This is a genomic window from Acinetobacter sp. UNC436CL71CviS28 (genome assembly GCF_000620525.1).
Classification (GTDB): Bacteria; Pseudomonadota; Gammaproteobacteria; order Pseudomonadales; family Moraxellaceae; genus Acinetobacter; species Acinetobacter radioresistens.
Window position 1 is genome coordinate 1 of the sequence record NZ_JIBB01000001.1, and the last position, 55,282, is coordinate 55,282.

Annotated in this window: 67 protein-coding genes and 4 tRNA genes (1 of these 71 cut by a window edge); 20 read left to right on the forward strand and 51 right to left on the reverse strand. The window is 43.0% G+C overall.

What is annotated here, in order from left to right; genetic code table 11:
* Positions 1-415 precede the first annotated feature (415 nt).
* The 3 genes from N518_RS0100005 to N518_RS0100015 are packed head-to-tail and all read right to left on the reverse strand — an operon-like array spanning position 416 to position 3,246.
* Positions 416-1,489 carry a DUF6670 family protein gene (locus N518_RS0100005; RefSeq protein WP_017400896.1) on the reverse strand — a complete coding sequence of 358 codons (1,074 nt, stop codon included), beginning with the start codon at positions 1,487-1,489 and terminating at the stop codon, positions 416-418.
* A gap of 19 nt (positions 1,490-1,508) precedes the next feature.
* Positions 1,509-2,339, reverse strand: coding sequence for a CDP-diacylglycerol--serine O-phosphatidyltransferase (gene pssA, locus N518_RS0100010; RefSeq protein ID WP_005024502.1), 831 nt, complete (start codon positions 2,337-2,339; stop codon positions 1,509-1,511).
* Positions 2,340-2,388: 49 nt separating this feature from the next.
* Positions 2,389-3,246 carry a 23S rRNA (adenine(2030)-N(6))-methyltransferase RlmJ gene (locus N518_RS0100015; protein ID WP_005024500.1) on the reverse strand — a complete coding sequence of 286 codons (858 nt, stop codon included), beginning with the start codon at positions 3,244-3,246 and terminating at the stop codon, positions 2,389-2,391.
* Positions 3,247-3,362: 116 nt separating this feature from the next.
* Between N518_RS0100015 and N518_RS0100020 the strand changes: the two genes are divergently transcribed.
* Positions 3,363-3,965, forward strand: a complete 603-nt coding sequence (locus N518_RS0100020) for a 2OG-Fe(II) oxygenase (RefSeq protein WP_005024498.1) — start codon at positions 3,363-3,365, stop codon at positions 3,963-3,965.
* A 74-nt stretch (positions 3,966-4,039) separates the two neighbouring features.
* Positions 4,040-4,567 carry a hypothetical protein gene (locus tag N518_RS0100025; protein WP_005024495.1) on the forward strand — a complete coding sequence of 176 codons (528 nt, stop codon included), beginning with the start codon at positions 4,040-4,042 and terminating at the stop codon, positions 4,565-4,567.
* 37 nt (positions 4,568-4,604) lie between these two features.
* On the opposite strand, the gene N518_RS0100030 is transcribed toward N518_RS0100025, so the two are convergent.
* From N518_RS0100030 to N518_RS0100045, 4 genes are all read right to left on the reverse strand, one after another.
* A complete protein-coding gene (locus N518_RS0100030; RefSeq protein ID WP_005018415.1) occupies positions 4,605-4,868 on the reverse strand; it encodes a DUF2789 family protein in 264 nt (87 codons plus the stop codon).
* Positions 4,869-5,030: 162 nt separating this feature from the next.
* Positions 5,031-6,017 carry a malate dehydrogenase gene (locus N518_RS0100035; protein WP_005018414.1) on the reverse strand — a complete coding sequence of 329 codons (987 nt, stop codon included), beginning with the start codon at positions 6,015-6,017 and terminating at the stop codon, positions 5,031-5,033.
* Between the two features lie 201 nt (positions 6,018-6,218).
* Positions 6,219-6,875: a ribonuclease I gene (locus N518_RS0100040; protein WP_026443862.1), complete on the reverse strand. Its 657-nt coding sequence runs from the start codon at positions 6,873-6,875 to the stop codon at positions 6,219-6,221.
* 47 nt (positions 6,876-6,922) lie between these two features.
* Positions 6,923-8,908: a lytic transglycosylase domain-containing protein gene (locus N518_RS0100045; RefSeq protein ID WP_034593467.1), complete on the reverse strand. Its 1,986-nt coding sequence runs from the start codon at positions 8,906-8,908 to the stop codon at positions 6,923-6,925.
* Between the two features lie 270 nt (positions 8,909-9,178).
* Here N518_RS0100045 and miaB point away from each other — a divergent pair, with 270 nt between their 5' ends.
* The 4 genes from miaB to N518_RS0100065 all read left to right on the forward strand — a co-directional run bounded on the left by miaB (position 9,179) and on the right by N518_RS0100065 (position 12,732).
* A complete protein-coding gene (miaB, locus tag N518_RS0100050) occupies positions 9,179-10,636 on the forward strand; it encodes a tRNA (N6-isopentenyl adenosine(37)-C2)-methylthiotransferase MiaB (RefSeq protein ID WP_026443864.1) in 1,458 nt (485 codons plus the stop codon).
* Between the two features lie 38 nt (positions 10,637-10,674).
* Positions 10,675-11,772 (forward strand): PhoH family protein, encoded by a 1,098-nt coding sequence (locus N518_RS0100055; RefSeq protein WP_005018410.1) that lies wholly within the window; start codon positions 10,675-10,677, stop codon positions 11,770-11,772.
* An 8-nt stretch (positions 11,773-11,780) separates the two neighbouring features.
* Complete coding sequence (gene ybeY, locus N518_RS0100060) at positions 11,781-12,260, forward strand: rRNA maturation RNase YbeY (RefSeq protein WP_005018409.1); 480 nt, start codon at positions 11,781-11,783, stop codon at positions 12,258-12,260.
* A 97-nt stretch (positions 12,261-12,357) separates the two neighbouring features.
* A complete protein-coding gene (locus N518_RS0100065) occupies positions 12,358-12,732 on the forward strand; it encodes a hypothetical protein (RefSeq protein WP_392388350.1) in 375 nt (124 codons plus the stop codon).
* 15 nt (positions 12,733-12,747) lie between these two features.
* On the opposite strand, the gene N518_RS0100070 is transcribed toward N518_RS0100065, so the two are convergent.
* Positions 12,748-13,629 carry an energy transducer TonB gene (locus tag N518_RS0100070; protein WP_026443865.1) on the reverse strand — a complete coding sequence of 294 codons (882 nt, stop codon included), beginning with the start codon at positions 13,627-13,629 and terminating at the stop codon, positions 12,748-12,750.
* Between the two features lie 243 nt (positions 13,630-13,872).
* Between N518_RS0100070 and N518_RS0100075 the strand changes: the two genes are divergently transcribed.
* The 3 genes from N518_RS0100075 (at position 13,873) to N518_RS0100085 (ending at position 16,102) form a co-directional block, all read left to right on the forward strand.
* Positions 13,873-14,553, forward strand: coding sequence for a hypothetical protein (locus tag N518_RS0100075; protein WP_005024481.1), 681 nt, complete (start codon positions 13,873-13,875; stop codon positions 14,551-14,553).
* A 167-nt stretch (positions 14,554-14,720) separates the two neighbouring features.
* A complete protein-coding gene (locus N518_RS0100080; RefSeq protein ID WP_005024479.1) occupies positions 14,721-15,434 on the forward strand; it encodes a DUF3108 domain-containing protein in 714 nt (237 codons plus the stop codon).
* A gap of 92 nt (positions 15,435-15,526) precedes the next feature.
* Positions 15,527-16,102, forward strand: a complete 576-nt coding sequence (locus tag N518_RS0100085) for a xanthine phosphoribosyltransferase (RefSeq protein ID WP_005024477.1) — start codon at positions 15,527-15,529, stop codon at positions 16,100-16,102.
* Positions 16,103-16,140: 38 nt separating this feature from the next.
* Here N518_RS0100085 and wrbA read toward each other — a convergent pair whose 3' ends face one another.
* Positions 16,141-16,734: an NAD(P)H:quinone oxidoreductase gene (gene wrbA, locus N518_RS0100090; RefSeq protein ID WP_005024475.1), complete on the reverse strand. Its 594-nt coding sequence runs from the start codon at positions 16,732-16,734 to the stop codon at positions 16,141-16,143.
* Between the two features lie 112 nt (positions 16,735-16,846).
* On the opposite strand from wrbA, the gene N518_RS0100095 reads away from it, so the two are divergent.
* On the forward strand, positions 16,847-18,091 hold the full coding sequence (locus N518_RS0100095) for a YhjD/YihY/BrkB family envelope integrity protein (protein WP_005024473.1): 1,245 nt from the start codon (positions 16,847-16,849) through the stop codon (positions 18,089-18,091).
* 71 nt (positions 18,092-18,162) lie between these two features.
* Here the strand turns inward: N518_RS0100095 and N518_RS0100100 are convergent, their stop codons facing one another.
* Together N518_RS0100100 and N518_RS0100105 are read right to left on the reverse strand one after the other, a co-directional pair.
* Positions 18,163-18,801, reverse strand: a complete 639-nt coding sequence (locus N518_RS0100100) for a fumarylacetoacetate hydrolase family protein (RefSeq protein ID WP_026443866.1) — start codon at positions 18,799-18,801, stop codon at positions 18,163-18,165.
* A gap of 37 nt (positions 18,802-18,838) precedes the next feature.
* Positions 18,839-19,336: a YcxB family protein gene (locus tag N518_RS0100105; RefSeq protein WP_005024469.1), complete on the reverse strand. Its 498-nt coding sequence runs from the start codon at positions 19,334-19,336 to the stop codon at positions 18,839-18,841.
* 155 nt (positions 19,337-19,491) lie between these two features.
* Between N518_RS0100105 and N518_RS0100110 the strand changes: the two genes are divergently transcribed.
* Positions 19,492-20,799 (forward strand): hypothetical protein, encoded by a 1,308-nt coding sequence (locus N518_RS0100110; protein WP_005024467.1) that lies wholly within the window; start codon positions 19,492-19,494, stop codon positions 20,797-20,799.
* A gap of 76 nt (positions 20,800-20,875) precedes the next feature.
* Here N518_RS0100110 and N518_RS0100115 read toward each other — a convergent pair.
* From N518_RS0100115 to N518_RS0100130, 4 genes are all read right to left on the reverse strand, one after another.
* A tRNA-Arg gene (locus tag N518_RS0100115) sits at positions 20,876-20,952 on the reverse strand.
* A 234-nt stretch (positions 20,953-21,186) separates the two neighbouring features.
* Positions 21,187-21,263 (reverse strand) — tRNA-Arg (locus N518_RS0100120).
* A gap of 74 nt (positions 21,264-21,337) precedes the next feature.
* A tRNA-Arg gene (locus N518_RS0100125) sits at positions 21,338-21,414 on the reverse strand.
* 14 nt (positions 21,415-21,428) lie between these two features.
* Positions 21,429-21,518: transfer RNA gene (locus tag N518_RS0100130), tRNA-Ser, on the reverse strand.
* Between the two features lie 267 nt (positions 21,519-21,785).
* Between N518_RS0100130 and rnr the strand changes: the two genes are divergently transcribed.
* From rnr to N518_RS0100150, 4 genes are all read left to right on the forward strand, one after another.
* A complete protein-coding gene (rnr, locus tag N518_RS0100135; RefSeq protein ID WP_026056640.1) occupies positions 21,786-24,194 on the forward strand; it encodes a ribonuclease R in 2,409 nt (802 codons plus the stop codon).
* A 210-nt stretch (positions 24,195-24,404) separates the two neighbouring features.
* The gene (locus tag N518_RS0100140) at positions 24,405-26,444 is read left to right on the forward strand and encodes a M3 family metallopeptidase (RefSeq protein ID WP_026443867.1); all 2,040 of its coding nucleotides are present in this window, start codon (positions 24,405-24,407) and stop codon (positions 26,442-26,444) included.
* 36 nt (positions 26,445-26,480) lie between these two features.
* Positions 26,481-26,696: a YheV family putative zinc ribbon protein gene (locus N518_RS0100145; RefSeq protein WP_005018388.1), complete on the forward strand. Its 216-nt coding sequence runs from the start codon at positions 26,481-26,483 to the stop codon at positions 26,694-26,696.
* 9 nt (positions 26,697-26,705) lie between these two features.
* Positions 26,706-27,137: a hypothetical protein gene (locus N518_RS0100150; RefSeq protein ID WP_026443868.1), complete on the forward strand. Its 432-nt coding sequence runs from the start codon at positions 26,706-26,708 to the stop codon at positions 27,135-27,137.
* A gap of 66 nt (positions 27,138-27,203) precedes the next feature.
* Here the strand turns inward: N518_RS0100150 and N518_RS0100155 are convergent, their stop codons facing one another.
* The 5 genes from N518_RS0100155 to N518_RS0100175 form a co-directional block, all read right to left on the reverse strand.
* The gene (locus N518_RS0100155; RefSeq protein ID WP_005024457.1) at positions 27,204-29,483 is read right to left on the reverse strand and encodes a TRAP transporter large permease subunit; all 2,280 of its coding nucleotides are present in this window, start codon (positions 29,481-29,483) and stop codon (positions 27,204-27,206) included.
* Positions 29,484-29,641: 158 nt separating this feature from the next.
* Positions 29,642-30,235 carry a rhombosortase gene (rrtA, locus tag N518_RS0100160; protein ID WP_005024454.1) on the reverse strand — a complete coding sequence of 198 codons (594 nt, stop codon included), beginning with the start codon at positions 30,233-30,235 and terminating at the stop codon, positions 29,642-29,644.
* Between the two features lie 77 nt (positions 30,236-30,312).
* A complete protein-coding gene (locus tag N518_RS0100165; protein ID WP_005024452.1) occupies positions 30,313-31,428 on the reverse strand; it encodes a hypothetical protein in 1,116 nt (371 codons plus the stop codon).
* A 477-nt stretch (positions 31,429-31,905) separates the two neighbouring features.
* Complete coding sequence (locus tag N518_RS0100170) at positions 31,906-32,292, reverse strand: hypothetical protein (protein WP_005024450.1); 387 nt, start codon at positions 32,290-32,292, stop codon at positions 31,906-31,908.
* Complete coding sequence (locus N518_RS0100175) at positions 32,285-32,542, reverse strand: succinate dehydrogenase assembly factor 2 (RefSeq protein ID WP_005018377.1); 258 nt, start codon at positions 32,540-32,542, stop codon at positions 32,285-32,287. Before N518_RS0100175 ends, N518_RS0100170 begins: the two co-directional genes overlap by 8 nt.
* Before the next feature lie 183 nt (positions 32,543-32,725).
* Between N518_RS0100175 and N518_RS0100180 the strand changes: the two genes are divergently transcribed.
* Entirely contained in the window at positions 32,726-33,898 is a 1,173-nt protein-coding gene (locus N518_RS0100180; RefSeq protein WP_017400892.1) for an acyl-CoA dehydrogenase family protein, read from the forward strand.
* Between the two features lie 53 nt (positions 33,899-33,951).
* Here the strand turns inward: N518_RS0100180 and N518_RS0100185 are convergent, their stop codons facing one another.
* The 30 genes from N518_RS0100185 to N518_RS0100330 all read right to left on the reverse strand — a co-directional run bounded on the left by N518_RS0100185 (position 33,952) and on the right by N518_RS0100330 (position 50,174).
* Complete coding sequence (locus N518_RS0100185; protein ID WP_005024447.1) at positions 33,952-35,442, reverse strand: flavin-containing monooxygenase; 1,491 nt, start codon at positions 35,440-35,442, stop codon at positions 33,952-33,954.
* Positions 35,443-35,622: 180 nt separating this feature from the next.
* A complete protein-coding gene (gene rplQ, locus N518_RS0100190; protein ID WP_005018373.1) occupies positions 35,623-36,000 on the reverse strand; it encodes a 50S ribosomal protein L17 in 378 nt (125 codons plus the stop codon).
* 18 nt (positions 36,001-36,018) lie between these two features.
* The gene (locus N518_RS0100195) at positions 36,019-37,026 is read right to left on the reverse strand and encodes a DNA-directed RNA polymerase subunit alpha (protein ID WP_005024445.1); all 1,008 of its coding nucleotides are present in this window, start codon (positions 37,024-37,026) and stop codon (positions 36,019-36,021) included.
* Positions 37,027-37,043: 17 nt separating this feature from the next.
* Entirely contained in the window at positions 37,044-37,667 is a 624-nt protein-coding gene (rpsD, locus tag N518_RS0100200) for a 30S ribosomal protein S4 (protein WP_005018363.1), read from the reverse strand.
* 12 nt (positions 37,668-37,679) lie between these two features.
* Positions 37,680-38,066 (reverse strand): 30S ribosomal protein S11, encoded by a 387-nt coding sequence (rpsK, locus tag N518_RS0100205; protein WP_001040166.1) that lies wholly within the window; start codon positions 38,064-38,066, stop codon positions 37,680-37,682.
* A gap of 19 nt (positions 38,067-38,085) precedes the next feature.
* Positions 38,086-38,442, reverse strand: a complete 357-nt coding sequence (gene rpsM, locus N518_RS0100210) for a 30S ribosomal protein S13 (protein WP_005018362.1) — start codon at positions 38,440-38,442, stop codon at positions 38,086-38,088.
* Between the two features lie 106 nt (positions 38,443-38,548).
* A complete protein-coding gene (gene rpmJ / locus N518_RS0100215) occupies positions 38,549-38,665 on the reverse strand; it encodes a 50S ribosomal protein L36 (protein WP_000867907.1) in 117 nt (38 codons plus the stop codon).
* 20 nt (positions 38,666-38,685) lie between these two features.
* Positions 38,686-40,005 carry a preprotein translocase subunit SecY gene (secY, locus tag N518_RS0100220; protein ID WP_171053907.1) on the reverse strand — a complete coding sequence of 440 codons (1,320 nt, stop codon included), beginning with the start codon at positions 40,003-40,005 and terminating at the stop codon, positions 38,686-38,688.
* A 45-nt stretch (positions 40,006-40,050) separates the two neighbouring features.
* Positions 40,051-40,491, reverse strand: a complete 441-nt coding sequence (rplO, locus tag N518_RS0100225) for a 50S ribosomal protein L15 (protein ID WP_005018359.1) — start codon at positions 40,489-40,491, stop codon at positions 40,051-40,053.
* A 3-nt stretch (positions 40,492-40,494) separates the two neighbouring features.
* Complete coding sequence (gene rpmD, locus N518_RS0100230) at positions 40,495-40,671, reverse strand: 50S ribosomal protein L30 (RefSeq protein WP_005012961.1); 177 nt, start codon at positions 40,669-40,671, stop codon at positions 40,495-40,497.
* Between the two features lie 6 nt (positions 40,672-40,677).
* Positions 40,678-41,175, reverse strand: a complete 498-nt coding sequence (rpsE, locus tag N518_RS0100235) for a 30S ribosomal protein S5 (RefSeq protein ID WP_005018357.1) — start codon at positions 41,173-41,175, stop codon at positions 40,678-40,680.
* A 2-nt stretch (positions 41,176-41,177) separates the two neighbouring features.
* Positions 41,178-41,528, reverse strand: a complete 351-nt coding sequence (rplR, locus tag N518_RS0100240) for a 50S ribosomal protein L18 (RefSeq protein WP_005018355.1) — start codon at positions 41,526-41,528, stop codon at positions 41,178-41,180.
* 14 nt (positions 41,529-41,542) lie between these two features.
* On the reverse strand, positions 41,543-42,076 hold the full coding sequence (gene rplF, locus N518_RS0100245) for a 50S ribosomal protein L6 (RefSeq protein WP_005024439.1): 534 nt from the start codon (positions 42,074-42,076) through the stop codon (positions 41,543-41,545).
* Positions 42,077-42,089: 13 nt separating this feature from the next.
* Entirely contained in the window at positions 42,090-42,485 is a 396-nt protein-coding gene (gene rpsH / locus N518_RS0100250) for a 30S ribosomal protein S8 (RefSeq protein WP_005018351.1), read from the reverse strand.
* A 12-nt stretch (positions 42,486-42,497) separates the two neighbouring features.
* Entirely contained in the window at positions 42,498-42,803 is a 306-nt protein-coding gene (rpsN, locus tag N518_RS0100255) for a 30S ribosomal protein S14 (protein ID WP_005018349.1), read from the reverse strand.
* Between the two features lie 9 nt (positions 42,804-42,812).
* On the reverse strand, positions 42,813-43,349 hold the full coding sequence (gene rplE, locus N518_RS0100260; protein WP_005018347.1) for a 50S ribosomal protein L5: 537 nt from the start codon (positions 43,347-43,349) through the stop codon (positions 42,813-42,815).
* 15 nt (positions 43,350-43,364) lie between these two features.
* Positions 43,365-43,685, reverse strand: a complete 321-nt coding sequence (gene rplX, locus N518_RS0100265) for a 50S ribosomal protein L24 (RefSeq protein WP_005024436.1) — start codon at positions 43,683-43,685, stop codon at positions 43,365-43,367.
* Positions 43,686-43,694: 9 nt separating this feature from the next.
* The gene (rplN, locus tag N518_RS0100270; protein ID WP_005018345.1) at positions 43,695-44,063 is read right to left on the reverse strand and encodes a 50S ribosomal protein L14; all 369 of its coding nucleotides are present in this window, start codon (positions 44,061-44,063) and stop codon (positions 43,695-43,697) included.
* A gap of 92 nt (positions 44,064-44,155) precedes the next feature.
* A complete protein-coding gene (gene rpsQ / locus N518_RS0100275; protein WP_005018344.1) occupies positions 44,156-44,413 on the reverse strand; it encodes a 30S ribosomal protein S17 in 258 nt (85 codons plus the stop codon).
* The gene (gene rpmC, locus N518_RS0100280) at positions 44,410-44,607 is read right to left on the reverse strand and encodes a 50S ribosomal protein L29 (protein ID WP_005018343.1); all 198 of its coding nucleotides are present in this window, start codon (positions 44,605-44,607) and stop codon (positions 44,410-44,412) included. The genes rpsQ and rpmC overlap by 4 nt, the downstream gene beginning before the upstream one ends.
* Positions 44,607-45,020: a 50S ribosomal protein L16 gene (rplP, locus tag N518_RS0100285; RefSeq protein ID WP_005018339.1), complete on the reverse strand. Its 414-nt coding sequence runs from the start codon at positions 45,018-45,020 to the stop codon at positions 44,607-44,609. The genes rpmC and rplP overlap by 1 nt, the downstream gene beginning before the upstream one ends.
* 3 nt (positions 45,021-45,023) lie before the next feature.
* Positions 45,024-45,776, reverse strand: a complete 753-nt coding sequence (rpsC, locus tag N518_RS0100290) for a 30S ribosomal protein S3 (RefSeq protein WP_005018336.1) — start codon at positions 45,774-45,776, stop codon at positions 45,024-45,026.
* Position 45,777: 1 nt separating this feature from the next.
* The gene (gene rplV / locus N518_RS0100295) at positions 45,778-46,107 is read right to left on the reverse strand and encodes a 50S ribosomal protein L22 (RefSeq protein WP_001982638.1); all 330 of its coding nucleotides are present in this window, start codon (positions 46,105-46,107) and stop codon (positions 45,778-45,780) included.
* Positions 46,108-46,116: 9 nt separating this feature from the next.
* Positions 46,117-46,392 carry a 30S ribosomal protein S19 gene (gene rpsS, locus N518_RS0100300; RefSeq protein WP_004985338.1) on the reverse strand — a complete coding sequence of 92 codons (276 nt, stop codon included), beginning with the start codon at positions 46,390-46,392 and terminating at the stop codon, positions 46,117-46,119.
* A gap of 20 nt (positions 46,393-46,412) precedes the next feature.
* The gene (rplB, locus tag N518_RS0100305) at positions 46,413-47,237 is read right to left on the reverse strand and encodes a 50S ribosomal protein L2 (RefSeq protein ID WP_005018335.1); all 825 of its coding nucleotides are present in this window, start codon (positions 47,235-47,237) and stop codon (positions 46,413-46,415) included.
* 11 nt (positions 47,238-47,248) lie between these two features.
* The gene (rplW, locus tag N518_RS0100310; protein WP_005018334.1) at positions 47,249-47,569 is read right to left on the reverse strand and encodes a 50S ribosomal protein L23; all 321 of its coding nucleotides are present in this window, start codon (positions 47,567-47,569) and stop codon (positions 47,249-47,251) included.
* Entirely contained in the window at positions 47,566-48,168 is a 603-nt protein-coding gene (gene rplD, locus N518_RS0100315; RefSeq protein ID WP_005018333.1) for a 50S ribosomal protein L4, read from the reverse strand. The genes rplW and rplD overlap by 4 nt, the downstream gene beginning before the upstream one ends.
* Before the next feature lie 11 nt (positions 48,169-48,179).
* Complete coding sequence (gene rplC / locus N518_RS0100320; protein WP_005018329.1) at positions 48,180-48,818, reverse strand: 50S ribosomal protein L3; 639 nt, start codon at positions 48,816-48,818, stop codon at positions 48,180-48,182.
* A gap of 58 nt (positions 48,819-48,876) precedes the next feature.
* Positions 48,877-49,188 (reverse strand): 30S ribosomal protein S10, encoded by a 312-nt coding sequence (rpsJ, locus tag N518_RS0100325; RefSeq protein WP_000070912.1) that lies wholly within the window; start codon positions 49,186-49,188, stop codon positions 48,877-48,879.
* Positions 49,189-49,445: 257 nt separating this feature from the next.
* Entirely contained in the window at positions 49,446-50,174 is a 729-nt protein-coding gene (locus N518_RS0100330) for a type 1 glutamine amidotransferase (RefSeq protein WP_026443870.1), read from the reverse strand.
* 161 nt (positions 50,175-50,335) lie between these two features.
* Between N518_RS0100330 and N518_RS0100340 the strand changes: the two genes are divergently transcribed.
* From N518_RS0100340 to yihA, 4 genes are all read left to right on the forward strand, one after another.
* Positions 50,336-51,529 carry a PLP-dependent transferase gene (locus tag N518_RS0100340; RefSeq protein WP_017400890.1) on the forward strand — a complete coding sequence of 398 codons (1,194 nt, stop codon included), beginning with the start codon at positions 50,336-50,338 and terminating at the stop codon, positions 51,527-51,529.
* Between the two features lie 267 nt (positions 51,530-51,796).
* Complete coding sequence (locus tag N518_RS0100345) at positions 51,797-52,558, forward strand: globin domain-containing protein (RefSeq protein WP_026443871.1); 762 nt, start codon at positions 51,797-51,799, stop codon at positions 52,556-52,558.
* 102 nt (positions 52,559-52,660) lie between these two features.
* The gene (locus N518_RS0100350) at positions 52,661-53,110 is read left to right on the forward strand and encodes an RrF2 family transcriptional regulator (protein ID WP_005024423.1); all 450 of its coding nucleotides are present in this window, start codon (positions 52,661-52,663) and stop codon (positions 53,108-53,110) included.
* Positions 53,111-53,210: 100 nt separating this feature from the next.
* Positions 53,211-54,047: a ribosome biogenesis GTP-binding protein YihA/YsxC gene (yihA, locus tag N518_RS0100355; protein ID WP_026443872.1), complete on the forward strand. Its 837-nt coding sequence runs from the start codon at positions 53,211-53,213 to the stop codon at positions 54,045-54,047.
* Positions 54,048-54,144: 97 nt separating this feature from the next.
* Here yihA and N518_RS0100360 read toward each other — a convergent pair whose 3' ends face one another.
* Positions 54,145-55,282 carry the 3' portion of a dicarboxylate/amino acid:cation symporter gene (locus N518_RS0100360; protein WP_017400887.1) on the reverse strand. The gene runs 110 nt beyond the window's last position, so the window shows 1,138 of its 1,248 coding nt (coding positions 111-1,248); the start codon falls outside the window, past its right edge; it ends in the stop codon at positions 54,145-54,147.

Sequence of the window (55,282 nt, forward strand, 5' to 3'; positions counted from 1 at the left end):
ACAAGGTACCAATTCTGGCTCATTAATCTTCTGACTAAAAATTTACTCAAATAAACTTCGAGAAATTTCTACCATTCAATCAATGAAAATTATTTCGATCGATCAACCAGTAAAAATCCACACAAGTTGTTCTTCATATTCTCTTAATGATCTTCTTACTGCTTCGTCAGCAGCAAGCTAGGTCGGCTATATTACGCTTTCTTTTCAGAAAGTCAACTGGTAATTCAGATTATTTTAAACTTATCTAACAAAACCCGACTTAACTATATTTAACTAAGTTGCTGTTTTATCAGAAGTTTTAATCTTCATCACCGCCGATGGATGTGCATTATAGGCCATTTATTTCCCAACGCAAGCGGTATTTTATAAAAAAGTGATCGGCTGGTTATTTATCCGGCAAAAACCCGGCTTTTTTTTATTTCTTAAGTATACACGGCTCAGCCACACTTAACTGATCCAGTATTTTATCCTGTTCATTTTTTTCCTGCCAACGCAAAGGTCGGCAGTCAATATATTCAATATAACCGCTCTCGCCTTCATAGCTTTCGCCCTCCCAATGAGCCTGATAACGAAAGCTTCCGACATAGCCTGCTGCCAAACCAAATTTGAAATCCCCTCGGCTTTGTGCATGCAATTCAAATAATATTTGTCCTTCATGTTCTACGCACCAAGAAAATTCTCTAGGCAAGTACATCTCTTTACCATTAGGTGTAGTCACTTTAGGATAAACACGGTCTACTTTGAATATTACATTTTTGTCATGGAGCTCCATGTCTCCAGCTATATCACGCACATAAAGATGTGATTGAACAAGTTGATTAAAATTATTACGGATTTGTAGAAGCAGAACTTGTAAGGACGGACTCAGATTAATAACCTGATAGGTAAAAAAGCACCAGGTAATTACGGGTATATTGGCAGCACGGGCATATTCAAAGCTACCGGTTCCTTCAATTAAATAACGCTGTTCTTGGTAGTAAACTTCGCCTTTACACTGGCAAAGCAAAGACCAGTGCTCGAATAAGCCCCATTTTATTTTTATAAATTGAGAAAGAACAGGCAGAGTCACCACATTTAAATCTATAGAAAACTCGGGTGACTGGTGTTTGATTCGCAATGCAGGTAATTCACCAGATACTTGATCAATATCTGCAAAGGAAAAATTATCAGAATTAAAAAGGCACTGTTCTTTTATAGAGTAACTTTTAAGTTGCCCCACCATATGTGGACTGGAGCTGACCAAAACTGTTGCAGTATCGAGCGCCTGCTCAAGAATGGCACTTTGATTTAAAAATACGGGGATTCGGGGCTGACCGATAAGACTTATAAAATTAAGATAATGAAATGGAGCAGGCAGATTGGGTAGAATCAGACCCTGATGGATAATTTTAAAACGGCCTTTAGGCGGATGATAAGCCAAGTTCAGTTTAGAAAATGATTTAGGGTTCAGCTGCTGTGATTGATTCAACGACGTAATCAATTTAACCATACTGAACCCCCTGATTTGGTTAGGTTATAATACGACTTTGATGTCTTCGGGCCAAAAATGTTGTAATGAAACCTGATAATGCATAAATAATAGAAACAGTCAGTATTCCAACAGGTATATTGTACGTAATTGCTGCAAGAATCAAAACAACAGGAAGCATGACTGCAAAAGGTACACGTTTGCGATCCATCTGTTTAAATGAGTAATACTTGATATTAGAAATCATCAGGATTCCGATAATCAGCATCAGGACAGCATTGGTGGCTTGAATTCCCCGGTCCTGCAGATCAAAAATCGCTGGAAAATCTATTCCTACCCAGATTAATGAAACCACAATGATTGCAGCCAACGGACTTGCAATCCCGATAAAATAACGCTTATCGACTACTCCGATCTGCACATTGAAACGGGCTAACCGGAAGGCGGCACAAGCGGTATAGACAAAACAGCAAGCTAAACCAATACGACCAAGATCATTAAGACTCCAGCTATACATGAGCATTGCAGGCGCTACGCCAAAAGCCAGCAGGTCAGACAATGAGTCAAATTGTTCACCAAAAGCACTTTGTGCACCAATGGCACGTGCTACCCGTCCATCCAGACCATCTAAGAGCGCAGCAATAAAAATCGCATAAATGGCCTGACTATAGACTCCATTCATGCTCGCGACTATTGAATAGAACCCTGCAAGTAAAGCTGCGGTCGTAATTAGGTTCGGCCATAGATAAATTCCACGACGCCTTATTTTCTGCCCTTCATGAGTATGCTCTTCTTCGACTACTTCAAAGGTAATTCCATCAAATGAGTCGTGAGAATTATCATCCCGTTCAGGCTTAGGTATATTTGTCATTCTTATACGTCCTAACTATGACCTTATCCAATTTACGGTAAAATACAGATTATTCACCAACTAGCCAGCGTACTGCCGCATGTCCGCCAATTTCCTGCATGCGCAGATGTGGAAACAACCATTGTAGTGCCTCATCGGCATCTTCAGAAAACTTCCAAGGCGGATTAATGACCAGTAAACCACAACCATTTAAACCGACTGGCGTATCATCCGGCCATACACAGATTTCACAGATGAGCTGCCGGCGAATACCGGTCTTCATCATTTTCTTTTCAAAACGCTCAATCATGGCGCGATCCTTAATCGGATACCACACGGCAAATACGCCCGTCGGCCATTTTTTATAGGCATTCTGTAAAAGCTCTACCAATTGCGGAAAATCTTTACGTTCTAATTCATAAGGCGGATCAATCATGACCAGACCGCGTTTTTCTTTCGGTGGAATAACGGCCAGTAGTCCCTCATAAGCATCACGTTCATGCAGCCCAGCACGTGAATCACGAATATTGTCACGTAACTGCTGAAATATATCCCGTTGCATTTCAAACACTGTGGCTTTATCAATATCACGCATTCCCTGTAATGCAAACCATGGTGAGCCCGGATAAGCTCCTTGACCCTGCTGGCTACGCATACTTTCAACCAGTTTCAGGTATTGCTGTACGCCTTCTGGTGCATTACGCTTGACTGAGTCATCCAGCTTGACCAAACGGTGAATACCTGTCAGAAATTCACCAGACTTTTGTGCAGGTGCAGACGACAGATCATATTGACCCGCGCCGCCATGCGTATCGATATAACGATAAGGCTTGTCTTTACTATTCAGGCGTGTCAACAATTGCAGCAACAGTACATGTTTCATAACATCGGCAAAGTTGCCTGCATGGAAATGGTGACGGTAATTCATTTTTGCATTAATTCCTTAGTTCAATAGGCATTTTAGCATGAAAAAATGTTTCTTTAAGGAACTTCTCTTATTCTAAAATAATCCCTTACTTTTTATCCTTATTTTTTCGAGGTGATATGGAAGACGTTCTTCTACCGCAATCCTGGGCTCTTGACCAAGTGATCAGTGATTTACATCAACATGGTTTTGCAGTTATTGATCGAGCCTATGAGCAAGCTTATTTGCATGATTTAGTAGAAGAATGTACTGAAAATATTAATCGTTTTCGGGAAGCTGCTGTTCAAAACGGAGTGGTTACGCAAATCCGCAGTGACCATATTTTATGGATCAATGAGAATTTGCCTATTGCACAGCAACATATAAACACCTTGCAACAACTGGCTATCACACTTAACCGGGCATTCTTTACCAGTATTCGTGAAGTTGAAGCTCACTTCGCCTGTTATAATGCTGGCGAGTTTTATACTTTACACCGTGATAATCCCCAACAAAAAAATGATCGGGTTTTTTCTGCTGTTTACTACTTACATGAACAATGGCAGAGTCACTGGGGTGGGCAGTTGCGCTTACAGGATGTACATCAGGATTGGCATATTATTGAACCCACACCCAATCGATTGGTGATTTTTCAAAGTGATCTTTTGCATGAAGTCTTAAAGGCGCAACAACAGCGCCTGTCTATTACTGCATGGCTACGTAGTGGACCGGTGTTATGGTAAAGGCCGGGCCGGTCGCTTTAAATCTGTAAAACCAGCCTCATATATAAACTTAATATTTATAAGAGTAATGGCGAATGCTAGAAGATACCAAGCAACTGATAGCCCGCATCGGTGAAACAGATCAATTGTTCTTGTCATGCAGTACGCCTGAACTGGCGCTTGAGCGTGGGCAGTTACGCATGGAACTGGTAAATCGCAGCAATCATCGTCAGGAACAGGTTCATTTCTTACAGGAGGCTATTGTCATTCTTGAACAAGGCCGCCTGGAATATGAAGAAATGCCGTTAAGGGTTTACCTTGACCTCTCGATTCAGCTAGCTAAAGCTTATATGGTTTTCTTTGAATTGAATCGTGAAGCGCATTTTGCCTTAATTGCCCAGCAGATTTTAAAACCATTGGCACATTATGAGCATGGTGAAATTTTTCTGATTTTAGGCTATGCATCTGTTGCTAAAAATGAATTGGCTCTTACCCGGCACTGGCTGAGCAAATATACCAAGACTCAAGAGTTTGATCGGGAAACATTACGACAACATTTTGCCTTTCAGGCTGTGCGTAATGAGGACTGGTTTATGAAACTGCTTCAGTCGCGTGTTCATTGATTGAAATCAAAGGCTCTTCACAGAAGAGCCTTTTTTCTTATTCAGGATGCTTAGGATTTTTATCGTCTTCAACGTGCAGCATCTGGTTCAGCTTGTCAATAATCACAATCCATTCATCATCCTGATGCCAGTGTTCACGCAGGAAAGAACTCTGCCCCTGTGTCCAGAAATCTGCTTCTGGTAAAATTACATCAGAAGGAAGCTGATGATCTTTTGCAAACTGGTCTATAGAAGCTTCATCTGAAGGTAAGCCTAATTGCTCAAATAATAATTCTAAAGTGGGTTGTTGTTCGAGTACCATAACTTGACTCCTATTTGTTATTTCATCAATCTATAAACTAACAAATACGCAGAAAATTAGGGCTACAGGCCGATGTATTCTTGTTATCTTTTGTGATAAATCTAAAGATGACTATAAAAAAAGCGCCTATGACAGGCGCTTTTTATCAATCTAAAAAATAGATTATTTAAGCATATCAGCAACTGCTGCGCGCTCTTCTTCAAGTTCGTTCAGAGTTACGTTAATGCGCTCACGGCTGAATTCGTCGATTTCAAGACCTTGAACGATTTTGTATTCACCGTTTTCAGTGGTTACAGGGAAACCAAACATTACGCCTTCAGGAATGCCGTAAGATCCATCAGAAGGAATACCCATTGTTACCCATTTGCCGTTTGTACCAAGTGCCCAGTCACGCATATGGTCGATAGCAGCATTTGCAGCAGAAGCAGCAGAAGACAGGCCACGCGCTTCGATAATCGCAGCGCCACGTTTACCAACAGTTGGAAGGAATACGTCTTTGTTCCATTCAGCATCGTTGATTTTGTCTTTCAAGCTTTCGCCGTTCACAGTTGCAAAACGATAGTCAGCATACATGGTTGGAGAGTGGTTACCCCAAACAGTCATGTTTTCGATGTCAGAAACTGCAACACCTGCTTTTTGAGCAAGCTGAGTCAAGGCACGGTTGTGGTCAAGACGTAGCATTGCTGTAAAGTTTTTCGCTGGAAGATCTGAAGCAGATTTCATTGCGATGTAAGCATTGGTGTTTGCAGGGTTACCTACAACCAATACTTTAACGTCACGACTAGCCACTTCGTTAAGCGCCTGACCTTGACCGATGAAGATTTCACCGTTCACTTTAAGCAGGTCAGCACGTTCCATACCAGGACCACGTGGGCGTGAACCCACAAGAAGTGCGTAGTCAGCATCTTTGAATGCTACTTTAGGATCATCAGTACCGATCATGCCCGCCAACAATGGGAAAGCACAGTCGTCTAGTTCCATCATTACGCCTTTCAGCGCTTGTTGAGCTTTCTCAACAGGAATTTCTAATAATTGAAGAATAACTGGTTGGTCTTTACCCAGCATTTCGCCGCTTGCGATACGGAATAACAGGCTGTAACCAATTTGACCAGCAGCGCCAGTAACGGCAACGCGAACAGGTTGCTTCATGTAATTATCTCCAATTGAGGATCGTCATAATGATTAAATAGCTGTTCTATCTAATCTTAATAAACATAAACGGCAAAGATTGTACTCCAATCGTCTGACAGATGCATGTAAAAGAGAATGGATTTCCCCTAAAGTCTGATAGGAAATATAAATGAAATCCTTTTCATACTTACAGATTATCTTTAAGCATCAAATAATTGTTTAATATGCCCCTTTTACGGTAAAGCTACCTGGACAACTGGAGACGACTTCACTTGAGCACTGTTTATACTGCCCATTAACCCGGTAACATACCTGAACCTCTGTCAAGACAGGTGTGCCTCTTAAACTTTCACAACTAAAGCGTATTCCATTATTTGGCAAAGCAGGGTTCAGTTTTAAAAACTGCTGTTTTAATGAATTATTTTGCATTTGACGACTGACTGAGCCGGTCAGATCGGCAGGTATTTTTAAGCGTTCGGCATAATTAATAATGGTACGGAAATACTGGCTGGCATTCATTGGCAAACACCCTCCTACGCTATGCCATAACTGAGCACGGCTATTTTCACCCGGCATAATACGCGACACAACGTTTGCCTGAATGGGTGACAGATTTGCAGAAGAACTGGTTGTACAGTCTTCTTCTGTTGTTTCAGGCAGCAAACCGGCAATCGTCAATGAATACCCTTCCAGACACTGGCGGGTTTTCTGTCTGGATGAGTCCAGTGCACATACTGCCGGTGTCATTTGCACACGCATCACAGACCCCTGCAAAGCTGGTGCAGCAAAGGCCGGAGAACTACACAACCCGATCACAGCAGTTACACATCCGGCAGCTGCAAAAGAAGAGGTTGCCTTTAGACTTATATTCTTCATTGAAAAACTAGCTATAAATTGCAGTAACACATTAATTCACCAGACCCTTATGGTGTATTCCTGACCGGTATTACTTTCATCCGGTTCTGAATAGATTGTGGTCCTTGCCCCAATAGCACTCCATAATGAGTTGCATTTGCCATGACATTTTTAACGTAGTCACGGGTTTCAAGTAACGGAATGGCTTCCGTATATTGATCAGCAGTCAGACTCTGAAATTCAGGCTGCCAGCGCTTAGCCCTGTTCGGACCGGCATTATAGCCAGCCGTTGCCAATACAGGGTTATTACTGAGCTGATTTTGTATCATGGACAGATAATAAGTACCGTAGCGGATATTGGTATTCATATCAGTCAGGGCAGCCGGGTTATAACTCTCGCCCATTTGCCGGGCGACCAGTCGTGCTGTATCCGGCATGATCTGCATCAATCCGCCAGCTCCAACATGTGAACGTGCAGAAGATACAAAACGGCTTTCCTGACGCATAAGCCCATAAGCCCAAGCTGGATCTACTCCCACATTGCGGCTATGACTCACCACTGTACCCTGATGTGGAGTAGCATAACGGTAAGTGTAATTATGCTGTCTCACTGTACGTTCTGCGGCATAGATTGCCCGATCGTACCATCCCATATCATGAGCACGTTTCGCCGCAGCGAGTAATAAACCATCATCCTGCTTCAGGTATGCCTGACGTACTGCCCAGTTCCACTCACGGTTAATATAGCTATCTGGTGCATTAATACGGCGCAAGGTAAACGCACGGTTAAAATGGATATTCTGGTTCAGCCTCTGCATGTCTTGGCTAGAAGGTTGCTGATTACCCGGCACACTGCTGTACCTTTGACCCAACTGATCCTTTGCTAACAGATTATGATAATCATCGCCTGCCTGGGCTAATTTACTATAGATAGCTCGTGCTGTCTGGCGTGAACCACTGTCATTTCGTTTTTCCACGCTACGGGCCAGCCAGTATTGCCAGCGGTCTTCTTGTTTCTGGGTGACTGTCATACTATCAATAGCACGGATTACACTCTCCCACGCTCCAAAGCGAATCGCCTGGCGCGCATAGATTTCTGCTTCTTCAGGGGTAAATGGATAACCATAGCTAGTATCTAAAGCATTCAGGACTTCCCGATTAAAATTATTCTTCATGACAGTAGTACCGCCAATATAACCTACTGTGCGATACAAATAGCGTTGTACATCGGCAGGCGTACCCTCAGCCGCGCGTTTTACCGAAGATAACGCTGTTTCCAGTTCGTTATTGGCCAAGCGTCCCAAGGCAAAAATCAGATAAGCATGATCGGTTGGAGTCCCTTTGGGTGCAGACCATAAATAATTAAGCGGATTAGCCTGAATCTGGTTCAGCTGGGGCAATGATAAAGGTAGCCCAATAGTTTGTGCAGTTGTCAGCGCCTGACCCGACTGTCCTGCCCGTAGTTGTCCCCATAAACGCTGCTGGCGATCTTGAGCAGTCATTAATGGGCTGGCCAGCATCATACGCCCCAAACCGGTACAGGAATCAGGCTGCGATTCAGTAGTAAACCATATATCCTTATACTCGGCGAAGACCAGAGGGTCGCCAGTCTTAGCCCGCACCTGGGCAACCGCACAGCTTTCTGCACGGTCAGGATTGGTCACATAAGCCAAAACTGGCTGGGCATTGGCATAATCAGCCTGTTTTACTTTTTCTTCTACATAGTCAGCGGCAAGTTTTTCGGTCATGGCAGCCTGCGGATACCGCTGGGCAAAGCTAATAATTGCTGAAGGCGACTGAAAACCCAGATTGGTATTTAATTTCCAGTATTCCGGATAATAGCCAAGTACATCATTTTGCATAGCAGCCTGATACTGATCTAACAGCGCAACATTACCCGCATTGGCAGCCCTTAAGGCATCATTAAACTGCTCGTCAGCAGCTTGGCTACAATGTATACCGAATACACTCATCAAGCTTCCAAGCAAGAGGCGCTGAAAACTTTTGTTTTTTAATCCATATTTACTTAATGAATTATTTTTCTTGAGATGCATACCCGCCCTTTTCCAGCTGCAAAACCCAGTTCCGGACCGATAGTTTAATTATTCTTTATGATGACTACTGTTGTGTTATGTAAACTCATGATTCACCTCTCATTAATTCAAAAGTAATTTTGTCTGTAAAATCAACGTAAACTGAACTGAATTTATTTTTAGGGCTTTAGTTAAAAATACTGTTAAAATGTGCGACCTTAAAAATCCCTTTACCGGTTGATTTATGTATATTCAGGCCGGTTATCTGATCATTATCCTTTAGGAGCCTACATGACGGTTCAAACCTTCATTCCAAATGGTGCCAAAGCTGCCTCAGAAAACACTGTTACCCAGCCACAGCACACCCCTGCCGATAATATGCCAGTTAAAAAACTGTATATTGAAACGCAAGGGTGTCAGATGAATGAGTATGACAGTCACCGTATGGCAGACCTTTTAGGCGACTCACATGGCTATATCCTGACCAGCAATCCGGCTGATGCCGATATCCTGCTGATGAACACATGTTCAATCCGTGAAAAAGCACAGGAAAAAGTGTTTAGTGAGCTGGGCCGCTGGCGTAAGCTGAAAGACCAGAATCCTGACTTGGTGATTGGTGTGGGTGGCTGTGTGGCCTCCCAAGAAGGCGATAATATTCAAAAGCGTGCGCCTTATGTCGATATGGTATTTGGCCCGCAAACCCTGCACCGTTTACCGCAAATGCTGGACCAGCATATAGACCAGCTTGAGAAGCCAAAGAAAGAGAAGATCAAGCTGGTTGATATTTCCTTTCCGGATATTGAAAAATTTGACTTTTTGCCCGAACCACGCGTAGAAGGCTATAAAGCTTTTGTTTCAATCATGGAAGGCTGTTCAAAATACTGTTCGTTTTGTGTAGTTCCTTATACCCGTGGTGAAGAAGTTTCACGTCCGCTGGATGATGTACTGGCCGAGATTGCTGGTCTGGCAGAAAAAGGCGTTCGCGAAATCAATCTGCTTGGCCAGAACGTAAATGGCTATCGTGGAGAGACTTTCGAAGGCACTATCTGTACCTTTGCTGACCTGCTGCGTCTGGTGGCCGAAATTCCGGGTATTGGCCGGGTTCGTTATACCACTTCACACCCGCTAGAATTTAATGATGATCTGATTCAGTGTTACCGCGACTTGCCACAAATGGTCTCACACCTACATTTGCCGGTACAAAGTGGTTCAAATGACGTACTTCAGGCAATGAAGCGTAACCATACTATTGATGTTTATATTGAAAAAATAGCCAAGCTTCGTAAAGTCCGTCCCGATATGCATTTATCAAGTGATTTTATTATTGGGTTTCCAGGCGAGACTCATCAGAATTTTGAAGAAACTTATCAGTTTATTCAGGAAATGGACTTTGACCACTCTTATAGCTTTATTTATTCCAAACGTCCTGGTACACCAGCCTCAGAGCTGGCCGATGACACACCGGAAGAAGTGAAAAAAGAGCGTTTAGCACGTGTTCAGCAATGGATCAAGCAATCCAGTATTGCAAAAACAAATGCCATGCAAGGAACGATTCAACGTGTTCTGATTGAAAATATTTCAGAAAGGGATCCGAACTTGCTAGTCGGTACAGCCGATAATACCCGTCTGGTTACCTTTATCGGAGACCCGGCTTGGGTGGGACGTTTTGCCGAGATTGAAATTACCGAAATTAAAACTTTAAATTTAGTTTACGGAGAACTCTTGAATCTTGAGCCTGACGTGGCGTAATGTAAGGGGAACGACAAAAATTACTTAAAGGATTTCTCTTGACTGCAGCGATTCGACGTACAGTAAGTTTCCCTGGCATTTCTATGGAACGCCTTAAGAGCATGTTAGGTGCTTATAACGGACATATGAAACAGATTGAACAGCGTCTGGATGTCAAAGTTACCCATCGTGGTGATAGCTTCTTTGTAGATGGTGAAATCGATGCAGTTGAACGGGCAGAAAGCCTGTTACAGCGACTGCATGAAGAAGCCGAGGTTTCGCAGCAGATCAGTGCCGATGTACTGCATATGATGATTCAAGGCAGTCAGACCGAGCGCGAGCTGATGGATGATACCGAGCAGGAACATACCGGCCTCGACAGTGTCTGGTTACAGACCCGAAAAGGCCGGATCAATCCACGCGGTGCCAACCAGAAACGTTATGTGCAGCGCATTTTGCAAAGTGATATCTCTTTTGGTATCGGTCCTGCTGGTACAGGTAAGACCTATCTGGCGGTTGCTGCTGCAGTCGATATGCTGGAACGTAATGAAATCCAGAGAATTCTTTTGGTCCGTCCGGCGGTAGAAGCAGGTGAGAAGCTGGGCTTCCTGCCGGGTGATTTAAGCCAGAAAATTGATCCTTACCTTCGCCCTCTTTATGATGCACTGTATGAAATGCTCGGTTTCGAGAAGGTTGCCAAACTCATCGAACGGCAGGTCATTGAGGTTGCCCCACTTGCTTATATGCGTGGTCGAACCCTGAACCATTCTTTTGTCATTCTGGATGAAGCACAGAACACCACGCCAGAACAGATGAAAATGTTCCTGACCCGTCTGGGTTTTGGTTCGCGTGCAGTAATTACCGGAGACATTACTCAGGTAGATTTACCACGTGGACAGCAATCAGGACTAGCCCATGCTTTGCGGGTACTGGAACCGATTAAGGAAATTCATATTACCCGCTTTCATTCACGTGATGTAGTACGCCACCAGTTGGTACAAAAAATTGTAGAAGCATATGAAGGCTGGGACAGTGAACAGTCCCGGCTGAGTGCTGAAGCACGTGCTGAGCGCAAGGCACGTCAAGAAGCACTTGTAAATGAAAATGATACTGCTGCAGATGCACAGCATCAATCAGAAACACCAGACAACATTTAAGGTTTATTTTGAAACTTAGTCTCTCTTTGCAACAAACGTTTGTAGCGCCTGAACTGGTGCTCAAACGTGCTTATCTTAAAAAAGTGATTGAAACCACTCTTCGTCATCTTGACGTTAAACAGGACTGCGAAATTGGAATTGCCTGTGTTGACCTTGATCAAAGTCAACAGCTGAATCTGGAATACCGCCGGAAAGACAAACCTACCAATGTCTTATCTTTCCCGAGTGAAATTCCGGAAGAAATTTTACCCATGCTGGCAGCCCGGCCTTTGGGTGATCTGGTGATTTGTATTCCGGTCGTATTACAAGAAGCTGCCGAGCAGCAGAAAGTACCCGTAGAGCATTTCACACATATGCTGGTCCATGGCACATTACATTTGTTAGGTTATGACCACGAAATCAGTGATGAAGATGCCGATGAAATGGAAGCACTGGAAATTGAAATTCTGGCCAAGCTTGGCCTGAATAATCCTTATCAGGAAGAATAAATTAAAGTAAGCTATTTTAATAATTACAAACTTGGCAGGAATAATAACTATGAAACTACTCATGCAAATTACTGCCCTGTTGACCAGTACAATGTTTATGCCTGTAGTTTTTGCAGAACAACCTGTTACTGTGCAGAGCAGCTGTCCGCAGTCTGAGTTTCAGTCTAAAGATAAAACATGGAGTGGACATTATTATCTCAGCGGCGTCATGGAAGTTGGCTCTGAATTGCTACTGGAAGAAAATGGTCATTTTAAATGGATGCTGGCAGTCGGTAGCCTGGACCAATATGCAGAAGGTATCTGGTGGAAAACCGGAGAGTGTATCGGTCTCAAACCTGAAGCCAAATTCTTAAAACAGCTTCAGATTTTTCCAAGTTCTCTTTATCTTGCTGATGAAAAACTCAAAGCTGTCTGGGCAGATGGCCGTGAGCAGGGAACTTATTACCGGCCGAAACTGAACTCTAATCCTTAATACGAAACCTTTAATTTATTTTACTTCGAATTCAGCCTCGGCCGGGTCGAATCGCCACGTCCGTACAATGCGTAGTTCAGAAATATCTTTCATACCTGCATCAAATCGCCCAAATGGCGCACCTTTACGTACAGAAGCCTTAGCTGCCTCATCTAGAATGGTATGTCCTGAACTTTCCAATAACCGGATTGCACGTATCCCGCCTTGAGCATTCAGGATGACCATAAGCTGCACTTCTCCTGTTAGGCGCTCAGCCTTAGCCTGCTGCGGATAATAGCGGTTACCATAGAGTTCAACTTTTTCACGGAACTTGTCCAGATAGGCAGCTGCTGCATCCTGCTTGGCCTGTATTCCATCCACCGTTTTGATACGCTGCTGACGGCTGAAATCCTGCTGACGCTGTAAATACTGGGCTTCCAGACTGGCAGCCGTTGCTGCCTTAGCCTGAAACTGCCTCTGTAATTCTTCTAAAGCCTTTTTACGCTGGTTTTGCTCCGCTTCTTTGCGCCAGCTCATGATTGTCATCAGGACTTTGTCTTCAAACTGTATTTGAGGCTGTTGGTGCATCTGCTGTAAAGTCTCCTGCTGCTGCTCACCCGCACTCTGTTGTTGTGAACTGGCCGGTAGCTGGCTTGAGATACGGTGAGCCTCTCGAAAGCGGCCTGAACCCTGCTGGTCTGCCTGTGCCAGATAGTCGGCATCTTTGACCTGCTCAGAACTCGGACGAATGCTGACAGCGATTTCCTTACTGGCAGCAGCCTCTGGATCTGGCATTGCAAAATGCAGAGTTAAAATCGCCGAATGTAAAATGACAGCCAGCAACAGAGCACCCATAAAAATCGGATCCTGCCACCAAGCCAGACCTATCCCACCAGGTAAAATTATTTTTTTCAACATATGACTTTTTACCAGCCAGACTCTTTTGGTTTGAAGTCGGTTTAGAAAGAAGTAGAAAATAACATCAATACAAAGTTATTATTAAACTTATGGACTTGTCACCCCAGTCACCAATCTTCATACTCAACATTAAAAATGACGCGATTAAATTCAGCTAACTGCAGGATTCAAGCTTGAAATTTTCTTACGTCCCGTCAAGATTGCAACTGAACGAAAAAGAACTCTCCATCTGGAATCATTTTTATGCCTAGAACGCTAATTTCCAATATTTCTAAACGTATACGTCAAGTATATCAAAAAGCAGAGGGATTTATTGAAGAAGAGCGTGAGTTTGCCTTGTCTCAAGTTTTTTTGAATGCCACTTTTGAACGTTATGTCACCAATAATGTTAAACTTTTGCAGGATTTGCATGCTGATGTGCATGATGACTGGCTCAGACTGTACGCCACTTTGGAAGTAAAGGGTTTATATACCACCCTGTCTGTTGACTTAAAACTGCTACAGATGGAACTCAATAAAAACACCCAGCTTCTGATTTTTGAGCAGATCAGTGACACGCAGGTGATTGAGGCCAAATTTAAAAATGTATTTATAAAAATCGGATTTAATGCCGCTCTCTTCTTTTACCAGAAAATTTTAAGAAAAGACCCTTTAGGTTCTATCTTGGAGCGTTTTAATATTGTGCAAGTTAAAGATGACCTGTTATATCTGGATTTGAATCAGTGGTTGGGCAAAAGCCGTTCGGTTCTGGAAACACTGGATAAAATCAATGTAAATCAGGGGCTGTTACGTGAAGCAGAACTGGTTCTGGTTGGGAATGTTAATATGCGGGCTATTCTGCATAAGTCTATGCGCGATGCCCAAATGCAGAAAATAGAAGATGATATTGAAGCTACCCATGTGACGCCACTTCAACAAAAATAGACTTTAAAATATCTTATATTTAAGCTGAACTGTGAAAAACCTACATACTGATACAGTTAAGTAGCCTATTTCTATTACTTCTTCATTATTGAAGAGCATAATACTAGATGAAAAATAAGTTATGTTTCTTTGATGCAACCTGTTTCTGTAAAAGGATCCCCACACTTATGGCAACTACCCTGTTTAAAACCCTGACCTTAGCGACTGGTATGACCACGGCGCTGTTATTTTCCGGTTTTTCAAGTCATGCTCTCGCCATGAGTCCCTTTCAAGCCAGCTATCAATTTTCTTATAATGATAAGAATATGGGTACAGCGACCCGGACTTTAAGTAAGAACGGTAACCAGTGGGTGTACACCTTTGCCGCAAAGGCGGGCGCTATTGCATCAGCCACCGAAACCAGCCGTTTTAGCTTTAACAATAACAAGATTATCTCTGACAGCTTTAACCGGACCAGCAAAATTTTAGTACATAATGACAAAATGAGCATCCAGTTTAATCCGGGCACCAAACTTATCAAAACGCAAAAAGATGATAAGTCCCGTTCTTTTGCCTGGCAATCTGGGGTACTCGATGAGCTAAATGCCGAATTACAGATTCGGGAAGATTTAAAAGGCTCAGGTTTAAAGTCAACCTATCCAATTGCTGATGCCAAAGAAGTGGAAAACCGTAAGTTTGTTAGGCAAGGTACTGAACAGGTGAAAACCTCTTATGGTACATTCAGCACCATTAAAGTACGGATGCAACATGACAAGGCCGAGCGAAATACAGTTTTCTGGCTGGCCCCAAAATTAGATTACTTACCGGTTAAAGTTACCCATCAAGATGGTAAAACGTCCTATGGCCTGTTATTAACAGGTTATAAAGGACCAACAAATTAAGTAATTTGATCAATTTCAGCTTGCATTTTTGCGGATGCTTTTTAAAATACGCTTTTGCTTGAAAAAGCATCCGCCCCTAGAGGAATTCTCCCGTGCATGCACTAGAACAGAAAATCTTAAGTGAAGGTATCGTTCTATCTGATCAAGTCTTAAAAGTGGACGCGTTCTTAAATCACCAAATTGATCCTGTATTGATGCAGCAAATTGGTAAAGAGTTTGCTGCCCGCTTTAAAGATGCAGGCATCACCAAAATTATCACGATTGAAGCATCTGGTATTGCTCCTGCAGTCATGGCAGGTTTAGAACTGGGTGTTCCTGTAATTTTTGCCCGTAAATATCAGTCATTAACTTTAAAAGATGACTTATACCGTTCTAAAGTTTTTTCATTTACCAAGCAGACTGAAAGTACAATTGCGATTTCAAACAAACATCTAAACTCAAGTGACCGCGCACTGGTCATTGATGACTTTCTGGCGAATGGCCAGGCGGCTTTAGGTCTGATTGACCTGATTCATCAAGCCAGTGCTGAAGTTGTCGGGGTCGGGATTGTAATTGAAAAGTCTTTTCAGCCTGGCCGCGATGTCTTACTTGAAAAAGGATATCGTGTCGAGTCACTAGCCCGTGTACAGTCACTAGCAGATGGCAAAGTAGTTTTTGTTCAGGAATAAGCTTCTTTGACAATAAAAGAGCGCATTAGCGCTCTTTTTTATGGCTGCAGTTTAAGAGCAATCTCTCCAAGCCTTTTACCTTGGGCGAAGCACAAATCTTTTTCTTCCTGAGTCAACCCTTGGTCATGGCGTGGTCCACTCACATGTGTGGCACCATAAGGTGTACCCCCAGATTTAGTATTTGAGAGCGCCGGATGGTCATTACTAAGCCCTATAATCATCATACCATGATGGAAAAGTGGAGGCAGCATGCTCAGCAAAGTGCTTTCCTGCCCACCATGCATAGAACCACTCGAGCTAAATACACAGGCAGGTTTGTTATGCAATGCTCCGCTCAGCCATAAACTGGTTGTTTGGTCCCAGAAATATTTCATCTCACTGGCCATATTACCAAAGCGGGTAGGTGAACCAAGAGCCAGACCGCTACAGTTAGCCAGCTCATCTAGCGTACAATAGATATCGCCTTCTGCAGGAATACTCGGTGCAGCTTCTGTGACTACTGTCGCCAATTGTGGGACCGTACGGATCTTTACATTCATACCGGTGGCTTCGATACCATTTGCAATTAAATGCGCCATATCTCGGGTAGAACCATATTTACTGTAATAAAAAACAAGAATATAAGCTTGCATACACTTTTAGAGTTTAGCTAAAAAGAAAACTATACGGTATTTCTTTAAGTTTTTGCTAAGCTGGAACAACGAATTACATAAAGATCATGAAAAAAATCGAGATTTTATTTTTATGTTGAATTTTTTAAAGAAGCTTCCGTTCTATGACAAAACTTGGTTCAAATTTATCCTGTTTGTCATTCGCCGTTTTGAAGCAGACCGTTGTCGAGAGCTGGCAGGTTCTTTAACCTATACCACGCTCTTTGCGATTGTGCCCATGCTGACCGTATTTCTGGTCATTATTTCCTCTATTCAGGCCTTGGAACCAGCGCGTCAGCAGTTGCAGCAGCTTATTTATAGCAATTTTCTGCCTAAAAGCACGATTGCATTTGACAAGATGCTCAATGCTTTTACCGAGAAGTCTAGTAATCTGACTGTCATCGGGGTGCTGTTCCTCTTTGTCACAACCATCATGATGTTAAGTACCATTGAAACCGCATTTAACCGGATCTGGCGTGTTAAAGAAACGCGGGGAGGCATTGTCGGGTTTATGCGTTATTGGACAATTATCTCTTTAGGGCCCATTGTGCTTGGCAGTGCTTTTGTCATCTCATCTGCGTTGGCTTCTTTAAGTATTTTAAGCAATAACTTTGCAGGCTATGAAATGGATGGCGCGTTTCTCCTGTCATTGCTTTCCATTGCATTGACGATTGCTGGTTTCTTTATTATTTACTGGACTATACCCAACCGCAATGTACCTGTGATTGCTGCTGCCTTGGCCGGCGTATTCAGTGCAATTGTTTTTGAAATGCTCAAGAACTTGTTTGGCACCATTATGTCCAATTTTACCAGTTATGAAATTGTCTATGGTGCCTTTGCCGCAATTCCTATTTTCCTGTTATGGATTTACCTGTCTTGGAATATTGTACTTTTAGGGGTTGAGGTCAGTTTTGCGATTACTGCGTTTCATTCTCGCTATGGCCAGACACGTCATCCGGTATTGATGCTGCTGGATGTTCTGGATCTGTTTTATCGAAAACAGAAACTGGGGGAAACGGTTACTGAAAAAGAAGCTATGAATATCTTGGGCCGGGGGGAAATAGGTCGCTGGCCCGCTTATGTAGCTATGCTGGAAGAGCAGAATCTGGTCAAGCGTACAGAAAATAATGATTATGTACTGGTACGTAATCTAAGTCAGGTTGACTTCTGGAGTTTCTATAAAGCACTTCCGTATCCACTGCCACGACGTAATGATGTAGGCAATATTCATCCAGATGATGAATGGATGCAAAAGCTTGGCCCCGTACTCATTGAAAGTGATGACTATCTTTCTGCCAAACTTTCTGTTCCTCTTTCAACGATTTTTGAGAGAAAATAAAATTTAAAATTACCTATCTGCTTAAAAAAGGCCATATGAAATGGCCTTTTTTAACACTTAAAACCATCTGCTTATTGAACAAATGTATTCCATGTAAAATCTTGGGAAACACCTTTTAACGTCATGATCAGACGGTCTCCAGATTTTAATGCAGCCACACCAGCCGGTGTACCGGTCATGACGACATCACCCGATTCAAGTGTAAATACCTGACTGATATCTGCAAGCAGATAACCAATATCAAAAATCAGTAATGAAGTGTCACCTTCCTGACGTAATGCCTCATTTACCTGTAAGCTATAATGAATATTTTTCCAGTCTTTTATTTCTTCCAGACTTACCCAGTCTGCCAAGATACAGGAACCATCAAAAGCTTTGGCCCGCTCCCAAGGCTGGCCCTTGCGTTTAAGTTCGGTTTGTAACTCTCGTAAGGTGAGGTCCAAACCTAGAGTTACTGCTCCAACAGCTTTCAAAGCTTCTTGCGGATCAGTTTCATTATGTAATGGCTGGTCTATACGTAAACTGAGTTCACATTCATGGTGACAGTCGCCCCATGCCGGATTCCAGCTGATTCCCTGTTCAAGTCCAACCAAGCTGCTTGGCGGCTTGATAAATAGTACCGGATGGTCAGGTACGGCGTTCCCCAACTCTTTGGCATGATCCGCATAACTGCGGCCTACACAGACAATTTTTGATGGACGCGTAGCCATGCTTTTCCCTTCCTTTTCTATTTCAGTTCAATAAAATTTATTTCTTGAATGTATTTTCAAATACAGCCTGTTGCTGGGCATTCAGAAAAGCCCGTTTTGGTACAATAATGACAGTCCGGTTCTTGAACTCAAGCATATAAGTAAGCTTGCCTATAGCAAAGTGCTGTACTTCTGCATACTGGAAAGTCTGCTTGCGACCATTTGCATAGAGTTCAATATAGTCCTGAAACAGCTCGATTCCCTGCTCACTTTTACCAAACTGATACTTGATAAACTGACGTTTGAACATCATCGGTAAAAACCAGTAACGCATGATGAGTTGTAATATCAGAAAGAATACGCCAAGTGCCACATAATAACGGCCAACGCCGGTAGGTCCTAAATAAATACCCCATGTCACAATAGCGATGCTGACAAGAGGTGTAATAAAACGGGTCAGCTGTTTTTTGCCAAATGTTGCCAAAGAGAAGCCATCTTGGGATTCTTCCAGATTTAGGCTATAGCGCACAGATACAGCAGGCTGAACTTCAGACATAAGCACATCAACAAAACTTTCAAATTGTTTTAAATCTTACACCAGAATACGTTATTTCCTCATCTTTTTAGTGTCCGAAGTTATAGTAGATAACTGCCCTTTTTCCTTAATATTATTTCACTTTGTCCCATAAAAAATAGATAAACAGGATTGGCATGTTCTATAGCAACAGATATTTTTATCTCATTGTATGGTTTTGGCTATCTGCTAGTACTGTAGTATCAGCCCAAATTATAACCTGGACCGAACAGATACCCAGCAGTCTTTCACCATTTCAAGGTAACATCCAGACGCTTGCAGGCTTCACAGGCGACCGTATTTTTATTTATGCTCACCCTAAACAAAATATTCAACTGCCTACATTTCAAGCCCAGCAGAAAATACAAGGAAAATATTATAGTGGTGCAGTAATTGTTCCAACCTCTAGCCAGAATATTGCCAAACTGCTGACTCACTATCGTAATTATGCCGGTTTATTTCCTACGCTTAAATCTGCGAAGATCCAAGCTCAACAAGGCAATATTACTCAGGTCAAATATCAGATTCATATTCCCACGCCTATTCCGGTACTCAATTTCAAAGAACAGGTATTAATGCAGCATCAATACAGCAATAATAGTATTGCCACCTTAGTAATTGATGCTCCTGTTCCTTACGGTGCAGGAAAAATTGAATGGTTTGATATAGGCAACCAGAGAACTTTAATTACGATTACCCAATGGGGTGATCTTAACCAGCCTAAAGGTTTTTTATTCAGTAAGATCCTGAATGCCATTCCAGAAGCCAAACTTGGTATTCCAGGTGCTACCAATGCCTTTTTACTAGAAGCCTTGCAACGTCGCTATAAAATATCAACAACCCAAAACCTGAAAGCAGGCATATTACCAGAGTTCCAGCTCAGTACTGCTCAGCGTCAGAAAATTGTCCAGTTAAGCCAGCAGTCTCAAGAACCTGTATCTTTTATTCTTTCGGGCTATCAAGTGCCCTATCAGCAGGGTACAGAAGCTATGCGTTTTAGTACCAGCTATCAGTATTTTGCACAGAGCCCGGAGCAACTTAAACCTTGGCTACAGCCACCTAGCTTTAAATCGCTCTTTCCACGTCAGATTAAAAATGTACAGACCAAGCAGCTTAATCCACAACAACTTGATGCTGATTATCAGGTTTCTGTCGGTTTAGGTGTAATCAGTATTCCTTTCGATTTTAAACTGCGCTTTGACTACCCGAATTCACTACAAAATGTTTTTCATGCGGTGGGTGGAGACTTAAAGTATATACAAGGCGGTATGCAGCTTGATGCATATGGTCAGGGTACTGTATTAAAGCTTACCAGTGCGGTAAAAATTCATGACCAGGCGCCTTTCCTGCTGCGGGCCATGCGCAGTTTGCCCTATCATGATATATTACCTGCCATAGGTGGAAATACAATATTAGCTTTAAAAATTAAACAGCGAGTAAGATAATTATTAAATATTTTATCGTTATTTTGGATACAAAAAACCGCAACAAATGTGCGGTTTCTTCTATTGTTTATCAAGTTGGTGCGCTCAGAGAGATTCGAACTCCCGACCCCTTAGTTCGTAGCCAAGTGCTCTATCCAGCTGAGCTATGAGCGCGTACTTGATGCTGCGCATTATACGTGTTTTTCAGAATTTTATAAGTCTTTTTTAACAACTTTTATCTGAATGCCTAGTTAGTAAGCGTTTTGGAGAAAATCAGATAACTCTTGATCAAAAATTTTTATAAGCAGTTTTCATATTTCCAAAGTAGCTAAAGGCCAATTTATTAAAGTAGTAATCTATTATTTTCAGGCACAAAAAAACCGCTATAAAGCGGTTTAATGTTCAAGTTGGTGCGCTCAGAGAGATTCGAACTCCCGACCCCTTAGTTCGTAGCCAAGTGCTCTATCCAGCTGAGCTATGAGCGCGTACTTGTGTGCCATTAATGGCAAGTCGTTACAATCAATTACTTCAAATATTTATAGGAATTAAACCAATAAATTGGTGCGCTCAGAGAGATTCGAACTCCCGACCCCTTAGTTCGTAGCCAAGTGCTCTATCCAGCTGAGCTATGAGCGCATTGAGGTAATCGTTGGCGGTGAGAGAGGGATTCGAACCCTCGATACAGTTGCCCGTATGCGTCCTTAGCAGGGACGTGGTTTCAGCCACTCACCCATCTCACCGTAACGAGCCGCCATAATACAAACTTAATTCCCAATCATCAAGCCATGACTGAAAAAATTTCTGCCTTTTTTGTTCAATTAAATATTTTTTAAGCAATTTATCGGGTTTTACAGACTTTTCTGATCTTTAAATGCTCACTCTATAATTTTTGAGATACTTAGTTTCCGATTATTCTCAAGATAAAACACATTATTGCAATCATTTACGTGCAGTCCGGGCCGGCATGACTTATGCTAAAGGTATCTTCTGATGTCAAGCCAAATGAAATTATGAAAAATTGGGTCGATCCTGAAGCTAAAGCAGAAGCTGAACGTTATGACAATCCTATTCCTAGTCGTATTTTGATTCAAAAAACGATTGAACAGTTACAGGCGCCGCAATCCCATGCCGACCTGGTTGAGCATTTTGAAATCCAGGACCAAAAAAGTATTGACGCGCTTAATCACCGCCTGATTGCAATGGTACGTGATGGACAACTGGTCAAGGATGGATTCAAGTTTCAGCTGGTTGCTGACTTGCCTACTTATGAAGCTACAGTGTATATCAATACAAAAGGTATGGGCATCGCACAGATTGATGGCCAGGATAACTTGTATTTACCAGAACGTGAACTTCGTCTGGTCTTTAATGGTGACCGGGTACGGGTACGTCAGACCAGTACTGACCGCAAGGGTAAAGCTTGGGGCTTTATTACTGAAGTAATCCAGCGCCGGGTCAAGCAGATTATTGGGCAGCTGAAAATGTATGAGGGTGAATATTTTATTCAGCCTTCCATGCCAAACCAGCATCAACCGATTACCCTGGAAAAAGAACTGATCGATCACGCCAAAATTAACTTGGGTGATATGGTGCGTGTTGCCATTGATGATTATCCGACTCGGGAAGAGTTTTCTACCGGTCATATTGTGCAATCAATGGCAGATAAAGCCGATACTGAAATTATCATTCCACAAACCATCTTGGAATATGGGCTGCCTTATGAGTTTCCTGAAGAGGTTTTAAAGGAAGCAGCCAGTTTTAAAGAGCCGGATGAACAGGACCGTCAGGGCCGGGTAGATTTACGTGATCTGGCTCTGGTCACAATTGACGGTGAAGATGCACGCGATTTTGATGATGCCGTATATGCAGAAAAACGTCCGGGCGGTGGCTATCGAGTGGTGGTCGCAATCGCTGATGTCAGTCACTATGTACGTTTGGGCACAGCACTGAATGAAGAAGCTGAAGAACGCGGGACTTCTGTGTATTTTCCGCATTTTGTCCTGCCGATGTTGCCAGAAGCGCTCTCTAATGGTCTCTGTTCACTGAATCCGCATCTGGACCGCTTGTGCATGGTCTGTGATTTAAATGTTTCACGTGCCGGCCGTGTTACCCAGTATGAATTTTATCCGGCAGTCATGCACTCTAAAGCACGTCTGACCTATACCCAGGTTGCTGCCTATCTGGACGGTGACAGCCAGGCTGTCCCTGAAGATCGTACTGTTCGCAAATCACTTAATACCCTGTTCCAACTTTATCAGGTCCTGAAAGAATTACGTGCAAAACGTCATGCGATGGAATTTGAAACTGTCGAAACATATATGACATTTGACGAGCTGGGCGGTATTAAGGAAATTTTGCCATGTAGCCGTAATGAAGCACATAAACTGATTGAAGAATGTATGCTGCTGGCTAACGTTGCAGCTGCTGAATATTCATTGAAAAATGAAATTCCAATGTTATATCGGGTTCATGATGCACCAGAATTTTCACGTACCCAGAAAGTACGAGATTATGTGAAACTTCTGGGACTAAATTTCCCGGAGCAGCCAACTCAGGCTGATTATCAGGCCGTCATTGAAGCAACAAAAGACCGGATTGATGCACCAAGTATTCATGCCGTGTTATTACGTTCTATGATGCAGGCTTATTATGGACCAGAAAATATCGGTCATTACGGTCTGGCTTATGAAGCTTATACTCATTTTACCTCGCCAATCCGCCGCTATCCGGACTTACTGTTACACCGCGCAATTAAAGCACATTTGAAACATAAACAATTTGCCCTGTCAGGCAACCAGCTGGCTGAGGCAGGTGAGCATTATTCTCAGACAGAACGCCGTGCTGATGAAGCCTCCCGTAGTGTAACAATGTGGCTAAAATGCCATTATATGCAGCAGCATCTAGGTGAAGAATTCGACGGTATAATCAGTGCTGTAACTGAATTCGGGCTGTTCGTTACCCTGAAAGATCTGTACGTTGATGGCATGCTGCATGTCAGCCAGCTTGGAGATGACTTTTTTGTCTATGACCAGCCGAGTCAGAGTCTGATTGGCCAGTCTCGTGGCCAGGTTTTTGGCTTGGGAGATGAAGTCAGAATTAAGGTTGCAGGTGTTCAGCTTGAAGAACGGAAAATTGACTTTGAGCTGGTTCGGCAACTTACTCATGCTGGACGAGCAGTGCGTAGCCGTGCCCCTCGCGTTGCACAGGTGCGGGAAGAAAATCACGGCGTACGCAACAAGGATGACTCTGGTGAGCAACCTGTCCGTAAAAAACGCAATAAAAGCAGTAAGCCTAGCTCTTATACCAAGAAGTCAGGAAAAAAATCTGCTGAAAAGGCTTCTGTAAGCAAAGAAGCTCCCAAGAAAAAATCAAAGGATAAGAAGCGCAGGTCCAATGCCAAATCACGGCAGGATTAAATCTTCTTTATTTTGGTGAATGGCAAGAGCTAATCTCTTGCCTTTTCATTTTTAGCCTTATTAAAAATTTTATTGCAATCATGTTTTTTTAAAGGCAAGTTTAATGCTCAGCCACAAGATTCCCACGCTTATTTTCCTGCCAAGTCTTGATTTCCCTTTATACAAGACTTACATCTAGTAGCAAGTATTTTGAAAATCAGGCGTATAACGATGACTTTGGAAAAAGCAACTTTACCTTTGCCACAATTTGACCAGATCAAACTTGAGCATTTAAAGCGGCAGATTGAACAGCAGATTGAATATGGCCAGACTTTTTTAAAGCAATTACAGCAAGTCCCAGAAAATCACCAGCAACAGCTTCACATACTGGAACAGGTAGATACGCTTGAGAATAATATGAGCGAATCTTGGGGCATACTCTCGCATTTAAATGCCGTGATGAATAATAGCGAAACACGCGAGATTTTTCAGGCCTTACTTCCTGCCTTAAGTGAATATTATACTGAGCTTGGTCAGCATAGTGTCTTGTATCAGACTTATCAGGCTCTACATGATAGCCCTGACTTTTCCCTGTTGCCAGAAGCTCAGCAAAGCGCCATTCGACTGGCCTTACGTGACTTTAAACTTTCAGGTGTTGCTCTAGAAGGTGAAGAAAAGAAACGCTATGCAGAGATTTCTGCACGTTTATCACAACTCTCTTCAGATTTTTCCAATCACGTGCTAGATGCTACGCAGGCCTATTTTAAACCGCTTGAACAGGAGCAGCTCAGGGGCTTACCACAAAGCAGTATCGAGCTGCTAAAACAGTATGGACAGCAGCGTGAACTGGAACAGCCTGTAGCAACACTGGACCTGCCTGCATATCTGGCAATTATGACTTATGCCGATGACCGCGAGTTACGTGAAGAACTGTATAAGGCCTATACTACACGCGCTTCAGAGCAGTCTGACCATCCTGAATATGATAATAGCCAGATTATGGAAGAAATTCTGAGTCTGCGTCAGGAAATGGCAAAACTGCTAGGTTTTAACAACTATGCTGAGTACTCCTTGGCTAGCAAGATGGCGCCCGATGTAGACAGTGTGAATAAATTTCTGGTTGAACTGGCTGAACATGCCCGTAAGCCCGCTCTGAAAGAAATTGCTGAACTTAAAGCAATAGCCGGCTCAGATGGAGTGAATGAGCTTAAACCTTGGGATACAGCTTACTACTCAGAAAAACTTAAACAACAACAGTTCAATCTGTCTCAGGAAGATTTAAAGCCTTACTTTCCTGCTCCTAAAGTCATTCGTGGTTTATTCCAGATCGTAGAACGTTTATATGGTATCCAGATTGTAGAGCGGGAAGCAGCCACATGGCATCCCGATGTACATTATTTTGAGCTTGAAGACCAAGGCGAAGTTCTGGGCGGTTTCTATTTTGATTTGTATGCGCGTAGCGGTAAACGCGGCGGAGCCTGGATGAGCGGATTCCGTTCACGCATGCAGCAATCCGAACACCTGCAAAAGCCCGTATGTTACATGGTCTGTAACTTTACTCCCCCGGTCGGAACACAACCTGCCCTGCTCACTCATGATGAAGTCAATACGCTATTCCATGAATTTGGTCATGGTCTGCATCACATGCTCACCGAAGTCGACAATATTTCAGTAGCAGGTACACATGGCGTGGAATGGGATGCAGTCGAGCTACCTAGTCAGTTTATGGAATTCTGGACTTGGGATCAGCAGAGCCTGAACCTGTTAAGTGAACATATTGAAACTAAAGATGCCTTACCAGAGCAGTTACTACAGGCACTGCTGGCAGCACGTTTTTTCCAGTCTGGCATGCAGACTTTACGTCAGGTCGAGTTTGCACTATTTGACCTTACTATTCATAAAATGACGCCAGCATTAAATAGCCCGCAGATTCAGCAGGTTCTGGATGATATTCGTGAACAATATGCAGTGGTGCCAGCTGTACCCTATAATCGCTTCCAGCACAGCTTTAGTCATATCTTTGCCGGTGGTTATGCTGCTGGTTACTATTCTTATAAGTGGGCTGAAGTACTGGCAAGTGATGCATTTGACCGCTTTGAGAATGAAGGTATTTTCAATACTGAAACCGGCAAGGCTTTCCGTTCAGCCATACTGGCCGCAGGCGGTAAAGATAAGGCACTAGATACTTTTGTCAATTTCCGTGGTCGTGAACCTAAAATTGACGCGCTATTACGTCATCAAGGTTGGACGGATCACCCTAAAACCGCTTAAACTAGTCCTTTATTTAATCAGTGTGTGGTTAGGATAATGAATATTAAACGTCGTTTTATCGCAGGAGTAAGATGTCCAAAATGCGAAGCGCTGGATAAAATTATTATGCTGACCACCGAAGATGATGAATGGATTGAATGCATTGAATGTGGTTATTCAGATCGGCGTCCTACTCATATAGAGCAACCACAGGAGGTTGCTCTTCCTGATGATGTAGGGGTAATCCAGTTCAAGCCTCGTCAGAAACAGTAGGCTGTAAAGATGCCTGTTACAGTGCAAAAAAATAATTCAAACTTATTATGGTTTATTGCCGGCGTTATTACGGCAATCATCGTCATGATCGCGCTGTATTTCTGGTTGCTACAAGACCAGTCCCCTGCTGTCTCACAGCCGGTAGAAATTAAGCAAAGTACATCAAAGCCTATGAATGCTGTACCTTCAGACCAGTCCGAAACTCAGCAAGCCAAACAAGGTCCTCCCTTGGTCGATGATCAGCTCCTAAATGAACCTGTTCATCCGGCTCCAGCACTGGCTAAAGAAGAAATTGCTAAACTGGATGATATCCAGGACCAGTTAAAGCAGCAGCAGGCACTTCTTCAAGAACAGCATGCCAGTGCAGATAAACTGATTCAGCTTAAAGAAGAGCAGCTTAAATTACTTGAAGCCCAGCTGGCACAACAACCTTCGAGCTAATCTGTTACCTAAAGATATCTACAAAAAAAGCACTCGAGAGTGCTTTTCTATTAATGTTTCAATATTTTAATGATACCAGCCGAACAGCTTAAAAATATAAGGCGCGAAAGTAATAATTAGCATCGCAGGAAACATGACAATAACTGGTAATATCCACCGCTCATAACGATAGTAAAATGATTTATGGCGTACTTCTGCATCCGCATCTGCTACCTCTTCATCACCAATAGATTGACGGGCAAGGAGATGATTTAAGGCAACAGGTGGCGTGACATAGCCTAGTTCAAAACCAATTAAAGCAATCATCCAGAAATGTACAGGATGGATACCATATTGATAAGCCACGGGCGCAATTGTAGCTGAGATTAGAATGACTGCCCCAAATGGGTCCATAATCATGCCAACAAATACCATGACAGCAACAATCATTGCCAGCACTAAAAAGGTATTGCTGATATCGGTTGGGAAAGCACTCATAATCTCAATGCGTTCCAGAAACCCACCCACACTGACTGACAGTGCCATGAGAATTACTAAGGCACCAATATGGCCCACTGTTTCACTGGTAGATAAATGTAAAGCACGCTTAAAACCTACTTGGGGCTCTTTTACCGGACCTGATCTTGCTACACTATGATCAGCAGACATTCCTTGTGTTGCGTTAGCTGTAACCACCTGATGGTATTCAGTCGCAGGTATAGCGGTATTCACTGTAGCCAGCGTAGCAGGATCTCCCATTGTTACTGCATAACGGTCTACAGCAGGATTGTAGCCTACCGTAGTAACAGCTTCCGGGCTTTGCCTTAACTTATCAAACAGAACAATCATAAGCAGAATTACGGGCATCATGACTGGTGCTGTAAATTCATTAAGATCGGTTGCCAGGATATATTTGTAAAACAGCCAGATCAATACAAAGATCAGTACATAAGGCAGTACCGGGCCTATAGCACGAAATGACTTTGGAAAAGCGACACTTGGCGCAGCAATCCGAAATTTCTGTTCGGCAAAGAAGAGTGAAATAACGAGAAACAGAGTCGAAGTCAATAAAAATACATATAAACCATAGTGGTAAAGCAAGTCAGTCGTTACTTCCTTATTCAGTGAAGCGACCACTACAATCAACAGACATGGACGTAATACTACACCAAGTGAGCCAGACATGGCGCTTGCAGCCAGTGCGAACTGTCGGCGCCCACCTGAAAGCCAAACCTCTTTATATATAATCGCGCCGGCTGCAATAACAAAAATTCCCGATGCACCGGTATAAGCTGTAGGCAAAGCAGCAGCCAGCAAAATTAACCAGGTCAAAGTTTCTGGAGCCAAGTTCCATGGACGTAAAATATTCAGGAACATATCTACAATCTGGGTCTGTTTTAACAGCATCCCTGCCCAGATAAATAAAGCCAAATTTAAAAAGATACTGGAGAACTCCACCAATTGTCCGAGATAAATTCCCTGACCCATCGGATAGTCCATGAAGAAAGTAAAGGCCACCCCAGTAATTACTGCCATATAGGCATATAAAGGCACACTTAGAAATGCCAGACCAAAGCTGCCGCCTTCACGTGACGGTTTAGGAGGCTTAAACAGATAAAATAAGCTGATCAGGCTTAATATACCAAACAGGGTAATCCACAGCCCATAAATAATTTGGATTTCCCGGCCAATTTCAACTCCGGCATTCATCATTGAATGATATTGGCTTAAAGCAGATGAAGTGAGTAACAGATTCGCCGCCAGCATGAAGACCGAATATACTTTATAGTCAATTCGGGTAGCAGGACTCCGCAAACCAATATGATGAGTTTTTAAAGTCGCGCTGATGGCAGCAAATACCACCATAATAACTAGAATTAGAGCACGGTTTTCGGTTCCAAATTGAAAAACTCCGAAAAATGAAGTTTCGACGGCACGATATGTTCTGAGGGTACTGTGGTCATCAATATAGGTAACTGCCCGATCATGGAACTGATATTTTTCTTCACAGAGTTGCTGCCCTGCCAAGATCGAAGCCCTAACATCAGCCTCTGAAGCGGTGCCGAAAATATCAGCGAACTCATCTGCTGCATTGGCCTGCATCTGTTTTTGTACCTGTGCATCAATATCAGGATGACGTTCACAGGTTGGCTTTTCTGGTTCAGCCCGTAAAAACGAATATTGCATTCCACTTGCAGGATCGCCATACAGACGTTCTCCCATCCGTAGCAGTTGACCATGAATCATTTCACCGGTCCCAATCACCAGTGTAAGCAGTAACAAAACAAGAATAACAAAAGTGGAAATCCACTCTGTCCAGATATAGCTTAGGCGACCCAAGCCAGTTTGTTTTTGTGTTGGTTGCATGTTCTTTCCACTTTTATCCTGTGTTTATGCTTCAGCAATGCTTAGGCATAAAATTCTTTTTTTATTTCTTTAATGTGGATATATCCTTATCCACACTACGGTTACGCTATTTATGATGAAACTGTAAAAAGTAGTTAAATACGATCCTTGCTCTTTTTCTAAATTGCCATGCCTATTTTAATTTTCCTCCTGCGGTATACCAGAGCAATTAAGGCCAATATAGTGCCCCAGAATACGCCTAGCAGATGAGCTTCAACCAGTACGGGACTGCCAATTAGCTCTGCTGTTCCCTGCTGACCTACTGTATTTTCCCAAAGTAGTTTGGCCAGTATCAGACTGAATACTAACAATGCAAATTTACGCTCTCTTTTATACTGGCTATAGATGACTGCGCCTGCTACATATAAACCATGCAAGACACCGGATAGACCTGCATAGGCTTCAACTGAGGGTAAAATATAATAAAAACTCAGGCTGATGAGTGGAGCTAAAACAATCAGCAAGAAAAAGAAATTGCGAATACGAATATGGGGAAAAATAAAAGGCAGACAAGAGAATGCCAGCATGTTCAGTAAATAGTGTATCCAGCCTACATGAACCCAGTGGGCAGACCATAAACGCCACGGCTCTCTAAATACAAGATCACGCCAATAAATAAAATAATCCGCATATACCTGTAAACAGGCTGAAATTGAGGCACAGCTGGCTATAAAAACTAACTTCTTAATTAAATTCCAGTCGTTTATAGTCATATGCCCTTATACTCGCCATATTCAAATGTAGGTAAATCTAGATTATGCTAGCATCATGTTCTGCCCTTTTTGAACTGTTAATTGCCCTGTTTAGTTTCGTTTGGGGTATCTGATGCTTCGACTTCTATATCGCTAGAGTCCTCCACGCCATTTGTATCTCCCCCTTCAAACAGGTCCTCTAGTTCATTGCCAGATTGCTGCTCATCCCAGAAACTGCTCATCCCGCCTTCAGCAGTACGTACTCCGGTATTCTCAGTCCAGTAACGATCAGAAATACCGCGAACCATCATTCCTGCCATTGTATCGATTAAACGGTAATCCGGATTAACCGGTTTGTCTTCAGCAAGTGAGGCATGATAGGTACGTAATGCATCACGGATTTTATTATCATCACCTGATGCCTGTGCTGCGACTGCATATAATGCATGTGACATGCGCACGCCTTTTTGCTCTCCAATTTGTACCGATTGTTTTAAGGTTTGATACGGGTCGGGTTTACCATCACCTGAACCAGGCAACAGAGTCCAGATCACGGCGCGGGTCGCCTGTGGAGCGCCCCAGAACTTGTTATTATCCAGACAAGTCATGCCGCGCTCTACAATTGCAGCGATATCTTTAGGTACATTGGCTTCCCCCCCCGAATTAATATCATTAGTCATGGCTTGCAAGCCGCTGATCATTCCCAGCAAATACACAGTCTGGTCTAGGTCACTACGCATGGTCGGACATGAGTCACCGAGGGTAGCTTTATGTTTTGCTTCCCAGCGCTCTGCAAATAGTTGATACGCTGTATATTGGCGCTGTGCAGCAGTTGCAGCCCAGCGTTTTTGCTCAATCCGGGCATCCTGTGCTTCGGTCACGTTACCACTTTTTGATGCACGCAAATAACGCAGCTCGGCTTCAAGTGCCTGATTTTCCGCACACATGCCAGAAGCCGTGTAAAGCAACACAGCTATGCGGGTAGGATCTCCCCCCATATCTTTAGTCGCCATAATTGCCGGTGTTAAAGCATTACCAGAATTACAGACCATATCCGAATCATTCATAGCCAGTATTGGGGGCACAATGTGCCGTTCACTAAAGCCCAAGGCCAGATTTGTCCCAGACTTTACTGCATAAGAACATCCGGTAAATAAAGAACTTGCCATTACTGCGAGTGCCATGCCTTGGCCAATTTTTTGGACGTTTAACATTCTTCCTGTCCTCTTTTTAATTTTGTTATATCCATGAGTTAGCTCAACATATCAGATGCAAAATCTGAAGAGAAGAGTAATTACTCTAATTTTCACTGCAACTGTGCCAGTAAAAAGTACGATTAAATATGACCTGAATCAGGAAATTTAAAAAATTTAGGCAAAAAAAAGTAGCATTGCGACGGTTCAGCACATGCTACTTATTAACTGGACATATTCAGTGCAAACCCTACATTCAAATTCATTTGTAATTTTTTAAATTTGATGCAGCGTTTTAATCTAGTGTTATCTTAAAAAGTAAAGATATTAAAAACTGCTTGTGAATCAATTTAACCTATGTTTGACAACTAGACATGAAGAATTGTCAGACAAATTAAAATTTTTATAATTTATTTGACGAACAGCAACTCACCTAATAATCGGATTAATAAATAATTTACATAAAAAAAAGTAAATTAAAACAATATTTTAATATTACTAATACAGCTTGGCTAACATTTTTAATTTTTTCCAGTATACAAGAGACAATTGATCACTCCAGATAACCAAGGGTTTAACCTGATTTTTCTGAAAATAAATTACAATATAAAGTTGATGATCAATTATCTTTCGAATCACAACACGATCTAAGTGTTTAGCTTTACAGAACTGAAGAGTCCATTCTTCAGCATCTAGATATTCAAAGCGTACAGGACGCGGCGCTTTTAAAAATAAGCTATAACTTATCAAACCAATGACAGAACAGAGTAGCCATAGCCCCAACGGTAGTAGTGAATAGAACAAAATCAGCAAACCGAGTAGTAAAGAAAGCTGAACCATAATAGCCATGCGGCTAGGTTTCAGCTTAAAACACTGCTTAACCATGGACATAATGTTTAAGTTTAATGATTAGCTGTTTCATCTCCGGACGTGGAGGTTCAGAAACCTCCATAAACCAGTCTAGAAGATCAGGATCTTCCTGTGCGACGAGCTCGGCGAAGGTGGCTTTTTCTTCCGCATCAGCTTGTAAATAATATTGTTTTACATAAGGGTCAAAATATACATCAATTTCTTTTAGTCCCCGGCGTGCACGGTAAATTACTTTACGTTCTTCCAAAGTCATTTCTTCAGACATTTTCTATCCCCAAGTGAATAATTTCAGAATAGTTTAACTGATCCACTCTTAAAATTTGCAGCTTTTCCATAAAATGGCGAAAACCATCAATTTTTTGATGGTGATTGAGCATTTGGCCTATTGTACAAAAAAGCCGGGCTGTTTAGGTTTAAAAGAAAATATCACACAAGGATAAAACAAAAAATGCAATCTGCTGCTATTCGTCCGCTTGCACCCATGTTACCTAGAAATCTGTTTAATTCTGATCATGATGCATTTCGTGAGACTGTACGTAAATTTTATGAAAAGGAAGTCATCCCTTATACAGAACGATACGAGCAACAGCAGCATGTAGATCGTGATTTATGGAATAAAGCTGGAGCTCTGGGTCTGCTTTGCCCGACCATGCCAGAAGAATATGGCGGCGCTGGTGTAGACCGGCTTTATAGTATGATTTTGATTGAAGAACAGGCCTATGCGGGTGACTCAGCGACCGGTTTTTCTCTGCATTCTGATATTGTAGCGAATTATATTAATAACTTTGGTAATGAAAAACAGAAACAGTACTGGCTGCCACAAATGGCTACCGGCGAAGTAGTAACTGCTATTGCCATGACTGAACCGGGTACTGGTTCTGATCTTCAGGCAGTACGTACCTCGGCGATACTGGATGGGGATGAATATGTCATCAATGGTTCGAAAATATTCATTACCAATGGTTATCTTTGCGATATGGCAATTGTAGTCTGTAAAACCGGGAACAGTGATAAAGGTTCAGCAAACCTGTCTCTGATTATGGTAGAGGCTGACCGTCCAGGTTTTAGTAAAGGTAAACCGCTCAATAAGATTGGTATGAAAGGCCAAGATACTTGTGAGCTATTTTTTGATAATGTCCGGGTACCTAAAGAAAATCTGCTGGGCATGGAAGGTATGGGCTTTATGATGCTCATGAAAGAGCTGGCATGGGAACGTATGCTGGTAGCAATCATTTGCCAAGCTGGTGCTGAAGCTGCATTTGCGCATACGGTACAATATACAAAAGAACGCAAAGCTTTCAGTAAACCGATAGCAACTTTCCAAAATACACGATTTAAGCTCGCTGAATTGCGTACAGAAATTGACATGGGCCGTACCTACCTGGACCGCTGTATGCAATTGCAGCTTGAAGCACAATTAGGTATTGATGCAGCAGCAGCAGCCAAATACAAGCTTTCTGATATATATTCAAAAGTCGTGGATGAATGTTTACAGCTGCATGGTGGTTATGGCTATATGCTGGAGTATCCAATCGCACGTGCCTATATTGATCACCGTGCTAACCGAATTTATGCCGGTACCAATGAAATCATGAAAGAGTTAATTTCCAGAACATTATAAAATCTAAATTCTAATACTACAAAAGGAGCTTTAAAGCTCCTTTTTAATTGGGATTATGAAACCAGTTTAGGTTTACGTTCTAGCTGTTTATCACGCTTAGTAAATTGCAAGATTCCATCTTCAAAACCCGCCTGTTTCAGGGCTTTACGATCAGCCAGATAGTTATTAGTCACTTGCCAGGGTGCATGTTTCCCCTGCTTTGGAATTACGTCGGCAGCGCGACGGATATATCCTGCGGACAGGCTACCCATCACAGTATCCTGTTCAATCTCACTATGATCGGTAGGCGCTATCACTTCATCATAATGATGCTTATCCATATAATTAAGTAGTCGACAGATATACTCTGCTGCAACATCGACTTTTAATGTCCAAGAAGCATTAATATAACCAATAATCATTGCCATATTAGGTACGTCACTGATCAGAATACCGTTGTATAGCATATGTTCTGAGGTATCTATCGGTTGACCATCTACAGTTCCCTGTATTCCACCCATAATCTGGATCTGCAAACCAGTTGCAGAGATAATAATATCTGCTTCCAGATGCTTGCCTGACTTTAACTGGACTCCTGTTTCAGTAAATTTTTCAATATGGTCAGTCTCGACACTGGCATGACCTTCACGCAAAGCTTTAAACAGGTCACCATCGGGCACTACACAAAGGCGTTGATCCCATGGATTATAGCTTGGAGTAAAGTGTTTCATATCCACTTTACCTTTAAGCTGCATTTCGATCGATTTTAAAAGGAGCTTACGTACCAGTTTAGGTTGTTTCTGTGAGAGTGCATAGACTGCACGCTGCATACCAATATTACGTGCACGCGTCAGTTTATAAGCCATCTCTTCCGAAAGAAAACCACGCATTTTCTGATAAACAAAATCAATAGAAGGAATTGAAGCAATATAGGTAGGCGAACGCTGTAGCATAGTTACATGAGCCGCCCCCCCTTTCACCATAGAGGGTACGAGAGTAATAGCTGTTGCACCGCTACCTATCACAATGACTCGCTTGCCAGTATAGTCCAGCTTTTCTGGCCAATGCTGAGGATGCACCAAAGTACCTTTAAACTGGTGTTGTCCAGGGTACTCAGGCATAAAGCCTTCATCATAATTATAGTAACCGGTACAGCCGAGTAGAAAATTAGCGTACCAAGTCTGGTTCTGACCTTGCTGGTCTTCGATTTCCACTATCCAGAGTTTAAGGGCCGTATCATAATTCGCAGAAATTACTCGGTGTTTAAAATGAATTTTCCTGTCTAGGTGAAATTCATCCACAACCTCATGTAAATACTGGCGTATTGAGGCACCATCTGCCAGAATTTTGGCCTTACGCCATGGTTTGAAATTATAACCAAAAGTCGACATATCCGAATCGGAGCGGATACCTGGATAGCGGAATAAATCCCAAGTTCCCCCGATTCCTTCACGTCTTTCTACAATTTCAAATGAGCGTTGGGGACAGTTTTTAGAAAGATGTGCAGCCAGACCCAAGCCTGAAATACCAGCTCCTACAATTAGAACATCAATGTGTTTATCCATTTTATTGTTATAACCTTGTTGAACACGATTATTTTATTAAAACATAAAATTGACAATAGACAATGTCAAGTTTATGCAATTTATCTATTTTTCTTATCAGTTGAGGACAATTTTACATTTGGTCAGACAATCAATAAAAAAAGGCCGATTAAAAACCGACCTTTTTTTGAATAATAAAAATTATTCTGCAGAAGCTTGAACTTCGCGATCTACAAGCTCTACATAAGCCATCGGTGCAGCATCACCTGCACGGAAACCAGCTTTAAGAACACGCAGATAACCGCCGTTACGTTCTTTGTAACGAGGGCCAAGAACGGTAAATAACTTACCAACAGTTGCTGCTGAACGAGTACGAGCAAACGCTAAACGACGGTTTGCTACAGTATCGTTTTTAGCTAAAGTGATTAAAGGCTCAGCAACACGACGTAACTCTTTTGCTTTAGGCACAGTTGTTTTAATCAACTCGTGTTCGAACAAAGAATTAGCCAAGTTTTGGAACATCGCTTTACGATGACTGCTTGTACGGCCTAATTTCACACCACTATTACGATGACGCATGGTGATAGTCCTACTTAATTAACGGCTACGATAGGCAAAACGATCGTCCATACGCAGACTAGCCGGTGGCCAGTTCTCTAAACGCATGCCGAGTTGTAAACCTTTCGATGCCAAAACATCTTTAATCTCAGTCAACGATTTTTTACCCAGGTTTGGAGTTTTAAGTAACTCAACCTCAGTACGTTGAACAAGATCACCAATGTAGTAAATATTTTCTGCCTTCAAACAGTTAGCAGAACGAACAGTTAGCTCTAGATCATCCACTGGACGAAGCAAAATTGGGTCAACTTCTTCACGAGGTTCTTGAGCCACAGGTGCCTGATCTTTCTGAAGATCAACAAAAATTGCAATTTGCTGTTGCAAGATTGTTGCCGCTTTGCGGATTGCTTCTTCAGGATCAACAGTACCGTTGGTTTCAAGATCAATGATCAGCTTGTCAAGGTCAGTACGTTGTTCTACACGAGCGTTTTCTACTGTGTAAGACACACGTTGAATCGGGCTATAAGAAGCATCTAACTGTAAACGACCGACTGGACGGGTTTCACCTTCCGGGAAACGTGAGTCAGAAGTCTCATAACCACGACCTTGAGCAACCTTCAAGCGCATTTTAATTGAGCCTGAAGCACTTAGTGTACCAATCAAATGCTCTGAGTTAACCACCTCAACATTATGAGGTAAACGCAGGTCAGCAGCAGTAATATCGCCTGGACCTTGTTTTTCTAATGTTAAGTAAGCTTCGTTTTGATCGAACAGCTTAATAGACAATCCTTTTAGGTTCAGCAAGAGCTCGACGATGTCCTGCTGCAAGCCTTCTAAAGTACTGTACTCGTGCTCGACACCTTCTATCTCTACTTCAACCACAGCAGCGCCAGGCAAAGAAGACAATAGAATGCGACGTAAAGCATTACCTAGAGTATGACCAAAGCCACGCTCTAAAGGTTCCAGAATCACTTTTGCCGAGGTCCCGCTTACCGCTTCGACCTTGATCGCTTGCGGAGTTAGAAACTCGTTTGCAGTACGCGTCATTATTGCTACCTCAAGGATTATTTAGAATACAATTCTACAATCAAGCTTTCGTTGATTTCAGCAGGTAAATCAGAACGATCCGGCGCAGCTTTAAACGTACCTTCGAACTTAGAATGATCAACTTCAATCCAAGCTGGAATTCCACGTTGAGCAGCTAATTCAATTGCGCTTTTAATACGTAATTGTTGTTTAGCACCTTCATGAACCGCAATAACATCACCAGCTTTTACTTGAATAGAAGCAATGTTTACACGACGGCCATTTAAAGTAATGCTACGGTGACTTACAAGCTGACGAGCTTCTGCACGTGTAGAACCAAAACCCATGCGATAAACAACGTTATCAAGGCGGCTTTCAAGCAGCTTCAACAGGTTCTCACCAGTTGCACCCTTAACACGAGCAGCTTCTTTATAGTAATTACTAAATTGACGCTCTAACACACCGTACATACGACGTACTTTTTGTTTTTCACGTAATTGTAGTGAGTACTCAGATTGCTTAGCGCGAGATTGCCCATGTTGGCCAGGCGCTTTAGCATGTTTTTTAGTTTTGACGTCAAAAGGTTTAACGCCAGATTTAAGTTGCAGGTCTGTCCCTTCGCGGCGAGAGAGTTTGCATTTTGGACCAATATAACGAGCCATGAATGTTTCTCCTTACACGCGACGTTTTTTAGGTGGGCGACAACCGTTGTGAGGGATTGGCGTCACATCGGTAATGCTATTAATCTTATAACCCACTGCACCTAATGCACGAACCGCAGACTCACGACCAGGACCAGGACCTTTTACAAGGACGTCCAGGTTTTTCAAACCGTAATCCAAAGCTGCTTTACCAGCAACTTCAGCAGCTACCTGAGCAGCAAACGGAGTTGATTTACGTGATCCACGGAAGCCTTGTCCACCTGAAGTGGCCCAAGCCAGTGCATTACCTTGACGATCGGTAATAGTCACAATGGTGTTATTAAAAGACGCGTGAATGTGTGCAACACCTTCAGAGACGGTACGAGTGACCTTCTTGCGTGTGCGAGTATCTTTAGCCATCTTTTAGCTTCCAGAAATCTTACTTTTTAATCGGTTTGCGCGGACCTTTACGGGTACGTGCGTTAGTTTTGGTGCGTTGACCGCGGACAGGCAAGCTACGACGATGACGAAGACCACGGTAGCAGCCTAAATCCATTAAACGTTTAATGTTCATGGAAATTTCGCGACGTAAATCACCTTCGGTTGGAACCTTGGCAACTTCTGCACGAATCGCATCAAGCTGAGCATCATCCAATTCACGGATCTTGACAGTCGGTGTGATGCCTGCAGCAGCTAAGATATTCTTAGCAGTGTGGCGACCGATACCAAAGATATACGTGAGGGAGATAACAGCATGCTTGTTATCCGGAATGTTTACACCGGCAATACGAGCCATTCACTTTCTCCAAAAAGGCAGTAGAGATAATCAACCGCCCCACAAAAATCTTGAGGGGCGGATATTAACCTAATTAGCCTACTGAAATCAACAGGTCTTGATCAGATTAACCTTGACGCTGCTTATGACGAGGTTCAGCGCTGCAAATCACGCGGATAACCCCATTACGACGGATAACTTTACAGCTACCACAAATTTTCTTTACAGAAGCTTGTACTTTCATGATGAAACCTCTAAGTGCGCTTATCCTTTAGGATGAGCAGTCGTTTTTCTCATTAAACTCTGGTTGTCATACTGATGCGAAGTCAGATGAGCCTGAAGCTGGGCCATAAAGTCCATAACAACCACTACTACGATGAGCAGGGAGGTTCCGCCTAAATAAAACGGAATACCAAATGAACTTTGCAATACCATCGGCATCAAGCAGATCACTGTAATATACATCGCACCGATGAAGGTCAGACGATTGAGAATATGATCTAAATAACGAGCAGTTTGCTCACCTGGGCGAATACCAGGCACGTAAGCTCCGCTGCGTTTTAAGTTTTCTGATACTTCTTTTGGACTAAAAACAAGTGCCGTATAAAAATAGCAGAAAAAGATAATTAACGCACCAAAGAGCACCAAATACAAAGGCTGTCCAGGCGATAATACAAGAGCCAAGTCTTGAAGACCACGTTTGATCATCCCTGCATTTGGATCAGCACTCCCTACCCACTGGCCCAAGCTTGCTGGAAACAGCAGCAAAGAGCTGGCAAAAATTGCCGGAATAACGCCTGCCATATTAATTTTTAATGGCAAGTGGGTTTGCTGAGCAGTAAATACACGACGGCCCTGCTGTTTTTGTGCATAGTTTACTGATATGCGGCGTTGGGCCTTTTCGATAAATACAATTGCCGCCAGCACCCCAAGTGATAACAAGCCAAAAATGACCAAGCCAATCAGGCTGGTCTGGCCGCTATCTACAGATGAAAGCGATTGCATAATCAGATTAGGTAAACCTGCTACAATACCTGCAAAAATAATCATGGAAATACCATTACCAACACCACGTTCGGTAATCTGTTCTCCAAGCCACATCAAAAACATGGTCCCTGCAACCAGAGAGGTTACAGCCGGTACATAAAAAGCCAAACCTGAAGTTAGGGTAATCCCCTGCCCAATCAAGCCGGCACACATGCCGGTTGCTTGCACTAAAGCCAGCAACAGCGTACCTTGCCGTGTGTACTGATTAATCTTACGCTTACCTTGCTCGCCTTCTTTTTTCAAGGCTTCAAGACTTGGAATCACGGTTGACATCAACTGCACAATAATCGAGGCAGAAATGTAGGGCATGATTCCAAGCGCAAGGATAGACATTCGCTCTAATGCCCCACCTGAAAACATATTAAACAAACCAAGGATCGTACCTTGGTTTGCATTAAATAGGTTTTCGAGCGCAGCATTATTAATGCCTGGTACTGGAATATGCGCTCCTAGCCGAAAGACCAACAATGCGCCGATCAGAAACATCATTCGACGAATAATTTCACGGTATTTCACATGAAAAGGTTGACCTTTCATCATGTTAACATGACTTGAAGAACCAGGAGACATAGACACTAGCGATTACTCCTCGACTTTGCCACCAGCAGCTTCAATAGCTGCTTTAGCGCCGGCAGTCAATGCAACACCTTGTACAGTGAAAGCACGAGTAATTTCACCAGAAAGTACGACACGAGCACGCAACATATCTTTACGTACTACATTCGCTGCTTTTAAAGTTTCAAGTGAAACAATATCACCTTCAACTTTAGCAAGTTCAGACAAACGTACTTCAGCAGTTTTTAAAGCGATTTGGCTAGTGAAGCCGAATTTAGGCAAACGACGGTAAAGTGCAGTTTGACCACCTTCGAAACCTGGACGTACACCACCGCTCTTACGTGATTTTTGACCCTTGACACCACGGCCACCGGTCTTACCAACGCCAGAACCGATACCACGGCCCAGACGACGGTTTTCACGTTTAGCACCTTCTGCAGGTGCAAGTTCATTTAAACGCAGAGTCATGGCTTATTCCTCTACACTAACCATATAGTAGACTTGGTTGATCATACCACGGTTAGAAGGCGTATCTTGCACTTCTACAGTATGACCAATACGACGCAGACCTAAACCTTTCAGGCTCAGCTTGTGATTTTTCAAGCGGTGCGATGAAGATTTAGTCTGGGTAACTTTAATCGTTTTCATGACTGATTACCCTTGAATTTGTTCTACTGATAGACCACGTTTCGCAGCAACTTTCTCAGGAGTAGTCATGTCACGCAAACCGTTAAAGGTTGCATTTACGACGTTTGCAGCGTTAGTAGAACCATAGCATTTCGTCAATACATTACGCACACCTGCTGCTTCAAGAACAGCACGCATAGAACCACCAGCAATTACGCCAGTACCTTCTGATGCAGGTTGCATAAATACACGGCTTGCGCCATGACGAGCACGAACTGGGTGTTGCAGAGTACCATCGTTAAGCTCGATAGTGATCATGTTGCGACGAGCAGCTTCAAGTGCTTTAGAGATAGCAGCTGGAACTTCACGTGCTTTACCACGACCAAAACCTACACGACCATTACCATCACCCACAACAGTTAATGCTGTGAAAGAGAAGATACGACCACCCTTAACAACCTTGGCTACACGATCAACGGCAACCAGCTTTTCAACGAGACCTTCGTTTTGTTCAACTTTCGCCATGATTAGAACTCCAAGCCGCCTTCACGAGCAGCATCAGCCAAGGCTTTGATACGACCATGATATTTAAAACCAGAACGGTCAAATGCAACTTTAGTAACGCCAGCTGCTTTAGCTCGTTCCGCGATTAAAGCACCCACTTTAGTAGCTGCTTCAACATTACCGGTAGTACCACTACGCAGAGAGGCATCTAAAGTAGAAGCTTGCGCTAAAACTTTGCCACCATCTGCTGAGATAACTTGAGCATAGATGTGACGCGGAGTGCGGTTTACACACAAACGAGTCGCACCCAATGCACGAATGTGCAAGCGTGTGCTTTTCGCACGACGCAAACGGGATTGTTTCTTTTCGTTCATCAGAACCTCGCGCCTTATTTCTTCTTAGCTTCTTTACGAAGTACAACTTCATCCGAATAACGAACACCTTTACCTTTATACGGCTCAGGTTGACGATATGAACGGATGTCAGCAGCTACCTGACCTAACAACTGTTTATTCGCAGATTTAAGTACGATTTCAGTTGCAGTAGGAGTTTCTGCAGTTACGCCTTCAGGAAGGGAATAATCGATTGGGTGAGAATAACCCAGGTTCAGGTTGACAACGTCACCTTTAACCGCAGCTTTATAACCAACACCGATCAGTTGCAACTTGCGTTCGAAGCCTTCGTTAACACCTTTTACAAGGTTATTTAACACAGCGCGAGCAGTACCAGCTTGCATCCAAGCGTCTTTCGACTCTTTAACTGGAGCAATATGAAGCTGACCTTCTTCCTGTTTTAGCTCGACCAGCGCATGCAGGTTGAAAGACAAGTTACCTTTTGTGCCTTTCACTTCGACCTGCCGGCCGTTCTGAGTAACTGTAACACCGTTAGGTACAGCTACTGGGGCTTTAGCCACACGAGACATGAGGAATCACCTATTAAGAAACAAAAGCAATAACTTCACCACCGATACCTGCAGCACGTGCAGCGCGATCAGTCATGAGGCCTTTGCTTGTAGAAACAATTGCAATACCCAAACCTTGCTTAACGCTTGGAAGTTTATCTTTACCGCGATACTGGCGAAGACCTGGACGGCTTACGCGTTTCACAGTTTCGATAACTGGCTTGCCTTCAAAATACTTTAAAGTGATAGTCAAAGTAGGTTTGCCTTCAACATCAGCAACTTCTACATTTGAAATATAACCTTCTTGTTGAAGTACGTTAGCAATCGCAACTTTCAACTTAGAATTCGGCATAGAAACAGTTTGTTTCTTCGCCATTTGTGCGTTACGAACACGTGTTAGCATGTCGGCAACGGTATCTTGCATACTCATTATAGTCGCTCCTTACCAGCTTGCCTTAACAACGCCTGGTACATCACCTTGCATTACTGTATCACGTAGTTTATTACGGCCCAGGCCAAACTTACGGAAGTAACCATGAGGACGACCAGTTAAACCACAACGGTTACGAAGACGGATTGGAGATGCATTACGCGGCAATGCTTGTAATTTCATCATCGCTTCAAAACGCTCTTCGTCGCTTGCATTTACGTTTGCAATCGTAGCTTTTAATTCAGCACGTTTTGCAGCGTATTTAGCAACGGTTTTCTCGCGCTTTAATTCGCGATTAATCATACTTTTCTTAGCCATATCGACCTCTTATTTGAACGGGAAGCCGAATGCACGCATAAGCGCACGGCCTTCGTCATCGGTGCGAGCAGTCGTAGTGATGGTAATGTCCATACCACGAATACGATCAATCTTGTCAAAATCGATTTCAGGGAAAACGATTTGTTCTTTCAAGCCCATAGAATAGTTACCACGACCATCGAAAGATTTCGCTGAGAAACCACGGAAGTCACGGATACGAGGGATTGCGATTGAGATCAGACGGTCCAAGAATTCGTACATTTGGTCGCCACGTAAAGTTACTTTACAACCGATCGGCCAACCATCACGGATTTTGAAACCAGCGATTGATTTACGTGCAAGTGTTACCACTGGTTTTTGACCAGCAATTGCTTGCATATCAGATACAGCGCCATCTAATAATTTCTTATCAGTTGCAGCTGCACCTACACCCATGTTCAGGGTAATTTTAGTAATGCGAGGAGTTTCCATCACATTAGCAAGACCAAGTTCTTCTTTCAACTTAGTCTTGATTTCTTCATTGTAACGCGCTTTAAGTCTGGCCATTGCCCATTCAACCTATTACTTCGCTACCGCCACTGATTCACCGTTAGATTTATAAACGCGAATTTTCACACCGTTTTCATCTACGCGGTAACCAACACGGTCAGCCTTTTGGGTTGTAGCATTAAAAACTGCCACGTTTGAGATATGAAGCGAAGCTTCCTGAGTAACAATACCGCCTTCAGCGCCAGTTACACGGTTTGGCTTTTGATGCTTCTTCACCAAGTTAAGGCCTTCAACCTTAACACGGTCACCAGAAACAGACAGAACAGTACCCTGTTTGCCTTTTTCTTTACCTGCGATCACGATTACCTGATCGCCTTTTTTAATCTTAGCCATGATTGCCTCTTATAGAACTTCAGGAGCCAGTGAAATAATTTTCATGAACTGTTCAGTACGAAGTTCACGAGTCACTGGTCCGAAAATACGAGTGGCAATCGGAGCTTTATTGTTGTTTAACAATACAGCAGCATTGTCATCAAAACGGATCAAAGAACCATCCGGACGACGGATACCGAACTTAGTACGTACCACAACTGCATTCATTACGTCGCCTTTTTTAACACGGCCACGTGGAATTGCTTCTTTTACAGTAACTTTAATAATGTCGCCAACAGAAGCATAACGACGATGTGAGCCACCAAGTACTTTAATACATTGTACGCGGCGTGCACCACTGTTGTCTGCTACGTCGAGCATCGTTTCGGTTTGAATCATTGCCCTACTCCAAAACCGAGCATCACCGGTCACAATTTCGAAAGGCTCAAAGAGTACTTGAAATTGTCCGATGATGCAACAAGAACGTCTAATTACTCAGCAGCTGCTTCAACAACTTCAACCAATGTCCATGACTTGGTTTTAGAAATTGGGCGGCTTTCTTTAATGGTCACAAGGTCGCCAAGTTTAGCAACGTTGTTCTCATCATGAGCGTGTAATTTAGTTGAACGGCGAATAAGTTTGCCATACAACGGGTGTTGAACGCGGCGTTCAATAAGCACAACAATAGACTTGTCCATTTTGTCACTTACGACTTTGCCGGTTAACGTGCGGACTGTATTTTCACTCATTGTCCGTTCCCCTGTTTTTCGGTAAGGAGTGTCTTGATGCGAGCAATCGCCTTGCGAGCAAGTTGCACTTCGTGCGATTTACCCAACTGACCAGTTGCTTTCGCCATACGAAGACGGAATTGGTTAAGCTGCTGCTCATCAAGCAAAGCTTTCAATTCTTCTACCGATTTTTCACGTAGATCTTTAGTTTTCATTACATTACCGTCCGAGTCACGATAGTGGTTTTAAACGGAAGCTTAGCAGCAGCAAGCGTAAATGCTTCACGTGCCAGTTCTTCGTTCACACCTTCCATTTCGTACAGGATCTTACCTGGTTTGATTTCGCAAACCCAATATTCCACGTTACCTTTACCGTTACCCATACGAACTTCTAATGGCTTTTCAGTAATTGGTTTGTCCGGGAATACACGGATAAAGATTTTACCACCACGTTTAACACGACGGCTAATGGTACGACGCGCAGCTTCGATTTGACGCGCAGTCATACGACCACGGCCAGTAGCTTTGAGTGCGATAGAACCAAATGATACTGTACTTCCACGATGTGCTAGACCAGTATTACGGCCTTTTTGCACTTTACGGAATTTGGTACGTTTAGGTTGCAACATGGATTATTCTCCCTTGTCTGCAGCACGGTCCGAACGACGACCACGACGCTCTTGACCTTCACCACGCCCACGACCGCGTTTAGCTGGACGCTCTTCAGCTGGAGCAGGGTTCATGACTTGTTTCATGCCACCCAAGATCTCACCACGGAAGATCCAAACTTTAACACCGATTGTACCGTAAGTTGTTTCAGCACGCATGGTAGCGTAGTCGATGTCAGCACGAAGTGTATGTAAAGGTACACGACCTTCACGATACCACTCAGTACGAGCGATCTCTGCACCACCTAGACGGCCAGAAACTTCAACTTTGATACCTTTAGCACCAGCACGCATCGTATTTTGTACCGCACGCTTCATAGCACGACGGAACATAACGCGTTTTTCCAGTTGAGAAGCAATCGCTTCAGCAACTAAACGAGCATCCAAGTCTGGACGATCAATTTCATTGATGCTTACTTGCGCTGGAACACCCATGATGTTGGTAAGTTCGCGCTGTAATTTCTCAATATCTTCGCCTTTTTTACCGATTACGATACCTGGACGAGCAGTACTAATAGTTACTTTAGCAGCGCCTGTAGGACGTTCGATAAGAATATTGCTGATCATCGCGCTTTTAAGTTTTTTAGTTAAAAACTCACGCACTTGAAGATCTTTAAGCAAATATTCAGCGTATTGTTTCGGATTCGCATACCAGTTAGCGTTATGACGTTTCACAACACCTAGGCGGATACCGATTGGATGAACCTTCTGACCCATATCAAACCCCTACCTTAACGGTGATGTGACAAGTACGCTTAGTAATACGATCTGCACGGCCTTTAGCACGTGGCATAATGCGTTTCAGGCTCATGCCCTCATCCACATAAATCGTAGAAACTTTAAGGTCGTCTACATCTAAACTGTTATTGTGTTCAGCGTTTGCAATTGCAGATTCCAAAGCTTTTTTCACCAGTACCGCAGCTTTTTTATTGCTGAAGTTCAAGATATTAAGCGCGTGAGCAACAGATTTGCCACGAATAAGGTCCGCAACCAAACGAGCTTTTTGTGCCGAGATAGCGGCACCGCGTAATTTAGCAGTAACTTCCATCATAGCACCTTAACGTTTAGACTTCTTGTCAACACCGTGACCACGATAGGTACGAGTTGGCGCGAATTCACCGAGTTTATGACCAACCATGTGTTCAGTAATAATTACTGGAACATGGTTACGACCATTATGAACAGAAATTGTTAGACCAACAAAGTCTGGGAGGATCATCGAACGACGCGACCAAGTTTTGATCGGCTTACGGTTATTAGCCGCAACAGCCGCTTCAACCTTAGCGAACAAGTGCGCATCGACGAATGGGCCTTTTTTCAGAGAACGAGGCATTAGTCAGATTCCTTTACTTGTTACTTAACGCGACGGTCGCGAATAATCATCTTAGTCGTACGCTTGTTGGTACGTGTCTTGTACCCTTTAGCTTTTTGACCCCATGGGCTTACAGGTTGAATACCTTTGTTACGCCCTTCACCACCACCATGCGGGTGATCAACTGGGTTCATCGCCATACCACGTACGGTAGGACGAACACCACGCCAGCGTGCAGCACCAGCTTTACCTAGTGAGCGAAGGTTGCTTTCTTGGTTAGAAACTTCACCAATTACAGCACGGCATTCAACGTGAATTTTACGCATTTCGCCTGAACGCAGACGAACAATTGCGTAAGAACCGTCACGACCCAACAACTGAACAGAAGTACCAGCAGAACGTGCTAACTGCGCGCCTTTACCAATTTTCAGTTCGATGTTATGTAGTGTAGAACCAAGTGGCATATTGCGAAGTGGCAAGCAATTACCGGTACGAATTGGAGCATCGTTACCAGACTGTACTTTATCGCCAGCACGCAGACCTTTAGGCGCGATGATATAACGACGTTCACCGTCAGCATACTTCAGCAATGCGATGTGTGCGGTACGGTTCGGATCATATTCAATACGCTCTACAGTCGCAGGAATACCATCTTTGTTACGTTTGAAGTCTACGATACGATAGTGCTGTTTATGACCACCACCCACGTGACGAGTTGTAATGTGACCGTTGTTGTTACGACCACCAGTACGTTTTTTAGCTTCAACCAACGGAGCATAAGGCGCGCCTTTGTGAAGATGGTCGTGAACGACTTTCTCTACAAAGCGACGTCCTGGAGACGTTGGCTTACATTTTTGAATCGGCATAATTTTCGTCCTTATTCCGCTGCGCTTTCAGCGGTATCGCCCAAGTCAGCCATTTCAACATCTTGGCCAGCTTTCAGGGTGACGTATGCTTTTTTAACATCAGAACGACGTCCTAATGTTTTACCAAAGCGTTTAGACTTACCTTTAGTAATAGTCGTGTTTACTTTAACCACTTCTACACCAAAGAGTTGTTCAACTGCTTTTTTGATTTCAAGCTTGTTTGCATCAATCGCAACCTTGAATACTTGAACACCAGCAGTTTCACCTAAAACTTGTGCTTTTTCTGAGAAGACTGGTCCTTTCAGAATCTGATAGATACGTTCGTTGTTCATCCGAGTTCTACCTCAATTTTCTTAGCAGCAGCTACAGACATTACAACTTTATCGAACGCGATCAGGCTTACAGGATCGATTGCAGTTGCATCTACCACATCAACATGTGGAAGGTTGCGTGCTGCAAGATATAAGTTCTCATCTACCGCATCAGTAACGATCAATGCGCGAGGTGCGTTCAAGTCGTTCAGTTTTGCAAGCAATTCTTTAGTTTTAGGAGCAGAAACCTGAAGTTCTTCAACCAAAACCAAGCGATCTTGGCGAACAAGTTCAGCCAGGATACATTGCATTGCACCGCGGTACATTTTGCGGTTAACCTTTTGAGACCAGTCTTGTGGACGAGCAGCAAAAGTTTTACCGCCGCCAACCCAGATTGGGCTACGAATAGAACCAGCACGAGCGCGGCCAGTACCTTTTTGACGGAATGGTTTTTTACCACCGCCAGATACGTCAGCACGTGACTTTTGAGCTTTTGAGCCTTGACGACCACCAGCTAAATAAGCTGTAACAACTTGGTGTACAAGTGCTTCGTTAAACTCACGTCCGAAGGCAACTTCAGACAACTCAACAGCAGAGCCGGAAACAGTATTTAAATTCACGTTATTTCCCCTCAGGCCTTGATGGTAGGACGAACGATCACGTCGCCACCAGTTGCACCAGGAATAGCACCCTTAACAACTAAAACAGAACGTTCAGCGTCAATAGATACAATTTCAAGACCTTGTACTGTTACGCGTTCATCACCTAGGTGACCGGCCATTTTTTTGCCTTTGAACACGCGACCAGGAGTCTGGTTTTGACCTGTAGAACCTAAAACACGGTGAGAAACAGAGTTACCGTGAGTAGCATCTTGCGTACGGAAGTTCCAACGCTTCACACCACCTTGGAAACCTTTACCTTTTGATTGACCAGTTACGTCAACGATCTGACCTACTGCGAACAAATCAACACCGATAGAAGCACCAACTTCACGACCTTCAAGCTCTGCTTCAGTAACACGAAACTCTTTAACCAGACGACCAGCTGCCACGCCTGCTTTTGCAAAGTGACCTTTTTGACCGTTAGTAACGCGAGATTCGCGACGTTCACCAGTAGTTACTTGAATTGCTTGATAACCATCAGTTTCAAGCGTTTTGATTTGCGTGATGCGGTTTGGATCAACTTCGATCACTGTAACTGGCACAGAGACGCCGGCTTCTGTGAAGATACGGGTCATACCGCACTTGCGACCGACTAAACCAATAGCCATGTGTGTAAACCTCTAAAAAAGCGGCTTAATTAACTTAGGAGCTAATTAACCGAAAGCCTTAACCCAATGCGATCTGAACGTCAACACCAGCCGCAAGATCCAATTTCATCAGCGCATCAACAGTTTTGTCTGTTGGCTGAACGATATCGATCAGACGTTTATAGGTGCGGATTTCGTACTGATCACGCGCATCTTTGTTTACATGCGGTGAAGTAAGAACGTTGAAGCGTTCGATGCGAGTAGGCATCGGAATTGGACCACACACTTGTGCGCCAGTACGCTTAGCGGTTTCTACGATCTCTTGAGCAGATTGATCAATCAGACGATGATCAAAAGACTTAAGACGGATACGGATTCTCTGGTTAGACATACCAGTAAACTCCAAGCCAAAATATATAAAGAATCACCCTTGACGCACCTCACCTATTGGTAAGTGTCAAAGGCAGTGAAAATCACTAAGGTCATGATCGATGCCACGACTGTCACGATCCTAACGACTTTATTCGCCGTTAGTGCCCCAAATTTAGGGGTTGCTCATTATAACGATTGTTTAACTCTTACGCAATTCTCTTTTTCAATTTTCCTGATTTTATCTGGGTTATTTGATATTTAAGGAGCACTGGCATATTAATTACGCAATACGTATTGAATCGCTTCATTCAAAATAGAGTTCCCCACGACAAACTGTTCGGAAACCGATTTTTTTAAGTGTATTGCGGACTGTATGTAATCACCGTTGAATATGGATAACTCCTCATCATCATCCAGAAAAAGCCTCAAGGTATTTGGAGTGATTTCTGGATGGAACTGGAAACCAAGTACATTTTTTCCGATCTGGTACATCTGGTTGGCACATGCTGGGTTTTCTGCTAAATGGATAGCGCCGTGAGGAATTTCAAAGGTTTCCCGATGCCACTGCATTACTTCAAACTGGGCAGGTAGAGCAAAACAGTCTTTGGGAATAGTTCGGCTACGGTAAACTGTAGTCCAGCCAAGTTCCTGATGATGATTAGGCTTAACTTTCGCACCCAGCGCATTGGCAATCAACTGTCCGCCCAGACACAGACCAATTGCCGGTTTTCCAGCTGAAATATAACGGCGAATCCACTGCTTTTCTACTTTTAACCATGGATAGAGTGCTTCATCATTTACACTCATCTTTCCACCCATGACAATTAGCAAGTCGACATCATCAATATCAGGCAGAGCCTCAAGATCTACGGGAAGGTTAAAAGGCAAGGCAAAAAATTCTGTTGCACTAATCTGGGCTTGATGCTGACGTAAAAAATCGTAACAACTTCCAAAACCCTCACCGGCAATGTGTTGAAAATAATGGACCTTTAAATTTTTTTTCATAGTATTGACCAATCATTAATGTATTAGCCAAATATTTGCAAAAATGACGCCAATTTTGGATAAGTGAAAAATTGATTACGCATTTTCACAAATTCATTTGCAAAATCTGGAAAAATCACTTTATCTGTCATTTTAATCCACATTAGCGTTACCAGTTTATTATGTCTAAAATTCAGAATAAACAGACGTGTCTAGTTCACGCACCACGTAAAGCTCCTCAATATATTGAAACAGTGCAGCCTCCCCTCTTTCGTGCATCCACTATCATTTTTAAAAACACCGATGCCCTGTTTAACCGGCACTGGACTGATGCATATGATTATAGTTATGGCACACACGGTACACCGACAACTTTTACCCTAGCAGATAATATTGCCCAGATTGAGGGTGGACAGCACAGTCTGCTTACCCCTAGCGGGCTATCAGCAATTAATCTGGTCAATTCCTGTTTCTTAAGTCACGGGGATGAGGTGTGGGTTCCAGACAATATTTATGGTCCAAACATGGAGCATTTGCGCAATCTGCATCAACGTTATGGTATTGAGGTTAAAATTTATAATGCGCTGGAGCATGAAAGTTTTCAGCCTACTTCAAAGGCCAAACTTTTATGGCTGGAAGCAGCAGGATCAGTCAGTTTGGAGTTTCCAGATTTAAGAAGACTGGTTAGAAAAGCCCGGCAGTCAGGAATACTTACTGCACTAGATAATACCTGGGGAGCCGGTCTTGCTTTTAATGCTTTTGATTTCTCTGATGAGCATTTGAGTGTAGATCTGACAGTCCATGCCCTGACCAAATACCCAAGTGGCGGTGCTGACATTCTAATGGGAAGTGTAGTTACACGTGACCGGAAACTATATCAACAACTGTTTCGCATGCATGCCATTCAGGGAATCTCGATTTCTGGAGATGATGCAGCCCAAATACAACGCAGTCTGGCTCATATGCAACTTCGCTATCAGCAGCAGTCTGCCAATACTATTGTGCTCTTGAACTGGTTGAAGCAGCAGCCTGAGTTTGTACAGGTATTACATCCTGCAGATGAAAATTCACCCGGTCATCAATATTGGAAAGAAACCTGTATAGATAAACAAAGTGCCGGACTAGTCAGCGTTATTTTTAAACCTGAATATGATCTTGAGTCAGTACGAAAATTTTGTGACCAGCTCAGACTCTTTAAGCTAGGTTTTAGCTGGGGTGGACCGGTCAGTTTAGTTATGCTGTATCAGCTCAAAGAGATGCGTACGCTTGAATGTACCCACCTAAAAGAGGGTGTTTTAGTCCGTTTTTGTATTGGCCTTGAAGCTGTAGATGACCTGATAACCGATATTCAGCAAGCTTTACAGGTTTTAAGATAGTTTTAATCAAGGAGAGCTTACTCTCCTCTTTTTTTTATTCATGTTATAAAAATTATATTCTTAATGGGCTGATTAAATTTAATTAACAGTAGATTATTCAATATAACTACAATTTTTCGCTTTTATTTATGATTATTTCATATTTAATTAGAACCACTTATCTTAAACCATAAAAAAAATATGGTTTTTGTATGAGCAATCTATTGCATAACAATTTTTAAAAATGTATTTTAAATATATCTTTTTAGATACCTTGAGATTCTCAACATGAATTCACAACAAATCGAACTGGTCCAATCTACTGTTCCTGTACTGCGTGAAAATGGTGTGGCACTAACCAGCTATTTCTACAAACGCATGCTAAACAACTATCCAGAATTAAAAAATGTCTTCAATCTGGACCATCAAAGTACAGGACGCCAGCCACGCGCACTGGCTGCTGCGGTACTAGCTTATGCAGAGCACATTGAGAATCCTGCTGTTTTAGCTAAGGCCGTTGAACGCATCACTACCAAACATGTCAGCCTCGACATTCAACCTGATCAATATGCAATCGTGGGTGATAATTTATTGCATTCGATTAGTGAAGTACTGGATGTACCATTCGAATCGGAATTGATCGAAGCATGGAAACAGGCTTATTTACAATTGGCAGATATTTTAATTGGGGTGGAAAAACAGAAATACAGCAACTTGGCAGAGCATCAAGGTGGTTGGGCTGGCTGGCGTTCTTTCAAGATTACACAGGTTGAAGATGTAGAAGGTGGTAAACGCTTTACCATAGAGGCAGCAGATGGTCAGCCAATTTCTCCGGCTGATGCGGGCGCGTTTATTTCAGTCCGTGTCCATGTTCCTGGTCAGGAACTGTTACAACCACTCCAGTTCAGTTTTCAGGAAGCTCAAGAAAATAGTTATACATTTGTGGTCAAGCCTGACCCAACCCCGACGGAATACTCTGTAGAAGACATTCTGCTCAACCACTATAAAGCAGGCGACCAAGTGGATGTGACTGCACCGGTAAGTTTTTGATGTTATGAATATAAAGATTTATATAATGTACTGAAAGTTTCTTTCGGGAAGCTTTCAGGCTAAGATAGTGTCCTATTTCCCTGTTTCCAAAGCTGGCTGGTCATGCAATTAAATAAATTCACTGATTATGCTTTGCGTAGCTTGATGTATATTTCACGTCCAAGAAATACGCCATATACCATTGCAGAAATTGCAGTAGATCTACAGATTTCTCATAATCACCTGGTCAAGATTGTACATTTTATGGGTAAACAGGGCTGGCTGATTACATTACGTGGCAAAGGGGGCGGTATTCAGCTGAATCCGCAGGCACTTGATTCACGTGTAGGTGATATTGTTCGGATACTGCAAGGTGACCAGCCAATTGTAGAATGCAATTCACCGCCTTGTGTGCTTCGTTCAGATTGTGGCCTTAAAGGTATTTTAGATACAGCAGTTGAACAGTTCTATCAGAGTCTGAACCAATATACATTGGGCCAGGTTCTAAATATTCAGCCTGTTCAACCACATCTCTCTACTCATTCAGCAATTACTTTACTCAATCTTTCCTGAATTTTTGCTAATCTGTATAACTTGATAGTACAAGATTCGCGAGAATCCTTTACTTCCTTTATACTAGGCGCTGTAATCTCAGTAACGCAAGTGAAGTGCTATGCATCGCAGCAGTGGTAAATCTAAAAACAGTAAAACGGCGCAGGTGCCTAAGCAGAAAATCAGCTATGAAAAAGCGCTGGACCCTGCTATTACCGAATACTCTGTACGAGCACTAAACTGGTTACGTAAAGCCGAGTTCCTGATGAGTGCACCCAAGCTTTCGCTTTGTGTTGAAGATACCGGTTACGAAATTGCATTTGCAGGTCGTTCAAATGCTGGAAAATCCAGTGCCATTAATGCATTAACCAACCAAAAACAACTAGCACGTGCCTCTAAAAAGCCTGGCCGTACCCAGATGATCAACTTTTTTAGTCTGGGTAACCCTAACCAGCGTCTGGTAGATTTACCTGGTTATGGTTATGCGGCCGTTCCAGAGACCATGAAAATTGTCTGGCAAAAAGAACTGGAAAATTATCTGATTCACCGTGAAAGCCTGCAAGGTTTAGTACTGCTCATGGATATCCGTCATCCGTTACAGCATTTCGATACCATGATGCTGGAATGGGCACATTCCCGGAAACTGTTTGTACATATCCTGTTGACGAAAGCAGACAAGTTAAACCGCGGTCCGGCTAATAAAACTTTGCTTGAGGTCAAGCAGGAATTGAAGAAGATGAAGCTCAATTTCTCGATCCAGCTATTTTCTTCATTGAACAAACAGGGGTTAGAAGAGCTGGCCAGTGTTATGGCGGGTCGTCTGAACTTTACGCTAGAACAGTCTACACAGTTTGATCTGGACAGTATTCCAGAAGCAGTTGAAGAAGATGAAGTGGATACTGTAGAAGAACTGGAAGACTTTTTACCAGAACAGCACGCTGAACAAAAACCAGAATAGCCCGATAAAGATGCAGAAATTATCCTACCGGAATATATTATTTCTCCGGTAGGAATACTTTGCAGTCCATGTTAAGGAAATACAGAACACAGTTCTTTTAAACTTCGGACTGAAGATCTTTAGCCGGCTGGCTATAACGGTCTACCACTACACTAATCATCATATCACCCTGCACATTCACTACAGTACGCACTGTATCAAGTAAACGGTCAATCGGCAGTAAAATAGCAATTGCTTCGGCAGGCAACCCTACTGACTGTAATACCATAATCATGGTAACCATTCCTGCACTTGGAATTCCCGGGGCCCCTAATGAAGCAATCATGGCGGTCAGGCAGACAATCACCTGTTGTCCCAAGCTTAAGTCCAGCCCGATCAGATTCGCAATAAACAAAGCCGCCGCAGCTTCATAAAGAGCCGTCCCATCCATATTAAGCTGTGTGCCCAAAGGAATTACAAAACCGGCAATATGAGGTCGTACTCCCAGATTCTCCTGTGCAGCCTTCAGGCTCAAAGGCATGACTGCTGAACTCGAACTGGTTGCAAAAGCTGTTACCAAGGGAATACGTGCACCACGGAAAAAGCGTATCGGTGACATCCGGCCAAAAATCCAGAGCAGTAGCGGCAAGACTACCAGTCCATGAAAAATTGTTGTGCCGGTTACTACTGCAGCAAATTCAGCCAGTCGACTCAAAATAGAAATATCTTCAGTCGCGACCAGTTTTGCCAGGAGTGCCAGAATACCCAATGGAGCCAGTTTCATGACCCAGCCGACCAACATCATCATCAGATCAAAAAACTGCTGACTCAGTCCGCGAATCGAATTAAACCTCTCCCCGCCTTTCACCAGTGCAACCCCTAGAAACAATGCAAACACTACTACAGCCAGCACATTACCATCGCTAAAAGCTTTAAACGGGTTAATAAGAGTATTTTGAATAAAGTTGGTAAAAAAAGCAGACGGTGTCATTGTATCCGGGGTCTGATGTGACTGCATGGCTTCTTGGAATAAACTAATATTCATCCCTTTACCCACTTCAAACAGATGGGCACAACCAATACCTAAAATTAGTGCCAGGGTTGTAGTGGTCACACAGCAAATTAAGGTGGTTTTCCAGACTCGGCCCAATTGCCCACCAGACTGTAGGTTAGAAACACCAACCACAATCGAGCTGAAAATGAGTGGAATGAGCAACATCTTGAGCAAACCAATAAATATACTGCTGGCAATGCCG

Excerpts from the sequence above, each read along its gene's own strand:
- rpsN (WP_005018349.1), bottom strand. The coding sequence starts at position 42,803 with ATGGCTAAGAAAAGTATGATTAATCGCGAATTAAAGCGCGAGAAAACC.
- N518_RS0100195 (WP_005024445.1), bottom strand. The coding sequence starts at position 37,026 with ATGACGCGTACTGCAAACGAGTTTCTAACTCCGCAAGCGATCAAGGTC.
- rplQ (WP_005018373.1), bottom strand. The coding sequence starts at position 36,000 with ATGCGTCATCGTAATAGTGGTGTGAAATTAGGCCGTACAAGCAGTCAT.
- yihA (WP_026443872.1), top strand. The coding sequence starts at position 53,211 with ATGCATCGCAGCAGTGGTAAATCTAAAAACAGTAAAACGGCGCAGGTG.
- secY (WP_171053907.1), bottom strand. The coding sequence starts at position 40,005 with ATGAAAGGTCAACCTTTTCATGTGAAATACCGTGAAATTATTCGTCGA.
- N518_RS0100170 (WP_005024450.1), bottom strand. The coding sequence starts at position 32,292 with ATGGTTAAGCAGTGTTTTAAGCTGAAACCTAGCCGCATGGCTATTATG.
- rplR (WP_005018355.1), bottom strand. The coding sequence starts at position 41,528 with ATGAACGAAAAGAAACAATCCCGTTTGCGTCGTGCGAAAAGCACACGC.
- N518_RS0100100 (WP_026443866.1), bottom strand. The coding sequence starts at position 18,801 with ATGGCTACGCGTCCATCAAAAATTGTCTGTGTAGGCCGCAGTTATGCG.
- rpsE (WP_005018357.1), bottom strand. The coding sequence starts at position 41,175 with ATGGCGAAAGTTGAACAAAACGAAGGTCTCGTTGAAAAGCTGGTTGCC.
- N518_RS0100185 (WP_005024447.1), bottom strand. The coding sequence starts at position 35,442 with ATGGATAAACACATTGATGTTCTAATTGTAGGAGCTGGTATTTCAGGC.
- N518_RS0100145 (WP_005018388.1), top strand. The coding sequence starts at position 26,481 with ATGAATATTAAACGTCGTTTTATCGCAGGAGTAAGATGTCCAAAATGC.
- N518_RS0100105 (WP_005024469.1), bottom strand. The coding sequence starts at position 19,336 with ATGTCTGAAGTTCAGCCTGCTGTATCTGTGCGCTATAGCCTAAATCTG.
- N518_RS0100340 (WP_017400890.1), top strand. The coding sequence starts at position 50,336 with ATGTCTAAAATTCAGAATAAACAGACGTGTCTAGTTCACGCACCACGT.
- rplF (WP_005024439.1), bottom strand. The coding sequence starts at position 42,076 with ATGTCTCGTGTGGCTAAAGCCCCAGTAGCTGTACCTAACGGTGTTACA.
- rpmD (WP_005012961.1), bottom strand. The coding sequence starts at position 40,671 with ATGAAAACGATTAAAGTTACCCAGACTAAATCTTCATCGCACCGCTTG.
- rpsQ (WP_005018344.1), bottom strand. The coding sequence starts at position 44,413 with ATGAGTGAAAATACAGTCCGCACGTTAACCGGCAAAGTCGTAAGTGAC.
- rrtA (WP_005024454.1), bottom strand. The coding sequence starts at position 30,235 with ATGACTATAAACGACTGGAATTTAATTAAGAAGTTAGTTTTTATAGCC.
- rpsM (WP_005018362.1), bottom strand. The coding sequence starts at position 38,442 with ATGGCTCGTATTGCCGGTGTAAACATTCCGGATAACAAGCATGCTGTT.
- N518_RS0100175 (WP_005018377.1), bottom strand. The coding sequence starts at position 32,542 with ATGTCTGAAGAAATGACTTTGGAAGAACGTAAAGTAATTTACCGTGCA.
- rplC (WP_005018329.1), bottom strand. The coding sequence starts at position 48,818 with ATGGCTATTGGTTTAGTCGGTCGCAAGTGCGGTATGACCCGTATCTTC.
- N518_RS0100350 (WP_005024423.1), top strand. The coding sequence starts at position 52,661 with ATGCAATTAAATAAATTCACTGATTATGCTTTGCGTAGCTTGATGTAT.
- rplV (WP_001982638.1), bottom strand. The coding sequence starts at position 46,107 with ATGGAAGTTACTGCTAAATTACGCGGTGCCGCTATCTCGGCACAAAAA.
- N518_RS0100330 (WP_026443870.1), bottom strand. The coding sequence starts at position 50,174 with ATGAAAAAAAATTTAAAGGTCCATTATTTTCAACACATTGCCGGTGAG.
- N518_RS0100015 (WP_005024500.1), bottom strand. The coding sequence starts at position 3,246 with ATGAATTACCGTCACCATTTCCATGCAGGCAACTTTGCCGATGTTATG.
- N518_RS0100140 (WP_026443867.1), top strand. The coding sequence starts at position 24,405 with ATGACTTTGGAAAAAGCAACTTTACCTTTGCCACAATTTGACCAGATC.
- miaB (WP_026443864.1), top strand. The coding sequence starts at position 9,179 with ATGACGGTTCAAACCTTCATTCCAAATGGTGCCAAAGCTGCCTCAGAA.
- N518_RS0100345 (WP_026443871.1), top strand. The coding sequence starts at position 51,797 with ATGAATTCACAACAAATCGAACTGGTCCAATCTACTGTTCCTGTACTG.
- N518_RS0100005 (WP_017400896.1), bottom strand. The coding sequence starts at position 1,489 with ATGGTTAAATTGATTACGTCGTTGAATCAATCACAGCAGCTGAACCCT.
- rplN (WP_005018345.1), bottom strand. The coding sequence starts at position 44,063 with ATGATTCAAACCGAAACGATGCTCGACGTAGCAGACAACAGTGGTGCA.
- N518_RS0100155 (WP_005024457.1), bottom strand. The coding sequence starts at position 29,483 with ATGCAACCAACACAAAAACAAACTGGCTTGGGTCGCCTAAGCTATATC.
- rplP (WP_005018339.1), bottom strand. The coding sequence starts at position 45,020 with ATGTTGCAACCTAAACGTACCAAATTCCGTAAAGTGCAAAAAGGCCGT.
- N518_RS0100165 (WP_005024452.1), bottom strand. The coding sequence starts at position 31,428 with ATGTTAAACGTCCAAAAAATTGGCCAAGGCATGGCACTCGCAGTAATG.
- N518_RS0100030 (WP_005018415.1), bottom strand. The coding sequence starts at position 4,868 with ATGGTACTCGAACAACAACCCACTTTAGAATTATTATTTGAGCAATTA.
- N518_RS0100020 (WP_005024498.1), top strand. The coding sequence starts at position 3,363 with ATGGAAGACGTTCTTCTACCGCAATCCTGGGCTCTTGACCAAGTGATC.
- N518_RS0100035 (WP_005018414.1), bottom strand. The coding sequence starts at position 6,017 with ATGAAGCAACCTGTTCGCGTTGCCGTTACTGGCGCTGCTGGTCAAATT.
- rplX (WP_005024436.1), bottom strand. The coding sequence starts at position 43,685 with ATGGCTAAGATTAAAAAAGGCGATCAGGTAATCGTGATCGCAGGTAAA.
- rplB (WP_005018335.1), bottom strand. The coding sequence starts at position 47,237 with ATGCCGATTCAAAAATGTAAGCCAACGTCTCCAGGACGTCGCTTTGTA.
- rpsS (WP_004985338.1), bottom strand. The coding sequence starts at position 46,392 with ATGCCTCGTTCTCTGAAAAAAGGCCCATTCGTCGATGCGCACTTGTTC.
- N518_RS0100150 (WP_026443868.1), top strand. The coding sequence starts at position 26,706 with ATGCCTGTTACAGTGCAAAAAAATAATTCAAACTTATTATGGTTTATT.
- pssA (WP_005024502.1), bottom strand. The coding sequence starts at position 2,339 with ATGACAAATATACCTAAGCCTGAACGGGATGATAATTCTCACGACTCA.
- rpsJ (WP_000070912.1), bottom strand. The coding sequence starts at position 49,188 with ATGTCTAACCAGAGAATCCGTATCCGTCTTAAGTCTTTTGATCATCGT.
- rplW (WP_005018334.1), bottom strand. The coding sequence starts at position 47,569 with ATGAACAACGAACGTATCTATCAGATTCTGAAAGGACCAGTCTTCTCA.
- rpsC (WP_005018336.1), bottom strand. The coding sequence starts at position 45,776 with ATGGGTCAGAAGGTTCATCCAATCGGTATCCGCCTAGGTGTTGTGAAA.
- N518_RS0100075 (WP_005024481.1), top strand. The coding sequence starts at position 13,873 with ATGCCTAGAACGCTAATTTCCAATATTTCTAAACGTATACGTCAAGTA.
- rpsH (WP_005018351.1), bottom strand. The coding sequence starts at position 42,485 with ATGAGTATGCAAGATACCGTTGCCGACATGCTAACACGTGTTCGTAAC.
- N518_RS0100040 (WP_026443862.1), bottom strand. The coding sequence starts at position 6,875 with ATGAAGAATATAAGTCTAAAGGCAACCTCTTCTTTTGCAGCTGCCGGA.
- N518_RS0100080 (WP_005024479.1), top strand. The coding sequence starts at position 14,721 with ATGGCAACTACCCTGTTTAAAACCCTGACCTTAGCGACTGGTATGACC.
- N518_RS0100065 (WP_392388350.1), top strand. The coding sequence starts at position 12,358 with ATGCCTGTAGTTTTTGCAGAACAACCTGTTACTGTGCAGAGCAGCTGT.
- rpsD (WP_005018363.1), bottom strand. The coding sequence starts at position 37,667 with ATGGCTCGTTATATTGGTCCAAAATGCAAACTCTCTCGCCGCGAAGGG.
- rpsK (WP_001040166.1), bottom strand. The coding sequence starts at position 38,066 with ATGGCTAAAGATACTCGCACACGCAAGAAGGTCACTCGTACCGTCTCT.
- rpmJ (WP_000867907.1), bottom strand. The coding sequence starts at position 38,665 with ATGAAAGTACAAGCTTCTGTAAAGAAAATTTGTGGTAGCTGTAAAGTT.
- wrbA (WP_005024475.1), bottom strand. The coding sequence starts at position 16,734 with ATGCAAGCTTATATTCTTGTTTTTTATTACAGTAAATATGGTTCTACC.
- N518_RS0100045 (WP_034593467.1), bottom strand. The coding sequence starts at position 8,908 with ATGCATCTCAAGAAAAATAATTCATTAAGTAAATATGGATTAAAAAAC.
- rplE (WP_005018347.1), bottom strand. The coding sequence starts at position 43,349 with ATGGCCAGACTTAAAGCGCGTTACAATGAAGAAATCAAGACTAAGTTG.
- N518_RS0100110 (WP_005024467.1), top strand. The coding sequence starts at position 19,492 with ATGTTCTATAGCAACAGATATTTTTATCTCATTGTATGGTTTTGGCTA.
- N518_RS0100095 (WP_005024473.1), top strand. The coding sequence starts at position 16,847 with ATGTTGAATTTTTTAAAGAAGCTTCCGTTCTATGACAAAACTTGGTTC.
- N518_RS0100180 (WP_017400892.1), top strand. The coding sequence starts at position 32,726 with ATGCAATCTGCTGCTATTCGTCCGCTTGCACCCATGTTACCTAGAAAT.
- N518_RS0100070 (WP_026443865.1), bottom strand. The coding sequence starts at position 13,629 with ATGTTGAAAAAAATAATTTTACCTGGTGGGATAGGTCTGGCTTGGTGG.
- rpmC (WP_005018343.1), bottom strand. The coding sequence starts at position 44,607 with ATGAAAACTAAAGATCTACGTGAAAAATCGGTAGAAGAATTGAAAGCT.
- N518_RS0100025 (WP_005024495.1), top strand. The coding sequence starts at position 4,040 with ATGCTAGAAGATACCAAGCAACTGATAGCCCGCATCGGTGAAACAGAT.
- rplO (WP_005018359.1), bottom strand. The coding sequence starts at position 40,491 with ATGACTCTGCGTTTAAATGAACTTGCACCTGCAGAAGGTGCTAAACGT.